We start from the raw sequence: 42,078 nt of genomic DNA, 5'->3' as shown, positions 1-42,078 counted from the left end.
ATCGGCTGGACACTGGCCGCAGCCCCGGCGCCATCCTTGCAACGCTGGCGATTGGCGAAACCGCTGGCGACAGCGCCCCTCTCCCCGTCTCTATACGGGGAGAGGATGCCGGTAGGCAGGTGAGGGGCAGCGCAGACTTCCGACAATTGGGTTTCTCCAACAAAGTCGACGCGAACATATCTGAAGCTGTTGCCCCGAGGCTGAAGGCGGCAAACCTTGTCTTGTCATCCCCGCCATGGTAGCGAACGCCCGATTTCAATTCGGTCAGCGACGCTGCCCAGGCAAGAGGACAAGGCTTATGGCCAGCAAAGATGACGCGCCGGTCGGCGCAGCCAACGGAAACGGCAATGCGGCGCAGCCGTCGCTCAACGTTCTGGCGCAATATGTGAAGGACCTTTCCTTCGAAAGCCCCGGCGCGCCGAATTCGCTGCGCGGCCGCGACAAGGCGCCCGGCATCGCCATCAACGTCAACGTCAACGCCAACCCGCTCTCCGACAAGCAGTTCGACGTCAATCTGACGCTGAACGCCAAGGCATCCTTCGACCAGGAAGTGCTGTTCAATGTCGAGCTGGTCTATGGCGGCGTGTTCGCCATCGCAGGCTTCCCGCAGGAACACATGCTGCCGATCCTGTTCATCGAATGCCCGCGCCTTTTGTTCCCGTTCGCCCGCCAGATCATCGCCGAGGCAACCCGCAACGGCGGCTTCCCGCCGCTGATGCTCGACCCGATCGATTTCGCGCAAATGTTTCAGCAGAAGCTGGCGGAGGACCAGGCGGCCAACAAGGTCAAGGCGAGCTGAGGCCTGCCCGCCACGGATTGTGAAAAGCCCGGCCTCGCGCCGGGTTTTTGTTTTGGGGTGCCGGCGGAACAGCGAATCCTCGCAGTTGGCCGAAAACCTTCGCGCCTTCATCATCCTAGGGCGGAGCAAGGAGCGCAGCGACGCAGCGCAGACCCTAGGATCCATGCCGTGACAGCCGTGCTATGCGAAAGCTGCCCAGAACTGAGCGCTACCACGCGGTCCCACGAAAAAGCTCGAACCACTCCGGATTGGCTTTTTCGATCAATTCAATCTTCCATTGACGCGGCCAGCGCTTAAGCGATTTCTCGCGCTGGATGGCATCGGTGATATCGAAAAATTCCTCATAGCAGACCAGCCGTTGCACGCCGTAGCGGCTGGTGAAACCCGAACCCTCACTGGATTTGTGCTCCGGCATGCGGCGGCCGAGATCATTGGTGACACCGATATAGATGGTGCCGCGCTTCTGGCTCGCAGTCATGTAGACATAACCGGTCATAGGTTAGGGCTACCGGGCAATGCGTCGGGAGAACATCCTGATCCGCTGCATTCTTCGGCAGACTTCACGGCATGGATCCTAGGGTCTGCGCGCGTCGCTTCGCTCCTTGCTTCGCCCTAGGATGACGAAGGCGCGGGGCCTCGGCTAATCTCGGAGGTTTGCGCAGGCACCGCGTTGCCAACCGGCCTCTAACTATTGCTAGCCAGCCGCAACCTTCAGCCACAACGCCTTTTCCCCAAGCGTGGCGACCATGCCGGTATGGGCGTCGCGCTCGGCTTGGGTGACGCGCGGCGGCAAGGGTGCCGGCCGCTGGCCTATGACAATTTTGATCTGGCGGACGTTCTCGCCCCCTTGCGCCGGCGCGGTGGCGCTGTCGAGGACGAGGGCTGCCTGCTTGCCGCCGATGAGCTCGATATAGACCTCGGCCAGCAGTTCGGAATCGAGCAGGGCGCCGTGCTTGGTGCGCCTTGTGTTGTCGATGCCGTAGCGCCGGCAGAGCGCGTCGAGCGAATTGGGGCCCATCGGGTGCTTGCGGCGCGCCAGCGCCAGCGTGTCGACGACAAGGCCGTTGTCGATGACCGGGTGACCGAGCCGGCCGAATTCGACATTGAGGAAGCCGATATCGAACGTCGCGTTGTGGGCGACCAGCTTGGCGCCGTCGGTGAAGTCCAGCCACTCCTGTGCAATTTCGGTAAAGGTCGGCTTGCCCGCGAGGTCCGCCGCGCTGATGCCGTGCACCGCCTGCGCCTCGGCATGGATCGCGCGCCCTTGCGGGTTGATGTAGTGGTGGAAGGTCTTTCCGGTCGGGAAGCGGTTGACCAGCTCGACGCCGCCAAGCTCGATCACGCGGTCGTCGCGCGAATCGAGGCCGGTGGTTTCCGTGTCGAAGATGATCTCACGCATCGAATCAGTCGCTCCGCTCCAAGGGAGCAGATTCATACACCGGAACAAAATGGCAATGGGGAACGGCGTTACCTAGGACAATCGCCACAGGTTTGCGCTGCCCCTCATCGCCCTGCCGGGCACTTCTCCCCGTATAGTGACGGGGAGAAGGGGCCGGCCGCAACCTCGGCACTCTCTCTGCAACGCTGGAGATTAGCGAAATCCTTTGCGAAGTCGTCCTTCTCCCCGTCACTATACGGGGAGAAGATGCCGGCAGGCAGATGAGGGGCGGCGCCGACATCAGCAGACATCAGCAAGTGTCAGCGGCTCGGCTTCCCGACCACGATCAGCTGCCTGATGATCGCGTTCACCTGAGCCCGCGCGGCGTCAAGACCCTGGCCGGTGTCGACGACGAAATCGGCCTGCTTGCGCTTTTCCGCGTCCGGCACCTGCTTGGCCAGGATCGATGCCAGTTTTTCTTCCGTCATGCCCGGCCGCGCCAGCACGCGTTCTCGCTGGATTTCGGCCGGTGCGGTGACGACGACGACCTTGTCGACGCGGCCACGACCGCCGGTTTCGAACAGCAGGGGGATATCGAGGACAGCGATCGGCGCGTCTGATGTACGATGCCTGGCCAGAAAGGCATCGGCGTCGGCGCGCACCAACGGATGGATGATGGCTTCAAGCCGTTTCAGCGCGGCGGCGTCACCGAGGACGCGCGCGCCGAGCTTTGCCCGATCGACCACGCCGGCAAATGTGGTGCCGGGAAAGGCCGCCTCGACCAAGGGGGCTGCCTTGCCGGCGTAGAGGCGATGCACCGCCTCGTCGGAATCATGAACCGGCACACCGGCGTCAGTGAACATCTTTGCCGTGGTCGACTTGCCCATGCCGATCGAGCCGGTGAGGCCAAGCACGATCATAGTTTTGGCACCAGATCGGCAACGATGATCGCGCGGAGTTCAGCCGTGACCTGCGGCCTGACGCCGAACCAGTGCTCGAAGCCGGGCACGGCCTGATGCAGCAGCATGCCGAGGCCGTCGACCGTCTTCAGCTTTCTCGCGCGGGCCGCCGCAAGCAGCGGCGTCTCCAGCGGCACATAGACGATGTCGGTGACGATGGCATGGTCCGGCAGGAGGGCCGGATCGGCCGACAGGCCTTCATTGCCATGCATGCCGAGTGCGGTGGTGTTGACCAGCAGGCCGGCATCGCCAAGCAATTCGTCGGTCGCCGCCATGCCATGCGCCGACACGCCGGCGCCGAAACGATCGCGCAACTCTATAGCCCGGGCCAGCGTGCGGTTGACGATGCGGATGTCGGCAACGCCGCGCTGCTTCAGCGCATGGATGACAGCGCGCGACGCACCGCCGGCACCAAGCACCACCGCCGGACCGTTGCCCGCCCAGCCCGGCGCATGATCGTCGAGGTTGGCGGCAAAGCCGTGCGCGTCGGTGTTGCCGCCCCACAAGGCCCCGTCCTCGAACCACAGCGTGTTGACGGCGCCGATTTCTTCGGCCGCCTGATCACGATGATCGACCAGTGCGAAAGCCGCCTCCTTGTGTGGGATGGTGACGTTGCCGCCGCGGTAGCCGTTTGCCTGCAGTGTCTTCACGAACGCGGCAAAGTTTTCCGGCGCGACGTCGATGGCCTGGTAGCTGCCGTCGATGCCGTGCCTGGCCAGCCAGTGGCCATGGATCTTCGGCGAGCGCGAATGCTTGACCGGATGGCCGGTGACGAAGGCCTTCTTTGTCGCATCAGCCATCAATGGCTCCCAGCGTGCGCAGCTCGGCCAGCAGCGGCAACAGCGGCAGGCCGACAATGGTGAAATGATCGCCTTCGATCTTCTCGAACAATTGAATGCCTTGGCCTTCGATCTGGTAGGCGCCGACGCTTCCCAGCGCTTTGGCGCCGACGCTGGCGAGATGGCGGCCGATGAAGGCGGGGTCGAGCTTGCGCATGGTCATCGAGGCGATGCCGACATGCCGCCACAAAACCTTGCCGTCGCGAACCAGCACCGCGGCGCTGTTGAGCTGATGGGTCTTGCCGGAGAGCGCCAGGAGATGACGGCGCGCACCTTCCCTATCGGCCGGCTTGTGGAACACCTCGTCGCCGAGCGACAGCGTCTGGTCGCAGCCCAGAACCAGGGCGCCTGGCCGGCGCTCGCTGACTTCCGTGGCCTTGGCCTCGGCCAGCACCAAGGCAACATCCTCGGGCGAGACACCGCTATCCTGCAGGGGCGACTCGAGCGCCCGCTCATCGACGTCGGCCGGAACGGCTTCGACGTCGACGCCGGCACTGACGAGCATCGCCTTGCGGAACGGACTGCCGGAGGCGAGGATGATTTTCTCGGTCATTTTGCACTCGGGCGCAGACACAGGCGCGGTTGGAGTATGATCAGCTCTAGTCCTGTAAAGTTGGCGCTGCCCCTCATTGTCCTGCCGGACATTTCTCCCCGTATAGAGACGGGGAGAAAGGGGCAGCTTCAGCGCTGGCGCTGTTTCCGGCCACGCCGGCGATTGGCGAAACCATCGGCGACAGCGCCCCTCTCCCCGTCACTATACGGGGAGAGGATGCCGGCAGGCAGGTGAGGGGCGGCGCCGAGTTCCGCTAGGAAGACTCGGAAAACGCACTCGTCGCTCATTTATCTATTCTTCCCTCTCAGGGCAACGATAGCCGCGGCCGTTTCCTCGATCGAGCGGCGGCTGACGTCGATCATCGGCCAGCCATGGCGCGTGCAGATCTTGCGGGCGTAGGCGAGCTCTTCGCTGATCGCCGCGCGGTCGACATAGTCTGATGCCTCATACGAGCTGCTATTGCCGAGGATGCGGTTTTGCCGGACGTGCGAGATGCGCTCGGCGGTGGCGATCAGCCCGACGATCAGCGGCTTGCTGGCGTTGACCAGGCTTTCCGGCACCGGCACGCCGAGCACGATCGGGATGTTGGCGGTCTTGATGCCGCGGTTGGCGAGATAGATGCTGGTCGGCGTCTTCGACGTGCGCGAGATGCCGATCAAAACGACATCGGCATCGTCCATATTCAGCGGCAGCTGGCCGTCATCATGGTCCATGGTGAAATTGAGCGCATCGATGCGGCGGAAATATTCGGCGTCGAGCACATGCTGGGCGCCGACGCGGCGGCCGGCCGGCGTGCCGAGATAGGACTGGAACACGGTCAGCACCGGCTCCAGCACCGACACACAGGGCAGGCCCATGGTCGCGCAGCGCTCGTCGATGCCGCGCGCCAGCTTCTGGTCGACGACCGTATAGAGGATGATGCCAGGCTCCTCCTCGATGTCCTCGAACACTTTCGCCACCTGCTTTTCGGTGCGGATGAGTGGATAGATGTGCTCGATGGCGCGCGCATCCTTGTATTGCGCCGAAGCCGCCCGGCCGGCGGCGAGCAGCGTTTCGCCGGTCGCGTCGGAAATCAGGTGCAGGTGGAAGAAGCTCTGGGGTTTGTTCACAGGGGGTCACCTGGGGCTGTGGGCTTCTGTGGATAAAGCGGGATGAAAAGACGGGTCGGTCGGAGGCGACTGTATCAGATGGCAGTTTGTCCACAATTCGATGCGCTGTCAGCTTCGTCGGGCGGCTGGGGACAAGTTTGGGGACGGCTTCTTTTGCCCTTCGTCCGTCCACAGGGCGGGTTTCTTGCGTCGCATCCTAACGCTTTGACTCCAGTGACGGATTCCGAACTATCCCCAGAACCCTACATTCAGGCAAAAGAAGCACGCGACAATATGTTGGCTGGTTTTTTCCGGGGCAAAGCGGGACAGGTGACAACCACCAGAACCAACAGACTCTTAGAATCAGAAGAATCTTAGATATAAGAATCTTTGATTATAGAAGAGGCTGGGAGAAGCGAGCGCTCGATGCCCCAGAACCGGATCATGCTGGACGTCCTGAAGGGCAAGGCTCATTTTCCGCCTCCGCTCTGGATGATGCGTCAGGCCGGGCGCTATCTGCCGGAGTATCGTGAAACGCGCAGACGAGCCGGGTCGTTCCTCGACCTCTGCTATGATCCCGACCTTGCCGTCGAAGTGACCTTGCAGCCGATCGAGCGCTTCGGCTTCGATGCCTCGATCCTGTTTTCCGATATCCTTGTCGTTCCGCATGCGCTTGGCCGTGACGTCCGCTTCGAAGAGGGGCGAGGGCCGCTGCTGACGCCGATCACGGCGCCGGAGATATTGGCTCTGGAAGGCGATGTGTTTCACGTGAATCTCGAACCGGTCTACGAGACGGTTCGCCGGTTGCGGGCAAGATTGCCCGACGAGACAACGCTGATCGGCTTCTGCGGCGCACCGTGGACGGTGGCGACCTACATGATTGCCGGCCATGGCACGCCCGACCAGGCGCCGGCGCGGCTGTTCGCCTATCGCGAGCCGGCAGCGTTCCAGCATTTGCTGAAAGTGCTTGCCGATCATTCGGCCGCCTATCTCATCCGCCAGATCGAGGCCGGTGCGGATGTGGTGCAGATTTTCGATTCCTGGTCCGGCGTGCTCGATGACGCGTCCTTCGACCTGTTCTGCGTCCAGCCGATGGCCGAGATCGTGCGTCAAGTTCGGGCCGTCTATCCCGATGTGCCAATCATCGGCTTTCCCAAGGGCGCCGGCGCGCGCTACCAGACCTATCGCCAGAAGACCGGCGTAACGGGTCTGGGGATCGACTGGACGGTGCCCCTGGAGGCGGCGAAGGATTTGCAGCGCTCAGGCGCAGTTCAGGGCAACCTCGATCCCTTGCGCCTCGTGGCTGGCGGCAAGGCGCTGTCCGACGGCGTCGAGGCGATCCTGAAAGCGCTGGGAGACGGACCGCTGATTTTCAATCTCGGCCACGGCATCACGCCGGAGACGCCGATCGCCCATGTCGAGGCGATGGTAAAGCAGGTACGGAGCGCGACACGCTGATGGCTGAGATGAACAACACGAACAGCACTGGCCAGGCGATGATGCGCATGACGATCGGTATCGTCGTGCTGGTCGTTCTCACCGCGCTTTTGTATTTCGCCGTACCCGACAGTTTTTATCCCTGGGCCAAGGCGGTCCATATCCTCGCCGTGATCTCATGGATGGCGGGCATGCTCTATCTGCCGCGGCTGCTGGTCTACCATGCCGATGCCGAGAAGGGCTCGGCGCAGTCGGAGACCTTCAAGGTGATGGAGCGGCGCCTGCTGCGCGGCATCATCAATCCGGCGATGATCGTCACCTGGGTGTTCGGCCTGTGGCTTGCCTGGAAAGGCTTTGGTTTCCAGGGTGGCTGGCTGCACGCCAAGATCGGTGCGGTGCTTTTGCTGTCAGCCGTTCATGGCTATCTGGCCGGCGCGGTGCGCAAATTCGCTAGGGATGGCAACGAAAAGCCCGCGAGGCACTGGCGGATGGTCAACGAGATCCCCACATTGCTGATGATCGCAATCGTGATCCTGGTTGTCGTCAAGCCGTTTTGATGCATGTCGCTCAAAAGTGGCCCCGGTTTTGAGATAACGACATGCATGCTGCGGTTTAGCCCTGTTTGGCACGCAAAACGCAGCTTGCTCTTTCACCCGACCGACGATAAAAGACGGGTCTTCCTTCCCGTCATGCGCCGCCCCTCATTGCTTTCGGCCGCGCCCGGCATTTGTCGCATCCCGCCGATATTTTCCCAAAGCTTACCCAGACTCCATCTATTCAAGGTCCGTCTATGCAAGAAATGAAACTCGCCGAGTTCAAAAACAAGAAACCGCCAGAGCTGATCGCTTATGCCGAATCGCTCGAGGTCGAAAACGCCAGCGTCATGCGCAAGCAGGAGCTGATGTTCGCGATCCTGAAGAAACTGGCCGCACAGGACGTCGAGATCATCGGCGACGGTGTGGTCGAGGTGCTGCAGGACGGTTTTGGTTTCCTGCGCTCGGCCAACGCCAACTATCTGCCAGGTCCCGACGACATCTACATTTCGCCGTCGCAGATCCGGCGCTTTTCGCTGAAGACCGGCGACACGGTCGAAGGGCCGATCCGCAGCCCGAAAGAGGGCGAGCGCTATTTCGCGCTGCTCAAGGTCAACACGATCAATTTCGACGATCCCGAAAAGATCCGTCACAAGATCCACTTCGACAATCTGACGCCGCTCTATCCGACCTCGAGGCTGAAGATGGAAATGGAGGTTCCGACCTCCAAGGACATCTCGGCCCGTGTCATCGACCTGGTGGCGCCGCTCGGCAAGGGCCAGCGCGCGCTGATCGTCGCGCAGCCGCGCACCGGCAAGACGGTGCTGTTGCAGAACATCGCCCACTCGATCACCACCAACCATCCCGAATGCTATCTGATCGTGCTTCTGATCGACGAGCGGCCGGAAGAAGTGACCGACATGCAGCGCTCGGTGAAGGGCGAGGTCGTCTCCTCGACCTTCGACGAACCGGCGGTGCGCCACGTGCAGGTCGCCGAAATGGTCATCGAGAAGGCCAAGCGCCTGGTCGAACATGGCCGCGACGTCGTCATCCTGCTCGATTCGATCACCCGCCTCGGCCGCGCCTACAACACCGTTGTGCCGTCATCCGGCAAGGTGCTGACCGGCGGTGTCGACGCCAACGCCCTGCAGCGCCCGAAGCGCTTCTTCGGTGCCGCCCGTAACATCGAGGAAGGCGGTTCGCTGACCATCATCGCCACCGCGCTGATCGATACCGGCAGCCGTATGGACGAAGTCATCTTCGAAGAGTTCAAGGGCACCGGCAACTCGGAAATCGTGCTCGACCGCAAGGTCGCCGACAAGCGCATCTATCCGGCCATGGACATCCTCAAGTCCGGCACCCGCAAGGAAGACCTGCTGGTCGCCAAGCAGGACCTGCAGAAGATCTTCGTGCTGCGCCGCATCCTGGCGCCGATGGGAACCACCGACGCGATCGAGTTCCTGATCGACAAGCTGAAGCAGACCAAGACCAATGCCGACTTCTTCGATTCGATGAACACGTAAGGGCTTAAGACGGGGAGCGCATCCTCGCCTTCGTCATCCTCGGGCTTGACCCGAGGATCCATGCCGCGACATCAGCTTTAGGGTACAGCGGTGCAGATTCTGCACCGTTGCGTCGCTCGGAAGGAACGGCATGGATCCTAGGGTCTGCGCTGCGTCGCTTCGCTCCTTGCTTCGCCCTAGGATGACGAATTCGCGCGCCGCAACAGCCGTTCCAACTCCTCCGCATCCATGACCGCCGGCAAGCAGACCTGCCCGGTGCAGAGCCAGGCGCCGGACCGGTTGGTCGGCGGCAGGATTCCACCGGGCAGCAAGGGTCGATTCGCTGCCGTACCGATTGGCACGACGATGTCGACGCGGCGCGGGTCCGGGCATCGATTCGCAACCGGAACGAGCTTTGGATCGTCCAGCGCATCGACGATGACCAATTTGAGGGGCTCGATCGCCAGCGCGCAGGCGTTGACGGTGCCGGCTTGGCCATAGGCCTGCTGCGCCGCCCGGCCGGCGGCATGTTCGGCGACCTTCCAGGCTTTTTCCTGCAGTTCGAGATCGCCGGTGACGGAGGCGAGCCGGACCAATGCCTCGATGATCTGGCCGGTGGCGGACGGGATGGCTTCGTCGACATCGCCCCGGATACGGATCGGCACGTCAGCGCTGTCCGAAGCGGTCAAATAGTAGCCTGTTTTCTCGGCGTCGGCGTGCCAGCGGTCGAGCTGCCCGATGAACTGGCTGGCCTGGTCGACATAGCTCCAGTCGCCTGACGCCTCGAACAGCGAGATTGCTGCGTTGGCCATCGCGGCGTAGTCGCTCGACAAAGCCGGGAACAATCTTTTGGCGCCGAGCATCGAATGCGGCAAGCGGCCGTCGCGGCTGGCGGAGGCGATATGGGCAAAGGCCTTTGCCGCAGCGTCGATCCAGTCAGGCCGCGCCAGCGAGCGGCCGGCCTCGGCAAGGGCTGCAATCATCAGGCCGTTCCAGTCGGTGAGCGCCTTGCCGTCGCGCCCGGGCCTCACACGATGCTCTCTGGCCGCCAGAAGCTTCGCTTTCAGCGGGACGAGTTGCTCGCGATCGACAACACTTTGCGATTGCTGGGACCTTGTTTGATGGACAACCGGCTTGCCTTCCCAGCCATGCGGGCTGGACAGCGTGAAGTGCTTGAAAAACAATGCGGAATCATCACCGAGAACAGCTTCGATCTCGTCGCGGCTCCAGGTGTAGAACAGCCCTTCCTCGCCGTCGCTGTCGGCATCGAGGCTGGCGGCAAAAGCGCCGCCGTCGACGCGCATTTCGCGCAGCAGCCAGTCGATCGTCTCTTCGATTCGCATCCGGAACAGTTCATTGCCGCTCGCCGCGTAGGCCCAATTGCAAAAGCGGACGAGCTGGGCATTGTCGTAGAGCATTTTTTCGAAATGCGGCACCAGCCACTCGGCGTCGGTCGAGTAGCGGCTGAGCCCGCCGCCGATATGGTCGTAAATGCCGCCGCTCACCATCTGCTCGAGGCTGAGCAGGACGTCGTCGCGATGGCTGGCGTGGCCGTCGCGCAGCCAGGACAGCCAGAGTGTAAGCATGAACGGCGCATTGGGGAATTTCGGCGCGCCGCGCAGGCCGCCAAGATCGCGGTCGACCATGCCGTCGATGCCCTTGGCAAGTTCCGCCAGCGTGTCGGGATCGAGCCCTGTTTTTGCATGCGAACCGGCGAGCCGCGCCTCGACATGGGTCGTCAGGCCGTCGGCGCTCTGGTTGAGGCTCGCCCGCTTCTCTCGCCAGGCCTTGTCCACCGCCTGCATAACCTGGATGAAACCGGGGCGGCCGTAGCGCGGCTCGCGCGGAAAATAGGTGCCGCCCCAGAACGGCTTGCCGTCCGGCGTCAGGAACATGGTCAGCGGCCAGCCGCCTTGCTCGCCCATCGCGGAGAGCGCCGCCATGTAGATCTGGTCGATGTCGGGCCGCTCCTCGCGGTCGACCTTGATATTGACGAACAGACGGTTCATGACGGCGGCGACGTCATCGTTCTCGAAGCTTTCGTGCGCCATGACATGGCACCAATGGCAGGCGGCATAGCCGACCGAGAGCAGGATCGGCCTGTCCAGCGCCCTGGCCTCTCCAAGCGAAGCCGGCGACCAGGCCCGCCAGTGGACGGGATTGCCGCTGTGCTGCTGCAGATAGGGGCTGGCTTCTTCAGCAAGCAGGTTTTGCGCAGGCAATGTCACAATGGGCAACTCGGTTCACAGCGTTGGCGGAAAGCTAGGGCGGTTCGGTAGAGCGGGCAAATGAATTCAGGCGATTCCATCGTTGCGTTGTCGAGCGGCCGGCTTCCCGCCGGCGTCGCCGTCATCCGTATTTCCGGTCCGCAGACTCGATTCGTGGTCGAAACGATTGCCGGTGGTATGGTTAAGGACCGCGTGGCGGTTTTGCGCAAGCTGCGGGCGCCCGATGGAACCGTGCTCGACAACGGCCTGGTTCTGTTCTTTCCCAGCCCCACGAGCTTTACCGGCGAGGATGTCGCCGAGTTCCATGTTCATGGCGGGCGCGCCGTGGTGGCTCGAATGCTGGAGACCATCGGTGGTTTTGATGGCGTCAGGCATGCTGAACCGGGCGAATTCACTCGCCGCGCCTTCCTTAACGGCAAAATCGACCTCGTAGAGACAGAGGCACTGGCTGACTTGGTCAACGCCGAGACCGAAGCGCAGCGGCGTTTTGCGGTCCAGAATGCCGAAGGAGTTCAAAGCGAACTCTACCTCGGCTGGCGCCGCCGGCTGCTCCATGCCCGGGCGATGATCGAGGCGGAGATCGATTTTGCCGATGAGGACGATGTTCCCGGTTCCGTTTCGGACACGGTCTGGTCCGATGTCCGGACAATGATCGGGGAAATCGACCGGCACATCGCCGGATTTCGCGCCGCCGAGATTATCCGTGACGGCTTCGAGGTCGTCATCCTTGGCGCGCCGAATGCCGGTAAGTCGAGTCTGTTCAACGCCCTGGCGCGGCGGGATGCCGCTATAGTAACGGATGAGCCCGGCACGACCAGGGACCTGCTTGAAGTGACACTTGATCTTCACGGGTTGCGGGTCAGGATGATCGATACGGCCGGACTGCGCGACGCGCCGGGCAAGGTCGAGGCGATCGGCATCGAGAAGGCGAGAGCCAAGGCGCATGGCGCCGATCTCCTATTGTTGCTTCAGGACCTTGCGAGCCCCAGGGATGTCGGCTCGCTGCCGACCGAGGCGCCGACCTTGCGCGTCGGCACCAAGCTCGATCTGCTCGAGAGACACGCGGCGAGCGACGCGGCCGGGGACTATGACTTTGTCATCTCGGTGAAGGACGGGACGGGCGTGGACGAGCTGCTGGCGGAAATCGGCCGGCGTGCGGCGGAAGCGGCCGGCAACGCCGGCGATGTCCTGCCGTCTCGCCTGCGTCACGTCGAATTGCTTGGTGAGACCAACCGCCATCTGCTTCGCGCAACTGATGGCCGGACGGTCGGGCAGGAATTGCGCGCCGAGGAGTTGCGGCTTGCTGCCGACCGCCTGGGCCGAATCGTCGGCGCCATTGACGTCGAGGACATGCTGGATGTGATCTTTTCGCAGTTCTGCATCGGGAAATGACTCACGTGAAACAGTGGCTCATTGGGACATGAGCAAATCCTCTGGCCCTGGCGGGTCGCTTGCGTGATGGGCCAGATGCCTTGGGCTGAAAGGCCCGTCGCTTAGTCATCCTGGGGCGAAGCAAGGAGCGCAGCGACGCAGCGCAGACCCCAGGATCCATGCCGGGACTCCAATGCGTTGCCACGGTTCAGAATTTGAACCGCTGCATCCTCGGTTCAGGTCGCGGCATGGATCCTAGGGTCTGCGCGACGGAGCTTCGCTCCTGCTTCGCCCTAGGATGACGAGATATTGAAGCTTTCGGCTCAAACCTTCAAAACACTTCGTGCAGCGCGGCCGGCGTGACTCACGTGAAACATCTGCGGCCCTGATGACTCACGTGAAACACGCGCGATGGCAGGTGCAAGGCTGTTTCACGTGAAACGACTTGCGGAGTTTTCTTGACAGCGCTGCTTGGCAGGGACATGTGTCCCTCGTTCATTGAGTCTGGGACGTTTGGAAATGACCGATCACTATGATGTGGTTGTGGTGGGCGGCGGCCACGCCGGGTGCGAGGCGGCCAGCGCTGCCGCGCGCGCCGGTGCGAAGACCGCTTTGGTGACGCTGCGTTTTGATACCATCGGCGTGATGTCCTGCAATCCGGCGATCGGCGGGCTCGGCAAGGGTCATCTGGTGCGCGAGATCGACGCCATGGACGGCCTGATGGGCCGCGTGGCCGATGCGGCCGGCATTCAGTTCCGCCTGCTCAACCGCCGCAAGGGTCCAGCGGTGCGCGGGCCGCGCACGCAGGCCGACAGAAAGCTCTATCGCCTTGCCATGCAGGAAGCGATTCGGCAGCAGAACGATCTCGACGTGGTCGAAAGCGAGGTTTTGGACTTCGAGATCGTCGAAGGCCAGATCGCGGCCGTTCTCCTGGCCGACGGCAGGCGGCTTGCCTGTGGCGCGGTCGTTCTGACGACCGGGACCTTCCTGCGCGGGCTTATCCATATCGGCGAGAAGAAGATTGTCGCCGGCCGCATGAACGAGCAGGCCAGCCTTGGCCTGTCGGCGACGATGGACCGCGCGGGCTTCAAGCTCGGCCGGCTGAAGACCGGCACGCCGCCGCGGCTCGATGGCCGGACCATCGATTGGGCGTCGCTGGACAAACAGGCGGCGGATGAGGATCCGGTGCCGTTTTCGCTGATGACCGACCGCATCGAGACGCCGCAGATCGAGTGCGGCATCACGCGCACGACCACGGCCACGCATGAACTGATCCGCGCCAATCTCGGCCGCTCGGCCATGTATTCCGGCTCGATCGAGGGCGTCGGGCCGCGCTATTGCCCGTCGATCGAGGACAAGATCGTCAAGTTCGGCGACCGGGACGGGCACCAGATCTTTCTCGAACCGGAAGGGCTGGACGACGACACGGTCTATCCCAATGGGATTTCGACGTCGCTGCCGGAGGATGTGCAGCTCGACATCCTGAAAACCATTCCCGGGCTCGAACGCGCAACCATGCTGCAGCCTGGCTATGCCATTGAATATGATCATGTCGATCCGCGCGAGCTGCATCAGACGCTGGAGACGAAGCGCATCGCTGGTCTCTTCCTCGCCGGGCAGATCAACGGCACGACCGGTTATGAAGAAGCCGCCGGCCAGGGCCTGCTCGCCGGCCTCAATGCGGCGCGGCGGGCGTCGGGCAGCGAGCAGATCGTGCTCAGCCGCACCGAAGCCTATATCGGCGTGATGGTCGACGATTTGACCAGCCGCGGCATCAGCGAACCCTACCGGATGTTCACCTCGCGGGCCGAGTTCCGGCTGTCGCTGCGCGCCGATAATGCGGATGAACGGCTGACGCCGTTGGCGGCGAGGCTGGGAATTGCCTCGACGCAGCGGATGCAGCGCTACGAGACTGTCATGCAGCGCCTCGATGAGGCACGTCAGCTCGCGAAGTCGCTCACCCTGACGCCCAACGAGGCGGCGCGTCACGGGCTGGAGATCAACCGGGATGGCGTGCGCCGGTCCGGCTATGAATTGCTGTCCTATCCCGACGTCGATGTGGCCTGGCTGGCTCGTCTCGATTCGCGCTTTGCAGAAATCGACGGCAAGACGGCGGAGCGCCTCGAAACGGAGGCGAAATATTCGGTCTATCTCGATCGCCAGAAGACGGACGTCGCGCAGATCCGGCACGAAGAGAGCCGGTTGATCCCGGAGGCGGTCGATTTCGCCGGGGTGCCGGGGCTGTCCAACGAGTTGAAGCAGAAGATGCAGGCGCGGCGGCCGCGCTCCATCGCCGATGCCCAGCGCATGGAGGGCATGACGCCGGCGGCGCTGGCGATCATTGTCGCGCATGTCCGCCATGCGGAGAGCGCCCAGCGCCCACAAAGGGATGTTGCGTGAGTTCTATGTCCTGGAAGAGCCTGCAGGACGCGGCAGGCCCGGTTTCACGTGAAACATTCGATCGGCTGGTGGCGTTCGAGCAGATGTTCCAGAAATGGAATCGCAGCATCAACCTCGTCGCGCAATCGACGTCGGGCGATGTCTGGCAGCGCCATATATTGGACAGCGCGCAGCTCGGGCGCATCGAGCCTCAAGCCACACGCTGGGTGGATCTCGGCTCGGGCGGCGGATTTCCGGGCCTGGTCATGGCCTTCCTGCTTGCCGAGCGGGATGGCGCCAGCATCGATCTGGTTGAAAGCAATCGCAAAAAAGCATCCTTCCTGCAGACCGTTGTCGGACAGTTCAGTCTGCCGGCGCGAGTCGTGGCGCGCCGCATCGATGACAGCCATGCGCTTGTTTCAACACCGCAAATCGTCACGGCGCGAGCACTGGCCTCGCTTTCGACCTTGCTGGACCTGTCGGCGCCCTGGCTGACGTCAGGCGCGCGCGGCCTGTTCCACAAAGGCCGGGATTATCGCGCCGAAGTGCAAGAAAGCGTTAACCGGTGGTCCTTCGATCTGGTAGAACATCCCAGTGTGACCGACCCACAGGGCGTCATCCTTGAATTGTCGAACTTGCGACCTGTCTGACCTGCGACTTTCAGATCATTTGGCGACCCAAAATGAACTTCTGGCATAGACCCATGATGAAGAATGGCCCCCGAATCATCACCGTAGCCAACCAGAAGGGCGGCGTCGGCAAGACCACCACCGCCATCAATCTGGCCACCGCGCTGGCTGCGATCGGCGAAAAGGTGCTGATCGTCGATCTCGATCCGCAAGGCAACGCCAGCACCGGCCTCGGCATCGATCGCAAGGACCGGACGGTCTCGTCCTATGATGTGCTGACCGGCGAGCTCGAGCTGGAAGCCGCGGCTATTCCCACAGCGGTGCCTGGTCTGTCGATTGTGCCGTCGACGCTCGATCTGCTCGGCATCGAAATGGAGATCGCCTCCGCACCCGACCGTGTGCTCAAGCTGCGCAATGCGCTTCGCGCCGCGACCGCCCGCGGGGCGCCCTTCGGCTATGTGCTGATCGACTGCCCGCCTTCGCTCAACCTTTTGACTTTGAATTCAATGGCTGCAGCCGATTCTGTTCTGGTGCCGCTGCAATGCGAGTTCTTCGCGCTGGAAGGTCTCAGCCAGTTGCTGGAAACGGTCGAGCAGGTGCGCCGTTCGATCAATCCGGATCTCACCATCCAGGGCATTGTGCTGACCATGTATGACGGCCGCAACAATCTGGCCAACCAGGTGGTGCAGGATGTGCGGGCGCATATGGGCGACAAGGTCTACGAGACCGTCATTCCGCGCAATGTGCGGGTGTCCGAGGCGCCGTCCTACGGCAAGCCGGCGATTCTCTACGACCTGAAATGCTCGGGCAGCCAAGCCTATCTGCAACTGGCGTCGGAAGTGATCCGCCGCGAGCGCAAGTTACGCGCTGCTTGATTAGGCCGGATGCATAGTTAAAAGCCGATTCGATACCGAAACGATCCCAGACTTTGGAACAGAGATGAGCGAAGACCTTTCGAGAAAGAGACTGGGGCGTGGGCTGGCAGCGCTGATCGGCGAGATTGATCGCCCAGTAGCGCCTGAAAAGCCCGGTATGAGCGCTGACGGCAAGGTGCCGATCGAGTTCCTGACCCCCAACCCGAAAAATCCGCGCCGGCATTTCGGCGACGCCGAACTGACGGATCTTGCCCAGTCGATCCGCGAGCATGGCGTCGTTCAGCCGGTGGTGGCGCGGCCTTCGCCGACACAGGCCGGCCGCTACGAGATCATCGCCGGCGAGCGGCGCTGGCGCGCGGCGCAGCGCGCCGGGCTGACCGAGATCCCGGTCATCATCCGCGAGGTCAACGACCGCACCGCGCTCGAACTGGCGATCATCGAGAACGTCCAGCGCACCGACCTCAATGCGGTCGAGGAAGCGCTTGGCTACCAGCAGCTGATCGACGAGCACGGCTACACCCAGGCCGATCTCGGCAATGTCATCGGCAAGAGCCGCAGCCATGTCGCCAACACGCTGCGGCTGTTGAAATTGCCGGACGTGATCCGCGACTTGCTGGTCGACGGCGCCCTGTCTGCCGGCCACGCCCGCACGCTGGTGACGGCGGAGGATCCGGCCGGCCTTGCCAAGCGCATCGTCGAAGAGGGACTTTCGGTGCGCCAGGCCGAAGCGCTGGCGCAAATGCCGACCGGCAACGGCAGCGCGAAGGAAGCCAAGCCGGCGCCAAGTCCGGAGCAGAAGGACACCGATACGCTGGCGCTGGAGAAGCTGTTGACCGACACGATCGGCATGATTGTTTCGGTGGATCACAAGGGCAAGGGCGGCACTTTGCGGGTTTCGTACCGGTCGCTGGAGCAGCTTGATGAGCTGTGCCGCAGGCTGAAGCAGGAGCGGTAGTTAGCCGGCGAATTATCTTCAAGTCGGAGATTGATTTGGCGCATATGAGAAAGGGGCTGGCCGTTGGGCCGGCCTTTTTCCTTTGTGGCGATGGTGATTGGAGAAATCGGCGAAGCCGCGAATCTCCCTCCTTGAGGGGGAGATGGCCGGCAGGCCAGAGGGGGTCGTCTGACACCAAGCGCCGACGCCCTTGCGGAAGAAGGGAAAAAGGGAAGAAGGGAAGAAGGGAAGAAGGGAAGAAGGGAAGAAGGTCGGCGCTTCACGTGCGGCGACCCCCTCTGTCGCCTTCGGCGACATCTCCCCCTCGAGGGGGGAGATCAGGCGCGCTGCGCCAGCCGGCTGCTCTCTACCGCAATGCCGAGCAGCGCCTGTCTTGCCAGCGCGACGGCAAGATCAGGCCTTCGTCGCGTTTGCAGCACCGCCGTCTGCAGCCGCGTCAGCGCGCGGCTGAGCGCCTCGGTGCTCCAGCGCTCCAGCGCCTTCTCGACCAGCTTGCGACGCGAGAAGAACACCGGCGGCCGGGCGGCGGCAACGACCGAGGCGGCGTTGCGGTTGCCTGACTCCATCTGGCCGCGCATGACCTGGATCTGCTGCAACTGCCGCATCGCCGAGGACAGCACCAGGAAGGGCTGACCGCCAGACTGGCAATGGCGGGTGAAGGCGGTGTCGAAGTCGCCGATCTTGCCTTCGAGAAGCGCATCGACGGCATCATCGAAAGAGGCGCCGGAGACGTCACCCGACATCGCCTTGACCTCTTCCAGACCGATCTCGTGCTGGCCATGGGCATAGAGCACGAGCTTCTCGATCTCGCCGCGCGAGGCCAGCCGGTCGCCGCCGAGATTGCGGCGCAACGCCTGTCTCGCTTCCATGGTCATCGACATGCCGGCCTTGCTCAGTTCGTGGTCGATGACGGCGTCGATGTCGCGGGCTTCATCGGCGTAGCACGGCAGCGCCATGGCATTGTCCGCCGCCTCGACGATGGCGCGCAGGCCGACGCCCTTTTTGAGATCGCCGGCCTCGATGATAATGATCGCGTCCCGCGCGGGCTCCGCGGCCAGCGCCTTGACGTCGTCGGCCAGCGCCTTCTGGCCGCTGGCATTGCGCACCCACAGCAGGCGCCGGTCGGAAAACATCGGCACGGTGCGGGCCTCGTCGAGCAGCCTGCCCTCATCGCGGTCGACCTCCGACCCCTCCAGCCTGACCACCGAGAACGGGTCGTCGAGCGGCAGACCGGTCTTTTCGGCAAAGGCCTTCGCGCGCTCAGAAACCAGCCCGCGGTCGGGGCCGTAAAGCAGGACGATGGAGATGCGCTGGTCCGGTCGCGCCAACCACCCATCGACCTCGTAAGCTTTCTTCTGTGCCATGGCGGGTTGGTTAGCACGATGCGTGGGCGGCTTCCAGCTTGGGTTCCTCTCCCCACAGTGTCCGATCGACGGGAGAGGAGAAGCGCGAGTTCGCCGACCTCGGCGCTCTTCCTCTCCCTCCGGAGGGGGGAGAGGTGGCGCTGCGAAGCAGCGACGGAGTGGGGGAAGCCGCTCGTCAATCGCGCCGCCGCCGCAAGACAGCCACAACCCGGCGAGCAAGAAAACTCAGGCAAGCGGTAGTCAGGCGGAAGCATGGCTTCGATGAAAGGTCGACCCCCCACTCCGTCGAGCTTCGCTCGACACCTCTCCCCCGATCGACGGGGGAGAGGAAGGGCGCGAGCTCGCCGACCTTGGCTCCCTTCCTCTCCCTCCGGAGGTGCGGAAGTGAAGGAGAGGAACCCAAGTCTTGTCGCCAATCGCCTTATCTTCCGACAAACCCAGCCCAACCTTTTCCCAAATTGCGCGCGACTGCCCAACATCGACAAGAAATTTCGCGGACATATCTTCATCTTGGGTGCGGGAGGCTGGATCGGCCGGCGCGGCCGGGACCGACATCCGAAGGCTACCCGACGAATTCGCACTGGTCTGGCCGCGCAGATATGCAAATATCGGCTCCAGGCAACATTGGAGGACAAAGGTCATGGCCGATGCTGGGATGTTGCGTTTTCACGTTCCGGAGCCGGAAGTGCGGCCGGGCGGGACGCCTGACTTTTCCAATGTGCCGATCCCGAAGGCCGGCTCGGTGCCGCGCCCCGAGATCGATGCCGATCCGCGCACCATCCGCGACCTTGCCTTCTCGATCATCCGGGTGCTGAACCGCAATGGCGAAGCCGTCGGCCCCTGGGCCGGCCTGCTTTCCAGCGACGAACTGTTGGCCGGCCTGCGCCACATGATGACGCTGCGAACCTTCGACGCCCGCATGCAGATGGCGCAGCGCCAGGGCAAGACCTCCTTCTACATGCAGCATCTGGGCGAAGAGGCGGTGGCTTGCGCCTTCCGCAAGGCGCTTGAACCCGGCGACATGAACTTTCCGACCTATCGCCAGGCGGGGCTGCTCATCGCTGACGGCTACCCGATGGTCACGATGATGAACCAGATCTATTCCAACGAGGCCGATCCGCTGAAGGGCCGGCAATTGCCGATCATGTATTCTTCGAAGGAGCACGGCTTCTTCTCGATCTCCGGCAATCTGGCGACGCAGTACATCCAGGCGGTCGGCTGGGCGATGGCTTCGGCAATCAGCAATGATTCGAAGATCGCCGCGGCCTGGATCGGCGACGGCTCGACGGCCGAATCCGACTTCCATTCGGCGCTGGTGTTCGCCTCCACCTACAAGGCGCCGGTGGTGCTCAATGTCGTCAACAACCAGTGGGCGATCTCGACCTTTCAAGGCATTGCGCGCGGCGGCTCGGGCACGTTTGCGGCAAGAGGCCTCGGCTTCGGCATCCCGTCACTGCGCGTCGACGGCAACGACTATCTCGCCGTCCATGCGGTGGCCAAATGGGCGGCGGAGCGGGCGCGCAGCAATCTCGGGCCGACGCTGGTCGAATATGTCACCTACCGTGCCGGCGCGCATTCGAGCTCGGACGATCCCTCCGCCTACCGGCCAAAGACCGAATCCGACGCCTGGCCGCTCGGCGATCCGATCGTGCGGCTGAAGAACCATCTGATCGGGCTCGGCGTCTGGTCGGACGAGCGGCACGCGCAGGCCGAGGCGGAAATCCTCGACACGGTGATCGCGGCGCAGAAGGAAGCGGAAAGCCACGGCACGCTGCATGCCGGCGGCAAACCGTCGACACGCGACATGTTCGAGGGGCTCTATGCCGAGATGCCGCCGCATCTGCGGCGTCAGCGCCAGCAGGCGGGAGTCTGAGCCATGCCGAGACGGACCATGATCGAGGCGATCCGTGACGCAATGGACGTGTCGATGGCACGCGACAGCAAAGTTGTCGTGTTCGGCGAGGATGTCGGCTTCTTCGGCGGCGTCTTCCGCTGCACGCAGGGCCTGCAGGCCAAATACGGCAAGAGCCGCTGCTTTGACGCGCCGATCAACGAATCCGGTATCGTCGGTTCGGCCATCGGCATGGCCGCCTACGGCTTGAAGCCGTGCGTGGAGATTCAGTTTGCCGACTACATGTATCCGGCCTACGACCAGCTGACCCAGGAAGCGGCGCGGTTGCGCTACCGCTCCAACGGCGATTTCACCTGCCCGATCGTGGTGCGAATGCCGACCGGCGGCGGCATCTTCGGCGGCCAGACGCACAGCCAGAGCCCGGAAGCGTTGTTCACCCATGTGTCGGGGCTGAAGACCGTGGTGCCGTCCAACCCGCATGACGCCAAGGGGCTGCTGATCGCCGCGATCGAGGATCCGGACCCGGTGATCTTCCTCGAGCCGAAGCGGCTCTACAACGGCCCGTTCGACGGCCATCACGACCGGCCGGTGACGCCATGGTCGAAACATGAGCTCGGCGAGGTCGCCGACGGTCATTACACGGTGCCACTCGGCAAGGCGGCGATCCGCCGAGCGGGCTCGGCCCTTACCGTGTTGGCCTATGGCACCATGGTCTATGTCGCGCAGGCCGCGGTCGAGGAAACCGGCATCGATGCCGAGATCATCGATCTCAGAACCCTGCTGCCACTCGATCTCGATACGATCGTCGCCTCGGTCAAGAAGACCGGGCGCTGCGTCATCGTGCATGAGGCGACGCTGACGTCGGGCTTCGGCGCCGAGCTGTCGGCGCTGGTGCAGGAAAACTGCTTCTACCATCTGGAGGCGCCGGTGGCGCGGGTCGCCGGCTGGGACACGCCCTATCCGCATGCGCAGGAATGGGACTATTTCCCCGGCCCCGCCCGGGTCGGCCGTGCTCTGCTTGAAACGATGGGAGCTTAAGATGGGCGAACACATCATCAAGCTGCCCGATGTCGGCGAGGGTGTCGCCGAGGCCGAGCTGGTCGAGTGGCACGTCAAGATCGGCGACATCGTGCGCGAGGACACCGTGCTTGCCGCCGTCATGACCGACAAGGCGACGGTCGAAATCCCGTCGCCGGTCGATGGCGAAATCCTGTGGCTGGGCGCCGAGATCGGCGACACGGTGGCGATCGGATCGCCCATCGTGCGGCTGAAGGTGGCGGGCGAGGGAAATGTGAAGCCGCAAAGCGGTGAGACGGAAGCGGTGGCAGCCGAGCCTCCGGTGAAGCTGCCGACCCCGAAGCCCGAGGCTGCGCCGCCGGTCGTGAAGACATCGCCAAAGGCCGGTGGGACGGACGTGAAACCCGCTCCGGCCGTTTCGAAGAGCCCGCAGCAGCCTTCCGTCTCCGGCTCGCCGCGTCCCGAAGGCGAAAAACCGCTGGCCTCGCCGGCCGTGCGCCTGCGCGCAAAGGAGGCTGGCATCGATCTGAGGCAGGTTGCGGGAAGCGGGCCGGCCGGCCGCATCGGTCATGAGGACATCGAGGCTTTCCTGGCGCGCGGACCGCAGGTCGCCAGGGCACCCGGCCTTGCCCGCAACGATGCGATACAGGACATCAAGGTGGTGGGCTTGAGGCGCAAGATCGCCGAGAAGATGTCGCTGTCCAAGTCGCGCATCCCGCACATCACCTATGTCGAGGAGATCGATGTCACCGCGCTCGAGGATCTGCGCGCGGCCCTCAACAAGGAGAAGCGTGCGGCCAAGGGCGTGGAGCGGCCGAAACTGACGCTGCTGCCGTTCCTGATGCGGGCGATGGTCAAGGCGATATCGGACCAGCCCAATCTCAATTCGCTGTTCGACGACGAGGCCGGAATCATCCACCAGCATGGCGGCATCCATATCGGCATTGCCGCGCAGACGCCGTCGGGGCTGGTGGTGCCGGTGGTCAAGCATGCCGAGGCGCGCGACATCTGGGAGTGCGGCGCCGAGGTCATCAGGCTGGCCGAGGCGGCCAAGTCCGGCACCGCGACACGCGACGAGCTGTCCGGCTCGACCATCACCATCACCTCGCTCGGCGCCATGGGCGGCGTGGCAACGACGCCGGTGATCAACCATCCGGAAGTGGCAATCATCGGCGTCAACAAGATGATGGTCAGGCCAGTGTGGGACGGCACCCAGTTCATCCCGCGCAAGATGATGAACCTGTCCTCCAGCTTCGACCATCGCGTCATCGACGGCTGGGACGCGGCGGTGTTCATCCAGCGCATCAAAGCGCTGCTGGAAACGCCGGCGCTGATTTTCGTGGATTGAGGGTGATGAAAACCGTCGCAAAGACCCCCGGATTGCCAACCGAATTGCAAAGGCAATTCGGGGCAATCCGACCTCTCCCCGGGGGGAGAGGAGGTCGTCAAAGCTGGCGCCAGTCTCTTCTCCCCAGCGGGGAGAAGGTGGCCGCGAAGCGGCCGGATGAGGGGGCCTTCGTCACCATAGAGAGCGTGCCAAGATGAAAGAAATCTCCTGCAAGCTGCTCGTCATCGGCGCCGGTCCCGGTGGGTACATCTGCGCCATCCGCGCCGGACAGCTCGGCGTCGACACGGTGATCGTCGAAGCCGGCAAACCGGGTGGCACCTGCCTCAATGTTGGCTGCATTCCGTCCAAGGCGCTGATCCACGCGGCCGAGGAGTTCGAGAAGGTATCGCACATGGCCGGCGGCAACAGCCCGCTCGGCATTTCAGTCACCGCGCCGGCGCTCGACCTGGCGAAAACAATCGCCTGGAAGGACGGCATTGTCAGCCGGCTCAACAGCGGTGTTGCCGGCCTGCTCAAGAAGGCAGGCGTCAAGACTGTGCATGGATGGGCGATGTTTCGTGACGGCAAGACTATCGAGGTTGAGACCGAGACGGGAAGCCAAGTGATCCGGGCCGAGGCGATCGTCATCGCCACCGGCTCGGCGCCGGTCGACCTTTCGTTCCTGCCGTTTGGCGGTCCGGTGATTTCGTCCACGGAGGCGCTGGCGCTGAGCGAAGTGCCGCAAAAACTCGCTGTCGTCGGTGGTGGCTATATCGGGCTGGAACTTGGCATGGCCTTCGCGAAAATGGGCGCTAAGGTGACCGTGGTGGAGGCCTTGCCGCGCGTGCTGGCGCAGTATGATGCCGAGTTGACGCGGCCGGTGGTCAAGCGGCTCGCCGCGCTCGGCATCGAGGTGATGCTGGGTGCCAAGGCCAAGGGCCTGTCGACCAAGGGTGACGCGCTGCTGATCGAGACATCCGACGGCAAGAGCACCAAGCTCGCCGCCGACAAAATCCTGGTGACGGTCGGCCGCAAGCCGGTGACCGACGGTTGGGGGCTCGACCAGATCGACCTTGATATGGCTGGAAAGTTTATCCGCATCGACGACCAGTGCCGCACCTCGATGCGCGGCATCTTTGCCATCGGTGACGTCACCGGCGAGCCGATGCTGGCGCACCGGGCGATGGCGCAGGGTGAAATGGTCGCCGAGATCATTGCCGGCCACAAGCGCAGCTGGGACAAGCGTTCGATACCCGCCGTCTGCTTCACCGATCCGGAACTCGTCACTGCTGGCCTGTCGCCGGAAGAGGCCAAGGCGCTCGGCGGCGAGATCAAGATCGGCATGTTCCCGTTCGCCGCCAATGGCCGGGCGATGACGAAGCTCGGCGAGGACGGCTTTGTCCGCGTCGTCGCCCGCGCGGACAACCATCTGGTGCTCGGCATCCAGGCGGTCGGGCAGGGCGTGTCGGAACTGGCGGCGGCTTTTGGACTGGCGCTCGAAATGGGCGCAAGGCTGGAGGACATCGCCGGGACGATTCATGCGCACCCGACGCAGGGTGAGGGATTCCAGGAAGCAGCGCTGAAGGCGCTGGGGCACGCGCTGCATATTTGAGGGGCTTACCCTCCCCCTTGTTGGACGCAAGGGGAGAGGAGCGGCGCGAACCCCAGGCTCCTTTCCTCTCCCTCCGGAGGGGGGGAGGTGGCGCTGCGTAGCAGCGACGGAGTGGGGGAAGCCGGTCCTCAATGCGCCGCCGCTGACAAACTCACCACAGGGCCTCAATCAAGGCGAGGCATTGCCCCGGCTTGAAATGACAACGCCTGAGCCAGGTCGACCCCCACTCCGTCGAGCTTCGCTCGACACCTCTCCCCCGATCGATGGGGGAGAGGAAATGCGCGAACCTACTCTTCAAGGCTCCCTTCCACCTCCAGCCGGCTCACCATCTCCTGCTGCGCCTAGGCGTGACCAAAGCGATTGGTGGGGAAGATGCCATGTACGATGTTTCCCGAGAACCGGATTCCACCCTTCGGCATCATGCTCTAGTCTCAGCCAATGAGCACCGACCTGAAGAAATACGTGGCGATTCGCTACAACACCGCCACCGGCTTCATGCCGAGCCAATGGAATGGAAAGGGCAGAGCCAATCTCGACCCTGTGTGGCTGGTCGAGCGGCTGGCGTTGTTCGACACCTATTGCGCGCCGTCCCTTGAAGGCCAGTCGCAGAAGGACTTTACCGTCCTGGTTGCGTTCGATTCCGAGACACATGAGAACTACATCTGGACCGTCTGCGATTGCGCGACGGGGATCGATGTCAGGCCGGTCCTCGTCAAGGCCGGCGACGACTACAATGTTGCCTTCAATGCGTTTGTCCAAAGCGACACGGAGGCCGAATTCGTTTCGCTGACGCGGCTCGACAGCGATGATGCGCTGGCGCCGACCTTCATGGAACGTGTCGACTTTTACGCGCGCCGGGAAATCGCCAAGGGCGAGGTGGACCAGCAGCCGCTGTACATCGCCTTTCCGCACGGCCAGAATTTCGATGCGGCGACCAACCGCTACACGCTTCACGAATATCCGACGTCGGCCTTCGGCACTCTGGTCGAGAAGCGATCACCGTCCATGAACGGGGTCTATTGCGACGAGCACACCAGGATGGCGATGCGTTTCAACACCGTCGGGGCAGCCGTGAAAGAGGCTCAATGGTGCATCGTCATTCATGACAACAACGCGGCCAATGTCCTGCGCGGCAAGCCGGTCGCGGAGCCGGCTTTCACGGTGGGCCGGTCCGGAGCCGAAACAAAAGCGCGCGCACCAGCCCGAAAAGAGCCTGCGCAAAAGCCGATGCCGCAGACCTCGGCCAAGGCCTCGCGCAACGCCGGCAATTTCATCCGGTTTCTGCTGGGGTGGCCGATGGTGTTGCGGAAGTAAGTCGACGGCTAATCTCCCGCCTTGAGGGGAGATGGCCGGCAGGCCAGAGGGGGTTGGTTCGACCGGATGCGACCTCCTTGCGACAGATGGGGGTCGGCGCTTCACGCGAGGCGACCCCCTCTGTCGCCTTCGGCGACATCTCCCCCTCAAGGGGGGAGACTACGCCCGGCCGCTTCAGCTCGCCAGCCGGCTCACCATCTCGTGCTGGGCGTAGGCACGGCCGAAGCGGTTGGCGAGGAAGGTGTCGAGCGCGATGTCTTCCTGCTTGACGAAGCCCGTCGCCGGCAGGCTGCCGTCGGCCAGCATGTCGAGCACGGCGCAGATGCCGGAGGCGGTGGTGATCTGGATGGCGCTGCGCACCTGATCGCCGACACGCTTGGAGTAGATCTTGTTGGCGTAGGTCTCCTGCAGCAGGCGGCCGTTCTTGCGGCCGGAGACGGTGACGAAGACGATGACCACGTCCTGCAAGGTCGCCGGCAAGGCGCTCTCGAAAATGTCCTTCAGCACGTCGCGGCGGTGGCGCAGGCCAAGGTCGTTGAGCAGCGCCTTCATGATCGCGGCGTGGCCGGGATAGCGGATGGTGCGGTAGTTCAGCGTGCGCACCTTGCCCTTCAGCGTCTCGGCCAGCGTGCCGAGCCCCCCGGAGGTGTTGAACGCCTCGTAAGTGACGCCGTCGAGCGAGAACTCCTCGCGCTCTTCCAGCGGCGGCACTTCGACCAGCTCGCCCTCGACGATCGCTTCGCAGGGCTCGCAATATTCGTTGATGACGCCGTCGGTGCTCCAGGTCAGATTGTAGTTCAGCGCATTGGACGGATATTGCGGCAGGGCGCCGACGCGCATGCGCACGCTTTCCAGCGAATCGAAGCGGCTGGCGAGATCGTTGGCGACGATCGAGATGAAGCCCGGCGCCAGGCCGCATTGCGGAATGAAGGCGCTCTTGCCCGAACGCGCCAGTTCCTTGACCCGGCGGGTCGAGACGACGTCCTCGGTGAGGTCGAGATAATGCACGCCGGCACTGGCCGCCGCCTCGGCGATGCGGGTGGTCAAATGGAAGGGGGCAGCACTCAGCACCGCGAACTTGCCGGCGAGCGCGGCTTCCAGGGTACCGGCGGCTTCGATGTCGAGCTCCAGCGTCGCAACCGTGGCCGGCAGTTCGGCGGCAGTGAGTTGTGCCGCCGAGCGGTCGACGAGCGTGACTTGATAATCCCCCGTGGCGGCGAGCATCTCGGCAATGGTCGAGCCGATCTTGCCGGCGCCGACAACAACAATTTTCTTCATGATCCGATCCCTCGCGTGAAAGCTTGTTCTGTGCGCAGAATCGCAGCTTGCCCGTCGAAAGGAAGCGTGGAATTGTTCGAAACGAAACTCTGATTGTACAATCCGCCGACAGGAATCGTCGAAATGCTCAGTGACGCCGAACAGGCCCTGCTTTCCCTGCTGCGCGAGAACGCGCGCGCCTCGACCGCCGAGCTCGCGCGGCGGCTTGGCGTCTCGCGAACCACGGTGCAGAGCCGGATCGAACGGCTGGAGCAGCGCGGCATCATATCAGGCTATGGTGTGCGGCTGGCGCCGGACTACGAGCAAGGGCTGGTGCGGGCGCATGTGCTGCTCACCGTAACGCCCAAGCTCGCCGACAAGGTGGTGCGCGGCCTGCGCGCGCTGGCGCCGGTCAGGACGCTGCATTCGGTCAGCGGCAATTTCGACATGATCGTCATCGTCGACGCGCCGTCGATCCGCGACCTCGATCTGCTGCTCGACCAGATCGGCGCCATGGACGGGGTCGAGCGGACCCTGTCGTCGATCATCCTGTCGACACGCATCGACCGTTGAGCGCCCTTTGGGCGACATGCCTTGGACGTTGATGCTGACAAGCTTCAACGATGCCGCAGATCGATGCCACCGTGGAGGACCGGCAGGGCAGCCCGCCAAGATAACCTGCCCGACCGAGTCCCCACCGGGTGTTCGTCTATTTGGCGGGCTGGATGCTCGATGCCGCCAGCTTGCCGGCCTTGGTCGAATAGGTCACCACCACCTTCTCGCCAACCTTCAGCGTCTCGGCTTCGATGCCTTCCGGCAAGATGAAAGTCTTGCCGTCGGACAAGGTGATCGAGTCGCCCTTCTTGTCGACGCTGGCGATGGTGCCGGTGGCCGCGTTTGCGAAAGCACCGGTCGAGGATACGATGGCGAGTACCATTGCGGCTGCGACAGTTGACTTCTTCATGTTCTTTTTCCCGTTTTGCTTGGTTGTGGAGCCGCCGGCCATTGGCCTCGGAGCGGCTTCGGTATCCGGGCCGTTTGGCTGCCGGATCTGTCTCTTTGTTTTGACGCAATTCCTCAGGGAAGCGCTACGCGCTTTCCCGGAATTGCTCTAGCGAGAGACGAAACGAGCCTAGGCCGCGGAGTTGTCGGTGGGTTGGCCGCAAATTTACAAATAAGTAAGTCGACGTCGGGCTTCACAAGTCGCGCAACTGTTCCGCCGCCTGTCCCGCCGATGGCCTGGCGGACAAAACGGCGGCAGCCACGGAAGCGGCGACCAGACCGAGCATGACTGCCAGATAGAGCCAGGGGATCGACAATGCTTCGGGTGGCGGATCGAAGACGCCGGTCAGCAGCTTGACCAGCATCCATGCCGTCAGCAGGCCGGAAAGGAGGCCGAAAATCATGCCGCCAACAAGGATCAGCAGACCTTCGCTCCAAAGGAAGGCCGCGAGCTGGCGCGGTTTGGCGCCAATTGCCGCGAGGATGGCGAAAGGCCGGCGACGCTCGAAGAAGCCCAGCGCCAGCATCAGCCCGGCGGCGGCGGCCGCCATGACGACCGCAAAGCCCAGTTCGATTGTCGTCAAACCGCCAAGATCGACCGCGGTCAGGCTCGAGCCGATGAGATGTGCCGCCTGGCCGATGTCGGACACCTTCAGCGACGGATCGAAAGTGAGCACCGACGAAACCTGCCGTGCCAGCGCGGCAGGATCGGCCCTGGCCCGCATGAGCACGTATTCGGACGCATCGGAGCCGGTCATGCGGGCCACATAGGCTGAATTGGCGACAAGGAAGGAGTCCTTTGGCGCGGTCGGGAATTCTCGGGCGACGCCGATGAACTTGAAGGCCACGGGATGATACTGGTGATCCCTGGCATCGATGAGCCGCAGGTTGATCGTATCGCCCTGCTGGAGCTGGAAGTCCTGCACGGTCTCTTCCGACACCAGAACACCGTCTGATGTCGCGGCGAGCAGGGCGAGCGTGCCGGCCGCGCTGGCGCCGCTGAAATAGGCATCGGAAAGGCTGGTGGCATGTCCGATGCGGTCGGGATCGATGCCATAAAGGTCCTGCAGGTCTGCGCCGACATAGGCAAAACGATGTTGCATGGGTTCGGCCGCCGCGGCTTCGGGCAACGAGGTGAGAGCTGCAAGGCGGGCCCCGGCCGGTCTGTCGGTCGAGCCGAAGACAGTGACGTCGGAACCGTTGGTCAGCTCGGCGTCGATGCGCGCCTGGGCATTGTAGGTGGTGTTGAAGATGGCGGTCGACGTGGCGAAGGAAATGGCCAGCGCGGTCATCGCGATGCCGATCGTCAGCCGCCCCGATTGCCGCGACAGGGCGGCCGATACAATGGGCGCCAGCGGTCCGGAAACCGGGGCAATGATCATTCGCAGGAGCGCGCCATTGCCGGCGATGATCGTGGCCGACAGCCTGATCGTCAGCAACGCCATGCCGAGCCAGAACAAGGCCGGTGCGATAAACGCCTTGTAGTCCACCGATGTTGCCGCCACGCCTTCGGGCGCAAGCACGATCTGGTATCCGGTGCTCGCCGATTGCCAGAAGAACAGGCCCGCCGCCGCCAGCAACAGGCAGTCCAGCCACAGGCGCTGCCAGAGCGGCGTTTTCGGCCGGCTCACGGTGCGCCGCGCAGCGGTCACCGTCGCCCAGCGGGCGTCCCGCCAGGCCGGATAGAGAAAGGCGATGAACCCGACCAGCAGCCCGAAGAAAGCGACAAGAAGCAGCGTCGGCCCGTCAACGCCAAGCGTTGCCTTGAGGCCCGGCGCGATGATGGCAAGGAGCGATGCCGCGGCCATGCCGATCGCGGTTCCACCAATGGCGGCGACGGCAGCTTCCGTGGCGGACAGAAACAGGATGGCTTTGGTCGTCGCGCCGCGGACGCGAAGCAGCGCCTGCTCCGTCCGCCGGCGGGCCGCACCGGACGAGGTGACGGCAAAGGTAAGCGCAACCGCCAGCGCGACGCCGGGCAGTCCGAGGAACAGGAACAGGACAGAGGCGTAAAGCGCATCCTCGCGAACCGCCCCAAGGCGTGAGCCGAGATTGTCGGCCACCAAGGCCTGACCGGCGACCCTCGCCTCGAGATTGCGCTGGGCGGCGGTGACAAAAGTATAGGCCGCGACGGGATCCGGCGGCAGCGCCTCGTGGGCAAGCCGCACATGCAATTGCAGCCGGGTGGTGTCGGGGCGCGCCTTCTGCTGCGGATCGAACAATTGCCGCCAGGCTTCCTGCGGCAGGATGAGGACGTTGTCGGGCGGGGCCTGCGGCGCTGCCTGGGGCGGCAGGCCGACAGCCTGGAACAGCGCGTCGGCGTCCGGGAGGTCGACCACGCCGGCAATCCTGACCTCCGCCGGTGGCAGGCCCATCCGCTGGATCGAGACAGCGTCGCCGGGGCCGACATGAAGGTTGGCGGCTGTCTGCTGGGCAATCAGCACGCCGTCGAGGGTGCCTGAAAGCGAGCGGATTTCCGCCGGGAAATCGCTGAAATACCGGCTGTCGAAAGCGACCGCCTGGCCAGGCCCGGTGGTTTGGGTCGTGCCGCCGGTCCGGGCCTCGAAACCGGCGACATCGGCATAGCGGACCTGATGCACGGTCTTGACCGGAGCAGCCTCCGTCAGCGCCTTGCCGATGAGGTCCGGATCGGCACCGGAGATCACTTGCACCTGCCAGTCGATTGGAACCGCCGACACGGCGCGGGCGGTCATCGATGCCCCGGCGTTGGCCAGGAAGAGCGCCATCGCGGCGAGCAGAGCGACCGTCAGCGCGATTCCGGCGGCAGCACCAGCCACGCGCAGGAAACGGCGGGCAAGCACACCACGGATCCACAGCAGGAACATCATGCCGCGGCGGCCCCTGGCCGATGCCCGGTGGTGAGCCGGCCGTGATCCATCGTCCAGCGTGTCGCCATACGGTTAGCCACGACTTCGTCATGTGTGGCAACGACCAGGGCGATGTCGGTGTCTTCCAGACGGCTGAGCACCGCGTCGAAGAAGCGCAGCGCCGTTCGGCTGTCCAGCTGCCCGGTCGGCTCATCGGCAAGCACGAGCTTCGGAGCCATGGCCAGAGCACGCGCCATGGCAATACGCTGGGCCTGGCCGCCGGACAGTTCCTCCGGCAGCTTGTCGCCGAGCTCGCCGAGACCGAACGATTGCAGAAGCGATGCCCCGATGTCGTTGGCGCGGGTATTCTCGCCGGCCAGCAGCATGGGCAGGCCGACATTCTGGACAGCGGTGAGGGCAGGAAACAGGCTGGGCGACTGGAATACGAACCCGATCTGGCGCGGCCTCAGAGTCTCGAACGCGCCGAGCCCGGGCCATTCGACGGTGCCGGCCGTCGGCCGGTCGAGGCCGCCAAGAATATGCAGCAACGTCGTCTTGCCGCTGCCCGAAGGTCCAACGAGAGCGATGCGTGCACCCGACGCGATCTCGCAGTCGACGTCGCGCAGCACGTTGATCCGGTCGGCGTTGCCATCCCGGAAGTCTCGTCCGAGGCCTTTTGCGATGACGAGCGTTTCAGCCACGGTCGATCCTCCCATCCTTCAGCTTGATGATGCGATCGGCCTTCCGCGCCAACGCCCTGCTGTGGGTAGCCAGCAGCGTTGCCAATCCGGCGTCGCGCCGCGCCTCGAAATGAGCGATCAGCCGGGATTCGGTATCGCTATCAACCTCCGCGGTCGGTTCGTCCGCAATCAGGATCGGCGGATCGGCGGCCAGCGCCACGGCAAGGCCGGCGCGCGCGGTCTCGCCGCCGGACAGTTCGGTCGGAAAAGCGCGCGCGCGATGCGAAAGGCCAACACTCTCCAGCAGGCTGGCCATCCGCTGGTCGTCCGGCTTTTTCGCCAGAAGCATCTGCAATCGAAGGTTCTGCTCGACGCTCAAGTGGCCGAACAGGTTTCCCGACTGCAGCAGAATGCCGAAGCTGGCGGCGCGAACGCGCGTGCGATGGGCCTCCGGTCGCCGGGTCAGCCGCACGCCGGCCACCTCGACATAGCCGCCATCCGGTTCATCGAGGCCGGTTACGCAGGCCAGCAAGGTGGACTTGCCGCTGCCGGAAGGCCCGACCAGCGCGACGATCTCGCCGGCGGCCACGTGGAAACTGACGCCCCGCAAGGCGGCCGTCTCGTCGTCGCCTATGTGGAAGAACCGATAGAGTTCATACGCGTCCAACGCGTGCATCTCATTTCCACCGGAACGAGCGGGACATCAATTGCCACTGATCGACATTGTCGGCACCCTTGGGCGCATAAAGTTCGAGCGCCACGAGCTTGCCGTCCTTGAAATAGAGGTAGCGCTCGTTCTCGAGGCGAACCTGCCGGTTGGTTACCGCGTTCGGTTCGGAGTTCGAGGTGTAGACGATGCGGATTGCAGCGCCCGCCGGCAGCTTGACCTGCTTGACCGCGCTTACCCGCACAGCGTGTCCGGCGGCCTCGAGCTTCGCGACATAGTCCGCCTTGGCGCTCTCGACGGTCGGTGCGGCGTCCACTTTGGAAACCGAGACAACGACGCCATCCAGCTTGTCGACGAAGCTGGCGCCGTCGGCGCGGTCCGACCGTGCCCAGCCCTCCGGCACCTTCAGGGTGAACCCTTCCGGCGAGGTATAGTCGATGAAGACTTGCGTATCGGGAATGTCGCCCGGAGGGTTCTTCTCCTGCTGGACTGGCTTCTCGGCGGCCGAGGCCGGCAGGCTGCCAGACAGCGGAACCAGGGCGGCTGTCATGCCCAGACACGCTGAGACGGCGAGAACTGGCAAGACGCCGATGGTTTTCCGAGAAAGGGTTTTCATTTTCCGCGGCCTTTCGATGGAAGGTGAGGTCCATTCAGTATGCCGGCTCAAGCTTACGGGCGGGTCGCCGGCCCTATACGCTTTGGTAAGCTTTCGACTCCGCTGCCGGCCTATGAGGCCGTCGGTCTTGCCAGGGGAAAGCTCACCCTCACGGCGAGGCCCGGCTGGCAATCGTCAAGGGCGATGGTTGCTCCATGCAATTCGGCAATCGCTCGCACAAGGCTAAGGCCGAGGCCGCTGCCCGGCGTCGATCGGCTGTGGTCAAGACGGTAGAGCCGCTGGAACACTTTTTCCCGCTCGTCGGCGGGAATGCCGGGACCATTGTCGGCGACGCTGGCCACAACGCGCTCGCCCTGGCGCGTCACCGCCAGTTTGATGGCCGTGCCGGGCGGGCAATGGCGCAGTGCATTCTCCACCAGATTGGCGAACATCTGCGTCAGAAGCTCCCGATCACCATGGATCCGGTCCGCCGTTTCGTTCAGTTGCGTCGACGACAGCACCTTTGCGTCGTCCTCGGCAACGTCGGTATAGATCTCGGCGATGGTTTGCATGATCTGGTCGAGATCGAGATCGGTGAACCGCGCCTTGCGTGCGCCGGCCTCGATCTGGGCGATCCGCAACAGCGCATCGAAGGTCTCGTTGATCTGATAGCCCTCCGCGCGCGCATCGGCCAGATCGTTGGAGACGTCCTGATCCTGCGCGGCCTTGTCGGCGGCGGCTTCCAGGATCATCTGCAGGCGATTGAGTGGCGTCTTCAGATCATGCGCGATGTTGGCGCTGACCTGTTTCATGCCGTCGACCAGCGCCGACAGGCGGTCGAGCGCGGCATTGACCTGGTTGGAGACGACGTCGATATCGTCGCCACTGCCGGTCAGCGGGATGCGGGTATCCAGCCGTCCATGCGAGACGTCCACCATCGTGGCGGCAATGCCGTCGAGACGGCGCTGAACGCGCGAGGCGAGCAGGGCGCCGCCGGCGACCGCCAGCCCGGTGATGATCAGCGTTGCCCAGCCGAAGCTCATCAGCGCCACCTGTTCCAGCTCCTCCGTCTCGGAAAGGCTGAAGGCAACCGTCAGATTGTTGCCGCCGATCGAGCCCGAAAAGGCGCGGTACTCGGCGCCGGCGGGCACATCGGGCATTTCGGCATCGAACATGGAGAAGCCGTCGGGAAGTCCAGCCGCGGTGAAATTGCCGGCGAGATGATTTCCAGCTGCGTCGGTCAGCGAAAAGAGCTGTTGCTTCTTGGGGCTGAGCTGCGAATGGCTTTCGACCGTGGACATCAGGTCCTCGAGGTCGCTCTCGGTGTAGGTTACCGCTACGACCGAGTAGGTTTCCTTGATGGTCTCATCCAACCGCTGGGCCAGATCGGTGCTCATCATCTGATAGACGATGGCGCCCGACAGCATGAAGGCCAGCACGAACAGGAAGGCGAAGGTCAAGGCAAGCCGGAAAGGCGTGCTGCGCAGCAGGCGGGACCATGTTCCGGTCATGGCGGTGCGTGCAGGCTGTAGCCGGTGTTGCGGACCGTGTGGATGAGCTGGGTTTCGAAGGGCTTGTCGATTTTGGCCCGCAGCCGGCTGATATGGGTCTCGACGACGCTGGTCCTCGGATCGAAATGAAAATCCCAGACGCGCTCCAGAAGCATGGTGCGGGTGATGACGCGGCCTTCGCCACGCATCAGCACTTCCAGCAGGCTGAACTCCCGCGGCTGCAGGTCGATCGGCTGGCCCTGCCTGATAACGCGCCGCATGATCAGGTCCATCTCGAGGTCGGCGACCCGCAGGACGGTCTTCTGCTCCTGCGCGGCCGGCCGCCGGCCAAGCGCGTTGATGCGGGCGAGAAGCTCGGAGAAGGCGAAGGGCTTGACCAGATAGTCGTCGCCGCCGGCCTCAAGCCCTTCGACGCGGTCGTCGATGCCGCCGACGGAGGTGAGGAAGATCGCCGGCGTCCGTACGCCCGCGGCGCGGACCGCCTTGACCATCGACAGGCCGTCGAGGCCCGGGATCATGCGATCGGCGATGATCACGTCATAATTGCCGCTGGTCGCCGCGAAAAGCGCGTCATGGCCGTTGCGCAAGAGGTCGCAGACATGGCCGGCCTCGGTCAATCCCTTGACGATGTAGTCGGCCGTCCTGTGGTCGTCCTCGACGAGAAGAAGTCGCATCGTTGTTCCGGTTGGTTGCCGAGATCGGCGACAGGCTAGCATCGGCACGCGCTCGTTCCTAGGATGTCACGAGGGCGCAGGCCTGACGGCGCTAGAACGTTCAAGATTGGCTGAAGCGCCCTCGCGTTCGTCATCCTAGGCGGAGCAGGAGCGAAGCGACGTCGCGGAGACCCTAGGATCCATGCCGCGACGTGGGCCGAAGAGCGCAGCGGAGCAGAATTCAGCACCGTGGCGACGCGTTGGAGTCGCGGCATGGATCCTCGGGTCTGCGCCGCGTCGCTACGCTCCTTGCTCCGCCCGTGGATGACGAAGCGGTGAGTTTTTTCGGCAATTGTCAACGCTAGCGCATCCGCCCTGCACCTAGTCCGACTCCAGCAGGATCTGGTCGGCATCGCCGGCGGTTCTCTTCAGGGTCATGTAGAGTACAAGGGCAAAGATGCAGCCGAGGAAGATCAGGCTGGTGAAGGTGGTGCCGAAGCCGAGACCGCCATATTCGACCGGCTGCGACAGCAGGTCACCGAAGGAGGCGCCAAGCGGCCGTGTCAGGATATAGGCGAGCCAGAAGGCCAGGATGCCGTCGAGATGCAGCAGCCAGTAGGCAAGCGCGATGAGCGCGATGACGCCGCCGAACAGCAGGCCTGACGTCAGATACCCCAGCTCGAAGCTTTCGGCGACGAGGTCGCCGGCGGCGGTGCCGAGTGAGAAGGTGAACAGGATCGCCAGCCAGTAGAAGATCTCGCGCCTGGTGGTGAAGATGGTGTGGATCGACAGCGTTCGTTCGCTGGCGTACCAGACCGCGAAAGTCGCCGCGAGCACGACGCTGAAAGCGATCGTGGTCGTTTCGAGACGCACGCCGAAATTGTCGACGAGGTTGTCGGTGACCAGCGTGCCGACGACGCTGATCAGCACCACCGCCAGCCAGTAGGCCCAGGGGACGTAACGTTTCTGCGCGAACTGCAGGACAAGGGCAACGATCAGGATGCCGGTCATGATCAACGACGTGACGGTCAGCCCAAGTCCGAGGTTGACGGCAAGATAGTCGGCCGCCGTTTCGCCCATGGTTACCGCCATCAGCTTGATCAGCCAGAAATCGACGGTGACGTCCGGAACCCTGTTGGGGCTCGATCCGGCAGGTTGCGTGTTGGGTGAGAGCATGGCTGAAGTCCTGGGGTTGATGGTTGCGGCGGGATGCGTGTGATGTCCCAATCGCTGCGCACCCTCGGGTCAGGCCCGAGGGCATGCTTTGGGTGACAGGCTTGCTGCTTTATGCATGTCGTTGTCCCAAAACCGCTGCGCAGTTTTGGGCGACATGCACTATTTGCCCATGACCTTCATGGCCTGAGCGAAGAAGTCGTCGGCGCGCTTGTCGTCGTCCGCATTGCAGCGCTCGATGCCCTTGGTCTCCAGCTCCGAGACCTTGGTCTTGTCAGCGGCGCTGAGCGTGGCCGCTGCCTCGGCCGCGCGAAGGGTTTTCAGCGTCTCCTCGCAAGGCGCGGTGGCGGCAAAGACAGAGGAAACCGGGCCGAAAACGGCAAAGGTGCCCAGTGCGGTGGCAAGCACAAATCTTCTCATGGAAACCATTCCTTGTTTGATGCCGGTGGCCCGGCTGCGGCAATTGAAGCCGGCCCATAAATGGCAGGCCGGCATCCGAACGATAGGGAAGCGACTTCACTCCAGCCTGTCCGGCGGCATACAAATTCGTAAGAATGGGCGTGCGTCGCGCAAAAGGCCTTTACGAATGCCTCGCGATGCGCTGATGGAATGCGGGTGCCTTGCATCCGCCATCAATGTGGTGACCAGTGCCCCGAACCTGCCCAATGCCGCTTGTCGAAGCCCAAGGAAAACAAGAATGACCTACGCTTCCCTCAAGCCGGTTTCACAGGCCTTCGACCAGCGCAAGCGGTTGATCTTCGTGCGGGCCGCGGCGGTGCTGGCGGTGCTGCTGCTGTTTCTCACCAAACCGGCGCTGACCGAGGGTTCGGACGGGCACGAAACGCTCGAACTCCTCGGCTTCTGCCTGGTGCTCGCCTGCGTCGTCGGACGGCTCTGGAGCATCCTCTATGTCGGCGGCAAGAAGAACGAGGAACTGGTCTCGACGGGACCGTTCTCGACGACGCAGAACCCGCTCTACTTTTTCTCGACGGTCGGCGCGGTCGGCGTCGGATTGCTCTACGGCTCGGTGCTGGCGGCGCTGGCGTTGGGTGCTGCCAGCTTTTTCATCTTTCGCGCGACGGCGCGCAAGGAAGCCGCGTTCCTGCTCGGCAAGTTCGGCCCGGCCTACCTTGCCTATACCAAGAACACGCCCCGGTTCTGGCCAAATCCCTTTCTGTACCACGACCATGACGAGCTGCAGTTCTCGACGCGGGCGCTGAAGCGCACGTTTTTCGACGGGCTCTATTTCCTCGCCATCTTCCCGGCCATCGAACTGGTCGAGCATTTCAGGGCGACCGGCCTGATGTTTCCAGCCTTCGTCACGCTCTACTGATCGGTTTCTAGCTTCCGAGCGGATGCGGCATGTAGCCGACAAAGCCCGCGATCTTCCAGCTGCCTTGCACCTTGGTGCAGAAATACAGCGTCTGCCATTTCAGCCTGTCGACGCTGCCATCCGCCTTGGCGACCGAGCCGTCGAATTTCTTGTGCAGCACGGCGCGGTCGCCGTCGACATCGATGTCGCGCATGTTGGTGACGCGAAACAGCGCCTCGCGTAGCGGTTCGGCGAATTTTGTCGCCGCCGTCTCCTTGGCCTGGCGCAGCCACTCGTCGCGATAGATTTCCAGCTTCGGGAACTGCAGCCGCCAGGCATCCGCGTTGTGCAGAAAATGCGCGTGCATGCCGAAGAAGCTTTCGGCGACGAAATCATCCTCGACCATGGACCAGTCCTGGCCGATGAAGGCGTCGATGTCGCGCCGCACCAGCATTTCCCAGAGCGCGTGGCGATCGGCATCACCTGATGGAAACGGGTTCTTGTCGTAGGTCATTCCTGTCGTCTCCGGTTCGGCAAATGCGTCTGTGCGTTGCGGCTGCGAGGCAGTCCGCCAGCGCGCACGATGCAAGCGCTTCTGTAATAAAGCAACATGAATTCCTGGGAATGTTGCTTTCCAACAAGGCCTCTATGAGGATCGCCCCGATCGGCGTAAATGTCGACGCAAGCGGGCGCTGCCATGGCATCCCGTCCTGTCATCAAAGAAGGAGGCTGTCCCTTGCCCAAGCAATGTTTTGGAACGTCGCATGTGCCGCTGTCGCCCGCCGTGCGGGCCGGTGATCTCGTCTATGTCTCGGGCCAGGTGCCCGTCGGCAGCGATGGCATCGTGGTCAAGGGCGGCATAACGGAACAGACAGAACAGGTGTTCGCCAATATCAAGGCCGCACTGGCGCTCGCCGGCTGCACCCTGGACGATGTCGTGAAGACAACGGTATGGCTGGAAGACGCGCGCGATTTCGGCGCCTTCAATGCCGTCTATGCCAGGCACTTTCCAAAGAATCCGCCGGCCCGCACCACGGTCGAATCGCGGCTGATGATCGACATCAAGATCGAGGTCGAGGCGGTCGCCTACCGGCCTCTCTGAGAAAGCAAAGCAACGAAGCGGAGGTTACCTCAATGCAATTCGACCTCCTGCTGAAGGGCGGACGGCTGATCGATCCGGCGTCCGGGCTCGATGCGCCGCGCGATGTCGCCATCGCCAATGGCCGGGTCGCCGCGGTCGATGCCGACATCCCGGCCGACCGCGCCGCGCAGGTCATCGATGCCGGCGGCTGCATCGTCACATCAGGCCTCGTCGACCTGCACAGCCACGTCTATTGGGGCGGCACCTCGCTCGGCGTCGATGCCGATCGGCTGGCCGCCAAGAGCGGCACCACCACCTTCATCGACGCGGGCAGTGCGGGTGCGGGCAATTTCCTCGGCTTTCGCCGCCATGTCATGGAGCGCTCGAAGGTCCGCATCCTGGCCTATGTCAACATTTCCTTTGCCGGCATTTTTGGCTTCTCGCAAACGGTGTCGGTCGGCGAATGCAGCGATCTCAGGCTCTGCGAGCCGCGCGAGGTGGTGGCGGCGGCGCGCGAACACCGCGATGTCGTGGTCGGCGTAAAAGTGCGCTCCGGCAAGCATGCCGGCGGCACCAGCGGCATTGCCCCGGTGGATCTGGCGCTGGAGGCCGCCGACCAGGCCGGCCTGCCGCTGATGGCGCATATCGACGAGCCGCCGCCCGGCCGCTCGGAAGTGCTGCCGCGCCTGCGCAAGGGCGACATCCTCACCCACTGCTTCCGGCCATTTCCCAATGCGCCGGTGTTCGCCTCCGGCGCGGTGCGGCCCGACATGCGGCTGGCACGCGAGCGCGGCGTCATCTTCGACATCGGCCATGGCATGGGCTCGTTCGATTTCGCCGTCGCCCGGGCCATGCTCGAGGAAGGACTGGCGCCCGACGTGATCTCGAGCGACGTGCATCTCTACTGCGTCGACGGGCCGGCCTTCGACATCCTGGTCTGCATGTCGAAGCTTTTGGCGCTCGGCATGCCGCTGGTCGAGGTCCTGCGCGCCGCGACCCAAGCGCCGGCGCAGGCGATCGCCAGGCCTGACCTCGGCACGCTGGCGGTCGGCACCGTCGGCGACGTCGCCGTGCTCCGGCAGCGCCCGGGCCGCTTCACCTTCGTCGACGCGGTCGGCGCCTCGCTGGTCGCCGACCAGCGGCTGGTTTGCGAGGGCATCGCCATCGGCGGCACCTGGTGGCCGAACGAGGCGGTGAATGACGTCAGCGAGACCGAGCGTTTTGAGCCATATGCGTCGCATACGCATGTCGAGGTTGCGGCGAGGCATTTCGGGCACCGGCACGATTAGCCGATCTCCCCCCTCGAGGGGGAGATGTCGCCGAAGGCGACGGAGGGGGTCGCCGCACATGGAGCGCCAACCTCCTCTTGCCGCAAGGAGGTCGCATCCAGTCGAACCGACCCCCTCTGGCCTGCCGGCCATCTCCCCCTCAAGGGGGGAGATTCTACCGGCTGGAATTGCTCGGCGCTCCATAAACCGGCGTCGCAATCCCCTCCATCCGCGCCTTGATCTGCAACGCCACGTATTTCGAATAGAAGCGCGATAGCGCCAGATTGCCGCCGTGGAACCACAGCGCTTCCTGCGCGGTCGGCTTCCACATGTTGCGCAGCTCGCCTTGCCATGGGCCGGGGTCGCCCTTGACGCCCGAGCCAAGCCCCCAGCAGGGGCCGACCTTGTCGGCGACCTCGCGTGAGACGATACCCGCCACCGTCTCGTTCATCGACTGATAGCCGGTGCAGGCGATGATGGCGTCGGCGGCGAGCTGGCTGCCGTCCTCGAACAGGATGCCTGTCGGCGTCAGCGACTTGATGGCGACGCCGCTGCGGACGCCGATCTCGCCGTCGATGATCAGGCTAGAGGCGCCGACATCGATGTAGTAGCCGGAGCCGGTGCGGTAGGCCTTCATCAAAAGGCCGGTCTCGTCGTCGCCGAAATCGATGGCGAAGCCGGCGGCGCGCAGGCTGATATAGAAGGCCGCGTCGCGCGCCTTGATCACCTCGTAGAGGGCGCGCTGGCCCTTGGGCACCAGCGCAAAGGGCGTCGAGGCGACGATCATGTCGGCCTTCTCGGTGGTGATGCCGCGCGCCAGTGCCGCCTCCGAAAAGATCTCGAAGCCGACTTCCATCAGCGTGTCCGATTTGACCACCGTCGTCGGTGAACGCTGGATCATGGTCACCTCGGCGCCGCTTTCCCAGAGGTCGACGCAGACATCGTGCCCCGAGCTTGCCGCGCCGATGACGGCAACCTTCCTGCCGCGGAATTTGTCGCCGCTGGAATACTGGCTGGAGTGCAGCAACTCGCCCTTGAATTGATCGGTGCCCGGCAGATCGATCCGCCGTGGCGGGCCATAGGCGCCGGTGGCGAAGACGATGTGCTTCGGCTTCAGCGTTATGTGCCGGCCGACGCGGTCGACCACCACGGTCCAGACTTTCTCCGTCTCGTCATAGGAGGCGCTAAGGCATTTCGTGGCGACCCAATAGTTGAGCTCCATGACGCGCGTGTACATTTCCAGCCAGTCGCCCATCTTGTCCTTGGGCGTGAACACCGGCCAGTTTTCGGGGAAGGGAATGTAGGGCAGATGATCGTACCAGACCGGGTCGTGCAGCACGAGGGTGCGGTAGCGGTTGCGCCAGGAATCGCCCGGCCTTGCATTCTTCTCGATGACGATGGTGGGCACGCCGAGCTGGCGCAGCCGCGCGCCCAGCATGATGCCGCCCTGGCCGCCGCCGATGACCAGGCAGTAGGGCTGCTCGTCGGCGCCGAGCTCGCGCGTCTCGCGCGCCCGCGCCTCCGACCAGGTCTCGCGCCTGGGGTCGGCCTTGTGGCGCACACCCAGCGGCCGCTCCGCTCCCTTGCGCTCCTCGAACCCCTTGAGCTCGGTCATCGTCGTGAACAAGGTCCGGCAGCGGCCGTCGCGCAGCCGCATGATGCCTTCCCCTGACGCCACTGCGGTTTCGAAGCTGAACCAGGCCTCGACGGTGCCCTCGTCCGAGGTCGCCTCGCCGGTCAGCTGCCATGCCTTGGGCTTGGTCGTCGCCAGCGTCGCCGCCAGCATGTCGGCGATCGCCTCGCGGCCTTCCATGGTCGTGACGTTCCAGGTGAAGGTCAGGAGATCGCGCCAATAGCAATCGTCGACGAACAGGTTGCCCGCAGCGGCCACGTCGCCGGCTGCGAGCGCCTGCGCCAGGGATTCGAGCCATGCGGCGGCCTGTTTCGATGGTGCTATTTCGAGCATTTCTTCCCTCTTCCTGCGTGCGTCTAATCTGTGTTGGAATGGTAACTGTCGGACCCGGCGCTGCCCCTCATCCG

Annotated in this window: 38 protein-coding genes; 18 read left to right on the top strand and 20 right to left on the bottom strand. The window is 63.8% G+C overall.

Going from position 1 to position 42,078, the window contains the following annotated elements; genetic code table 11:
• Positions 1-298: 298 nt before the first annotated feature.
• Positions 299-799 carry a protein-export chaperone SecB gene (secB, locus tag FCU66_RS16475; protein WP_136621608.1) on the top strand — a complete coding sequence of 167 codons (501 nt, stop codon included), beginning with the start codon at positions 299-301 and terminating at the stop codon, positions 797-799.
• A gap of 208 nt (positions 800-1,007) precedes the next feature.
• Here secB and FCU66_RS16470 read toward each other — a convergent pair whose 3' ends face one another.
• From FCU66_RS16470 to FCU66_RS16435, 6 genes are all read right to left on the bottom strand, one after another.
• Entirely contained in the window at positions 1,008-1,295 is a 288-nt protein-coding gene (locus tag FCU66_RS16470) for a GIY-YIG nuclease family protein (protein WP_136621609.1), read from the bottom strand.
• A 198-nt stretch (positions 1,296-1,493) separates the two neighbouring features.
• Complete coding sequence (dnaQ, locus tag FCU66_RS16465) at positions 1,494-2,198, bottom strand: DNA polymerase III subunit epsilon (RefSeq protein WP_136621610.1); 705 nt, start codon at positions 2,196-2,198, stop codon at positions 1,494-1,496.
• Positions 2,199-2,497: 299 nt separating this feature from the next.
• Positions 2,498-3,097 (bottom strand): dephospho-CoA kinase, encoded by a 600-nt coding sequence (gene coaE, locus FCU66_RS16455; protein WP_136621611.1) that lies wholly within the window; start codon positions 3,095-3,097, stop codon positions 2,498-2,500.
• On the bottom strand, positions 3,094-3,936 hold the full coding sequence (locus FCU66_RS16450) for a shikimate dehydrogenase (protein WP_136621612.1): 843 nt from the start codon (positions 3,934-3,936) through the stop codon (positions 3,094-3,096). Before FCU66_RS16450 ends, coaE begins: the two co-directional genes overlap by 4 nt.
• On the bottom strand, positions 3,929-4,528 hold the full coding sequence (locus tag FCU66_RS16445) for a Maf-like protein (protein ID WP_136621613.1): 600 nt from the start codon (positions 4,526-4,528) through the stop codon (positions 3,929-3,931). The genes FCU66_RS16450 and FCU66_RS16445 overlap by 8 nt, the downstream gene beginning before the upstream one ends.
• 287 nt (positions 4,529-4,815) lie before the next feature.
• Complete coding sequence (locus tag FCU66_RS16435; protein WP_136621614.1) at positions 4,816-5,637, bottom strand: pyruvate, water dikinase regulatory protein; 822 nt, start codon at positions 5,635-5,637, stop codon at positions 4,816-4,818.
• 405 nt (positions 5,638-6,042) lie between these two features.
• Here FCU66_RS16435 and hemE point away from each other — a divergent pair, with 405 nt between their 5' ends.
• From hemE to rho, 3 genes are all read left to right on the top strand, one after another.
• Entirely contained in the window at positions 6,043-7,074 is a 1,032-nt protein-coding gene (gene hemE, locus FCU66_RS16430) for a uroporphyrinogen decarboxylase (RefSeq protein ID WP_136621615.1), read from the top strand.
• On the top strand, positions 7,074-7,610 hold the full coding sequence (hemJ, locus tag FCU66_RS16425) for a protoporphyrinogen oxidase HemJ (protein WP_136621616.1): 537 nt from the start codon (positions 7,074-7,076) through the stop codon (positions 7,608-7,610). Before hemE ends, hemJ begins: the two co-directional genes overlap by 1 nt.
• A gap of 233 nt (positions 7,611-7,843) precedes the next feature.
• Entirely contained in the window at positions 7,844-9,109 is a 1,266-nt protein-coding gene (gene rho, locus FCU66_RS16420) for a transcription termination factor Rho (RefSeq protein WP_136621617.1), read from the top strand.
• 176 nt (positions 9,110-9,285) lie between these two features.
• Here rho and FCU66_RS16415 read toward each other — a convergent pair whose 3' ends face one another.
• Positions 9,286-11,316 (bottom strand): thioredoxin domain-containing protein, encoded by a 2,031-nt coding sequence (locus FCU66_RS16415; RefSeq protein WP_136621618.1) that lies wholly within the window; start codon positions 11,314-11,316, stop codon positions 9,286-9,288.
• 60 nt (positions 11,317-11,376) lie between these two features.
• Here FCU66_RS16415 and mnmE point away from each other — a divergent pair, with 60 nt between their 5' ends.
• From mnmE to FCU66_RS16390, 5 genes are all read left to right on the top strand, one after another.
• Positions 11,377-12,708 (top strand): tRNA uridine-5-carboxymethylaminomethyl(34) synthesis GTPase MnmE, encoded by a 1,332-nt coding sequence (gene mnmE / locus FCU66_RS16410; protein ID WP_136621619.1) that lies wholly within the window; start codon positions 11,377-11,379, stop codon positions 12,706-12,708.
• A gap of 498 nt (positions 12,709-13,206) precedes the next feature.
• Positions 13,207-15,087: a tRNA uridine-5-carboxymethylaminomethyl(34) synthesis enzyme MnmG gene (gene mnmG / locus FCU66_RS16405; protein ID WP_136621620.1), complete on the top strand. Its 1,881-nt coding sequence runs from the start codon at positions 13,207-13,209 to the stop codon at positions 15,085-15,087.
• Positions 15,084-15,716 (top strand): 16S rRNA (guanine(527)-N(7))-methyltransferase RsmG, encoded by a 633-nt coding sequence (gene rsmG / locus FCU66_RS16400; protein WP_136621621.1) that lies wholly within the window; start codon positions 15,084-15,086, stop codon positions 15,714-15,716. The genes mnmG and rsmG overlap by 4 nt, the downstream gene beginning before the upstream one ends.
• A 53-nt stretch (positions 15,717-15,769) precedes the next feature.
• Positions 15,770-16,570 carry a ParA family protein gene (locus FCU66_RS16395; RefSeq protein WP_127415161.1) on the top strand — a complete coding sequence of 267 codons (801 nt, stop codon included), beginning with the start codon at positions 15,770-15,772 and terminating at the stop codon, positions 16,568-16,570.
• 64 nt (positions 16,571-16,634) lie between these two features.
• Positions 16,635-17,525: a ParB/RepB/Spo0J family partition protein gene (locus FCU66_RS16390; protein ID WP_136621622.1), complete on the top strand. Its 891-nt coding sequence runs from the start codon at positions 16,635-16,637 to the stop codon at positions 17,523-17,525.
• Positions 17,526-17,842: 317 nt separating this feature from the next.
• Here FCU66_RS16390 and holA read toward each other — a convergent pair whose 3' ends face one another.
• On the bottom strand, positions 17,843-18,889 hold the full coding sequence (holA, locus tag FCU66_RS16385; RefSeq protein WP_136621179.1) for a DNA polymerase III subunit delta: 1,047 nt from the start codon (positions 18,887-18,889) through the stop codon (positions 17,843-17,845).
• Positions 18,890-19,529: 640 nt separating this feature from the next.
• Between holA and FCU66_RS16370 the strand changes: the two genes are divergently transcribed.
• The 5 genes from FCU66_RS16370 to FCU66_RS16345 all read left to right on the top strand — a co-directional run bounded on the left by FCU66_RS16370 (position 19,530) and on the right by FCU66_RS16345 (position 26,011).
• A complete protein-coding gene (locus FCU66_RS16370) occupies positions 19,530-20,762 on the top strand; it encodes a 3-methyl-2-oxobutanoate dehydrogenase (2-methylpropanoyl-transferring) subunit alpha (protein ID WP_136621180.1) in 1,233 nt (410 codons plus the stop codon).
• 3 nt (positions 20,763-20,765) lie between these two features.
• Positions 20,766-21,779, top strand: a complete 1,014-nt coding sequence (locus FCU66_RS16365; protein WP_136621181.1) for an alpha-ketoacid dehydrogenase subunit beta — start codon at positions 20,766-20,768, stop codon at positions 21,777-21,779.
• 1 nt (position 21,780) lies between these two features.
• On the top strand, positions 21,781-23,106 hold the full coding sequence (locus FCU66_RS16360) for a dihydrolipoamide acetyltransferase family protein (protein ID WP_136621182.1): 1,326 nt from the start codon (positions 21,781-21,783) through the stop codon (positions 23,104-23,106).
• Positions 23,107-23,299: 193 nt separating this feature from the next.
• Entirely contained in the window at positions 23,300-24,697 is a 1,398-nt protein-coding gene (gene lpdA / locus FCU66_RS16355) for a dihydrolipoyl dehydrogenase (RefSeq protein WP_136621183.1), read from the top strand.
• A gap of 438 nt (positions 24,698-25,135) precedes the next feature.
• On the top strand, positions 25,136-26,011 hold the full coding sequence (locus FCU66_RS16345) for a glycosyltransferase (RefSeq protein WP_136621185.1): 876 nt from the start codon (positions 25,136-25,138) through the stop codon (positions 26,009-26,011).
• A gap of 174 nt (positions 26,012-26,185) precedes the next feature.
• Here the strand turns inward: FCU66_RS16345 and FCU66_RS16340 are convergent, their stop codons facing one another.
• A complete protein-coding gene (locus FCU66_RS16340; RefSeq protein ID WP_136621186.1) occupies positions 26,186-27,289 on the bottom strand; it encodes a saccharopine dehydrogenase family protein in 1,104 nt (367 codons plus the stop codon).
• A 123-nt stretch (positions 27,290-27,412) separates the two neighbouring features.
• Here FCU66_RS16340 and FCU66_RS16335 point away from each other — a divergent pair, with 123 nt between their 5' ends.
• The gene (locus FCU66_RS16335; RefSeq protein WP_136621187.1) at positions 27,413-27,841 is read left to right on the top strand and encodes an Lrp/AsnC family transcriptional regulator; all 429 of its coding nucleotides are present in this window, start codon (positions 27,413-27,415) and stop codon (positions 27,839-27,841) included.
• A gap of 136 nt (positions 27,842-27,977) precedes the next feature.
• Here the strand turns inward: FCU66_RS16335 and FCU66_RS16330 are convergent, their stop codons facing one another.
• The 9 genes from FCU66_RS16330 to FCU66_RS16285 form a co-directional block, all read right to left on the bottom strand.
• Positions 27,978-28,232 (bottom strand): DUF1344 domain-containing protein, encoded by a 255-nt coding sequence (locus tag FCU66_RS16330; RefSeq protein WP_136621188.1) that lies wholly within the window; start codon positions 28,230-28,232, stop codon positions 27,978-27,980.
• Positions 28,233-28,464: 232 nt separating this feature from the next.
• Entirely contained in the window at positions 28,465-31,119 is a 2,655-nt protein-coding gene (locus FCU66_RS16325) for an FtsX-like permease family protein (protein WP_136621189.1), read from the bottom strand.
• A complete protein-coding gene (locus tag FCU66_RS16320) occupies positions 31,116-31,799 on the bottom strand; it encodes an ABC transporter ATP-binding protein (protein ID WP_246093921.1) in 684 nt (227 codons plus the stop codon). The genes FCU66_RS16325 and FCU66_RS16320 overlap by 4 nt, the downstream gene beginning before the upstream one ends.
• Positions 31,792-32,454: an ABC transporter ATP-binding protein gene (locus FCU66_RS16315; protein ID WP_136621191.1), complete on the bottom strand. Its 663-nt coding sequence runs from the start codon at positions 32,452-32,454 to the stop codon at positions 31,792-31,794. Before FCU66_RS16315 ends, FCU66_RS16320 begins: the two co-directional genes overlap by 8 nt.
• Before the next feature lies 1 nt (position 32,455).
• Positions 32,456-32,995 (bottom strand): hypothetical protein, encoded by a 540-nt coding sequence (locus FCU66_RS16310; protein WP_246093920.1) that lies wholly within the window; start codon positions 32,993-32,995, stop codon positions 32,456-32,458.
• Positions 32,996-33,171: 176 nt separating this feature from the next.
• Entirely contained in the window at positions 33,172-34,551 is a 1,380-nt protein-coding gene (locus FCU66_RS16305) for a sensor histidine kinase (protein WP_136621193.1), read from the bottom strand.
• Positions 34,548-35,225, bottom strand: a complete 678-nt coding sequence (locus FCU66_RS16300; protein WP_136621194.1) for a winged helix-turn-helix domain-containing protein — start codon at positions 35,223-35,225, stop codon at positions 34,548-34,550. The genes FCU66_RS16305 and FCU66_RS16300 overlap by 4 nt, the downstream gene beginning before the upstream one ends.
• Before the next feature lie 360 nt (positions 35,226-35,585).
• On the bottom strand, positions 35,586-36,380 hold the full coding sequence (locus tag FCU66_RS16290) for a COG4705 family protein (protein ID WP_136621196.1): 795 nt from the start codon (positions 36,378-36,380) through the stop codon (positions 35,586-35,588).
• 159 nt (positions 36,381-36,539) lie between these two features.
• Positions 36,540-36,797 carry a hypothetical protein gene (locus FCU66_RS16285; protein ID WP_136621197.1) on the bottom strand — a complete coding sequence of 86 codons (258 nt, stop codon included), beginning with the start codon at positions 36,795-36,797 and terminating at the stop codon, positions 36,540-36,542.
• Between the two features lie 277 nt (positions 36,798-37,074).
• On the opposite strand from FCU66_RS16285, the gene FCU66_RS16280 reads away from it, so the two are divergent.
• A complete protein-coding gene (locus tag FCU66_RS16280) occupies positions 37,075-37,710 on the top strand; it encodes a methyltransferase family protein (RefSeq protein ID WP_136621198.1) in 636 nt (211 codons plus the stop codon).
• Positions 37,711-37,717: 7 nt separating this feature from the next.
• On the opposite strand, the gene FCU66_RS16275 is transcribed toward FCU66_RS16280, so the two are convergent.
• Complete coding sequence (locus tag FCU66_RS16275; protein ID WP_136621199.1) at positions 37,718-38,203, bottom strand: hypothetical protein; 486 nt, start codon at positions 38,201-38,203, stop codon at positions 37,718-37,720.
• Positions 38,204-38,386: 183 nt separating this feature from the next.
• Between FCU66_RS16275 and FCU66_RS16270 the strand changes: the two genes are divergently transcribed.
• The gene (locus FCU66_RS16270; protein WP_181956557.1) at positions 38,387-38,791 is read left to right on the top strand and encodes a RidA family protein; all 405 of its coding nucleotides are present in this window, start codon (positions 38,387-38,389) and stop codon (positions 38,789-38,791) included.
• 32 nt (positions 38,792-38,823) lie between these two features.
• Positions 38,824-40,059: an amidohydrolase/deacetylase family metallohydrolase gene (locus FCU66_RS16265; RefSeq protein ID WP_136621201.1), complete on the top strand. Its 1,236-nt coding sequence runs from the start codon at positions 38,824-38,826 to the stop codon at positions 40,057-40,059.
• Positions 40,060-40,213: 154 nt separating this feature from the next.
• Here the strand turns inward: FCU66_RS16265 and FCU66_RS16260 are convergent, their stop codons facing one another.
• Positions 40,214-42,004: a flavin-containing monooxygenase gene (locus FCU66_RS16260; protein ID WP_136621202.1), complete on the bottom strand. Its 1,791-nt coding sequence runs from the start codon at positions 42,002-42,004 to the stop codon at positions 40,214-40,216.
• Between the last annotated feature and the right edge of the window lie 74 nt (positions 42,005-42,078).

It is taken from the genome of Mesorhizobium norvegicum (genome assembly GCF_004919685.1).
GTDB lineage: Bacteria > Pseudomonadota > Alphaproteobacteria > Rhizobiales > Rhizobiaceae > Mesorhizobium > Mesorhizobium norvegicum.
Note: the sequence above shows the minus strand (reverse complement) of the source record. Positions and strands in the feature narration are given on the sequence as shown.

Coding starts and splice junctions, on each gene's coding strand:
- coaE (WP_136621611.1), bottom strand. CDS start 3,097: ATGATCGTGCTTGGCCTCACCGGCTCGATCGGCATGGGCAAGTCGACC.
- FCU66_RS16450 (WP_136621612.1), bottom strand. CDS start 3,936: ATGGCTGATGCGACAAAGAAGGCCTTCGTCACCGGCCATCCGGTCAAG.
- FCU66_RS16270 (WP_181956557.1), top strand. CDS start 38,387: ATGGCATCCCGTCCTGTCATCAAAGAAGGAGGCTGTCCCTTGCCCAAG.
- FCU66_RS16275 (WP_136621199.1), bottom strand. CDS start 38,203: ATGACCTACGACAAGAACCCGTTTCCATCAGGTGATGCCGATCGCCAC.
- FCU66_RS16330 (WP_136621188.1), bottom strand. CDS start 28,232: ATGAAGAAGTCAACTGTCGCAGCCGCAATGGTACTCGCCATCGTATCC.
- secB (WP_136621608.1), top strand. CDS start 299: ATGGCCAGCAAAGATGACGCGCCGGTCGGCGCAGCCAACGGAAACGGC.
- FCU66_RS16260 (WP_136621202.1), bottom strand. CDS start 42,004: ATGCTCGAAATAGCACCATCGAAACAGGCCGCCGCATGGCTCGAATCC.
- FCU66_RS16335 (WP_136621187.1), top strand. CDS start 27,413: ATGCTCAGTGACGCCGAACAGGCCCTGCTTTCCCTGCTGCGCGAGAAC.
- FCU66_RS16300 (WP_136621194.1), bottom strand. CDS start 35,225: ATGCGACTTCTTCTCGTCGAGGACGACCACAGGACGGCCGACTACATC.
- FCU66_RS16285 (WP_136621197.1), bottom strand. CDS start 36,797: ATGAGAAGATTTGTGCTTGCCACCGCACTGGGCACCTTTGCCGTTTTC.
- FCU66_RS16360 (WP_136621182.1), top strand. CDS start 21,781: ATGGGCGAACACATCATCAAGCTGCCCGATGTCGGCGAGGGTGTCGCC.
- FCU66_RS16365 (WP_136621181.1), top strand. CDS start 20,766: ATGCCGAGACGGACCATGATCGAGGCGATCCGTGACGCAATGGACGTG.
- FCU66_RS16345 (WP_136621185.1), top strand. CDS start 25,136: ATGAGCACCGACCTGAAGAAATACGTGGCGATTCGCTACAACACCGCC.
- FCU66_RS16265 (WP_136621201.1), top strand. CDS start 38,824: ATGCAATTCGACCTCCTGCTGAAGGGCGGACGGCTGATCGATCCGGCG.
- mnmG (WP_136621620.1), top strand. CDS start 13,207: ATGACCGATCACTATGATGTGGTTGTGGTGGGCGGCGGCCACGCCGGG.
- FCU66_RS16315 (WP_136621191.1), bottom strand. CDS start 32,454: ATGCACGCGTTGGACGCGTATGAACTCTATCGGTTCTTCCACATAGGC.
- rho (WP_136621617.1), top strand. CDS start 7,844: ATGCAAGAAATGAAACTCGCCGAGTTCAAAAACAAGAAACCGCCAGAG.
- FCU66_RS16340 (WP_136621186.1), bottom strand. CDS start 27,289: ATGAAGAAAATTGTTGTTGTCGGCGCCGGCAAGATCGGCTCGACCATT.
- FCU66_RS16310 (WP_246093920.1), bottom strand. CDS start 32,995: ATGACAGCCGCCCTGGTTCCGCTGTCTGGCAGCCTGCCGGCCTCGGCC.
- hemJ (WP_136621616.1), top strand. CDS start 7,074: ATGGCTGAGATGAACAACACGAACAGCACTGGCCAGGCGATGATGCGC.
- FCU66_RS16305 (WP_136621193.1), bottom strand. CDS start 34,551: ATGACCGGAACATGGTCCCGCCTGCTGCGCAGCACGCCTTTCCGGCTT.
- holA (WP_136621179.1), bottom strand. CDS start 18,889: ATGGCACAGAAGAAAGCTTACGAGGTCGATGGGTGGTTGGCGCGACCG.
- dnaQ (WP_136621610.1), bottom strand. CDS start 2,198: ATGCGTGAGATCATCTTCGACACGGAAACCACCGGCCTCGATTCGCGC.
- FCU66_RS16470 (WP_136621609.1), bottom strand. CDS start 1,295: ATGACCGGTTATGTCTACATGACTGCGAGCCAGAAGCGCGGCACCATC.
- FCU66_RS16390 (WP_136621622.1), top strand. CDS start 16,635: ATGAGCGAAGACCTTTCGAGAAAGAGACTGGGGCGTGGGCTGGCAGCG.
- FCU66_RS16290 (WP_136621196.1), bottom strand. CDS start 36,380: ATGCTCTCACCCAACACGCAACCTGCCGGATCGAGCCCCAACAGGGTT.
- mnmE (WP_136621619.1), top strand. CDS start 11,377: ATGAATTCAGGCGATTCCATCGTTGCGTTGTCGAGCGGCCGGCTTCCC.
- FCU66_RS16280 (WP_136621198.1), top strand. CDS start 37,075: ATGACCTACGCTTCCCTCAAGCCGGTTTCACAGGCCTTCGACCAGCGC.
- lpdA (WP_136621183.1), top strand. CDS start 23,300: ATGAAAGAAATCTCCTGCAAGCTGCTCGTCATCGGCGCCGGTCCCGGT.
- FCU66_RS16445 (WP_136621613.1), bottom strand. CDS start 4,528: ATGACCGAGAAAATCATCCTCGCCTCCGGCAGTCCGTTCCGCAAGGCG.
- FCU66_RS16325 (WP_136621189.1), bottom strand. CDS start 31,119: ATGATGTTCCTGCTGTGGATCCGTGGTGTGCTTGCCCGCCGTTTCCTG.
- FCU66_RS16370 (WP_136621180.1), top strand. CDS start 19,530: ATGGCCGATGCTGGGATGTTGCGTTTTCACGTTCCGGAGCCGGAAGTG.
- hemE (WP_136621615.1), top strand. CDS start 6,043: ATGCCCCAGAACCGGATCATGCTGGACGTCCTGAAGGGCAAGGCTCAT.
- FCU66_RS16395 (WP_127415161.1), top strand. CDS start 15,770: ATGATGAAGAATGGCCCCCGAATCATCACCGTAGCCAACCAGAAGGGC.